The 57,671-nt window shown below is 45.6% G+C and carries 53 protein-coding genes and 2 pseudogenes (2 of these 55 only partly in view); 27 read left to right on the top strand and 28 right to left on the bottom strand.

Annotated features, from left to right (window positions below; translation table 11 throughout):
* The 9 genes and pseudogenes from AAA946_RS08480 to AAA946_RS08445 form a co-directional block, all read left to right on the top strand.
* Window positions 1–1,619, top strand: partial view of a cation:proton antiporter domain-containing protein gene (locus AAA946_RS08480; RefSeq protein WP_338164464.1) — the 3' portion only. Its footprint begins 46 nt before the window's first position; the window shows 1,619 of its 1,665 coding nt (coding positions 47–1,665); its start codon lies beyond the left edge, outside the window; it ends in the stop codon at window positions 1,617–1,619.
* Between the two features lie 194 nt (window positions 1,620–1,813).
* Complete coding sequence (locus AAA946_RS08475) at window positions 1,814–3,829, top strand: carboxylesterase family protein (RefSeq protein ID WP_338164463.1); 2,016 nt, start codon at window positions 1,814–1,816, stop codon at window positions 3,827–3,829.
* A 599-nt stretch (window positions 3,830–4,428) separates the two neighbouring features.
* Entirely contained in the window at window positions 4,429–5,061 is a 633-nt protein-coding gene (locus AAA946_RS08470) for an HD domain-containing protein (RefSeq protein WP_338164462.1), read from the top strand.
* Window positions 5,062–5,140: 79 nt separating this feature from the next.
* Window positions 5,141–5,230, top strand: a pseudogene (locus tag AAA946_RS08465) (DUF2805 domain-containing protein); the annotation flags it as partial.
* Window positions 5,218–5,328 (top strand): annotated as a pseudogene (locus tag AAA946_RS24140) (YnfA family protein); the annotation flags it as partial. The pseudogenes AAA946_RS08465 and AAA946_RS24140, both read left to right, overlap by 13 nt.
* Before the next feature lie 76 nt (window positions 5,329–5,404).
* Complete coding sequence (locus tag AAA946_RS08460) at window positions 5,405–5,626, top strand: VF530 family protein (RefSeq protein ID WP_042472852.1); 222 nt, start codon at window positions 5,405–5,407, stop codon at window positions 5,624–5,626.
* A gap of 57 nt (window positions 5,627–5,683) precedes the next feature.
* Window positions 5,684–6,127, top strand: coding sequence for a YtoQ family protein (locus tag AAA946_RS08455; protein ID WP_338164461.1), 444 nt, complete (start codon window positions 5,684–5,686; stop codon window positions 6,125–6,127).
* 38 nt (window positions 6,128–6,165) lie between these two features.
* The gene (locus tag AAA946_RS08450; protein WP_338164460.1) at window positions 6,166–6,513 is read left to right on the top strand and encodes an SH3 domain-containing protein; all 348 of its coding nucleotides are present in this window, start codon (window positions 6,166–6,168) and stop codon (window positions 6,511–6,513) included.
* 32 nt (window positions 6,514–6,545) lie between these two features.
* Window positions 6,546–7,034 (top strand): GNAT family N-acetyltransferase, encoded by a 489-nt coding sequence (locus tag AAA946_RS08445; protein WP_338164459.1) that lies wholly within the window; start codon window positions 6,546–6,548, stop codon window positions 7,032–7,034.
* A 223-nt stretch (window positions 7,035–7,257) separates the two neighbouring features.
* On the opposite strand, the gene pdxY is transcribed toward AAA946_RS08445, so the two are convergent.
* The 6 genes from pdxY to AAA946_RS08415 all read right to left on the bottom strand — a co-directional run bounded on the left by pdxY (window position 7,258) and on the right by AAA946_RS08415 (window position 14,456).
* On the bottom strand, window positions 7,258–8,115 hold the full coding sequence (gene pdxY / locus AAA946_RS08440; protein ID WP_338164458.1) for a pyridoxal kinase PdxY: 858 nt from the start codon (window positions 8,113–8,115) through the stop codon (window positions 7,258–7,260).
* Window positions 8,116–8,205: 90 nt separating this feature from the next.
* Window positions 8,206–9,792, bottom strand: coding sequence for a bifunctional aspartate transaminase/aspartate 4-decarboxylase (locus tag AAA946_RS08435; RefSeq protein WP_338164457.1), 1,587 nt, complete (start codon window positions 9,790–9,792; stop codon window positions 8,206–8,208).
* 125 nt (window positions 9,793–9,917) lie between these two features.
* Window positions 9,918–11,633 (bottom strand): aspartate-alanine antiporter, encoded by a 1,716-nt coding sequence (gene aspT / locus AAA946_RS08430; RefSeq protein ID WP_338164456.1) that lies wholly within the window; start codon window positions 11,631–11,633, stop codon window positions 9,918–9,920.
* A gap of 335 nt (window positions 11,634–11,968) precedes the next feature.
* Window positions 11,969–13,333: an FUSC family protein gene (locus AAA946_RS08425; RefSeq protein WP_338164455.1), complete on the bottom strand. Its 1,365-nt coding sequence runs from the start codon at window positions 13,331–13,333 to the stop codon at window positions 11,969–11,971.
* Window positions 13,334–13,336: 3 nt separating this feature from the next.
* Entirely contained in the window at window positions 13,337–14,212 is an 876-nt protein-coding gene (locus tag AAA946_RS08420) for an HlyD family secretion protein (protein WP_338164454.1), read from the bottom strand.
* 19 nt (window positions 14,213–14,231) lie between these two features.
* On the bottom strand, window positions 14,232–14,456 hold the full coding sequence (locus AAA946_RS08415; protein WP_042472885.1) for a DUF1656 domain-containing protein: 225 nt from the start codon (window positions 14,454–14,456) through the stop codon (window positions 14,232–14,234).
* A gap of 243 nt (window positions 14,457–14,699) precedes the next feature.
* Between AAA946_RS08415 and AAA946_RS08410 the strand changes: the two genes are divergently transcribed.
* The 5 genes from AAA946_RS08410 (at window position 14,700) to AAA946_RS08390 (ending at window position 18,493) form a co-directional block, all read left to right on the top strand.
* Window positions 14,700–15,293, top strand: a complete 594-nt coding sequence (locus tag AAA946_RS08410; RefSeq protein ID WP_338164453.1) for a DJ-1/PfpI family protein — start codon at window positions 14,700–14,702, stop codon at window positions 15,291–15,293.
* The gene (locus AAA946_RS08405) at window positions 15,290–15,781 is read left to right on the top strand and encodes a GNAT family N-acetyltransferase (RefSeq protein WP_338164452.1); all 492 of its coding nucleotides are present in this window, start codon (window positions 15,290–15,292) and stop codon (window positions 15,779–15,781) included. The genes AAA946_RS08410 and AAA946_RS08405 overlap by 4 nt, the downstream gene beginning before the upstream one ends.
* Window positions 15,782–15,872: 91 nt before the next feature.
* Window positions 15,873–16,547, top strand: coding sequence for a YoaK family protein (locus tag AAA946_RS08400; RefSeq protein ID WP_338164451.1), 675 nt, complete (start codon window positions 15,873–15,875; stop codon window positions 16,545–16,547).
* Between the two features lie 44 nt (window positions 16,548–16,591).
* Window positions 16,592–17,386, top strand: coding sequence for a PhzF family phenazine biosynthesis protein (locus tag AAA946_RS08395; RefSeq protein WP_338164450.1), 795 nt, complete (start codon window positions 16,592–16,594; stop codon window positions 17,384–17,386).
* Between the two features lie 54 nt (window positions 17,387–17,440).
* The gene (locus AAA946_RS08390; protein WP_338164449.1) at window positions 17,441–18,493 is read left to right on the top strand and encodes a hypothetical protein; all 1,053 of its coding nucleotides are present in this window, start codon (window positions 17,441–17,443) and stop codon (window positions 18,491–18,493) included.
* A 51-nt stretch (window positions 18,494–18,544) separates the two neighbouring features.
* Here the strand turns inward: AAA946_RS08390 and AAA946_RS08385 are convergent, their stop codons facing one another.
* On the bottom strand, window positions 18,545–19,180 hold the full coding sequence (locus AAA946_RS08385) for a DUF3299 domain-containing protein (protein WP_338164448.1): 636 nt from the start codon (window positions 19,178–19,180) through the stop codon (window positions 18,545–18,547).
* A gap of 127 nt (window positions 19,181–19,307) precedes the next feature.
* Window positions 19,308–20,330: an AraC family transcriptional regulator gene (locus AAA946_RS08380; protein ID WP_338164447.1), complete on the bottom strand. Its 1,023-nt coding sequence runs from the start codon at window positions 20,328–20,330 to the stop codon at window positions 19,308–19,310.
* 226 nt (window positions 20,331–20,556) lie between these two features.
* Here AAA946_RS08380 and AAA946_RS08375 point away from each other — a divergent pair, with 226 nt between their 5' ends.
* Entirely contained in the window at window positions 20,557–21,699 is a 1,143-nt protein-coding gene (locus AAA946_RS08375; RefSeq protein WP_338164446.1) for an HlyD family secretion protein, read from the top strand.
* A gap of 22 nt (window positions 21,700–21,721) precedes the next feature.
* A complete protein-coding gene (locus AAA946_RS08370) occupies window positions 21,722–22,756 on the top strand; it encodes a DUF2955 domain-containing protein (protein WP_338165805.1) in 1,035 nt (344 codons plus the stop codon).
* 435 nt (window positions 22,757–23,191) lie between these two features.
* On the opposite strand, the gene AAA946_RS08365 is transcribed toward AAA946_RS08370, so the two are convergent.
* The 3 genes from AAA946_RS08365 to AAA946_RS08355 all read right to left on the bottom strand — a co-directional run bounded on the left by AAA946_RS08365 (window position 23,192) and on the right by AAA946_RS08355 (window position 28,573).
* Window positions 23,192–25,990, bottom strand: coding sequence for an Hsp70 family protein (locus tag AAA946_RS08365; RefSeq protein ID WP_338164445.1), 2,799 nt, complete (start codon window positions 25,988–25,990; stop codon window positions 23,192–23,194).
* 88 nt (window positions 25,991–26,078) lie between these two features.
* Window positions 26,079–27,941 carry an Hsp70 family protein gene (locus AAA946_RS08360; protein ID WP_445206067.1) on the bottom strand — a complete coding sequence of 621 codons (1,863 nt, stop codon included), beginning with the start codon at window positions 27,939–27,941 and terminating at the stop codon, window positions 26,079–26,081.
* Complete coding sequence (locus AAA946_RS08355; RefSeq protein ID WP_338164443.1) at window positions 27,941–28,573, bottom strand: DUF2760 domain-containing protein; 633 nt, start codon at window positions 28,571–28,573, stop codon at window positions 27,941–27,943. The genes AAA946_RS08360 and AAA946_RS08355 overlap by 1 nt, the downstream gene beginning before the upstream one ends.
* Window positions 28,574–28,891: 318 nt before the next feature.
* On the opposite strand from AAA946_RS08355, the gene AAA946_RS08350 reads away from it, so the two are divergent.
* Together AAA946_RS08350 and AAA946_RS08345 are read left to right on the top strand one after the other, a co-directional pair.
* Window positions 28,892–30,427 carry a sensor domain-containing diguanylate cyclase gene (locus tag AAA946_RS08350; protein ID WP_338164442.1) on the top strand — a complete coding sequence of 512 codons (1,536 nt, stop codon included), beginning with the start codon at window positions 28,892–28,894 and terminating at the stop codon, window positions 30,425–30,427.
* Between the two features lie 88 nt (window positions 30,428–30,515).
* Window positions 30,516–31,046: a 3'-5' exonuclease gene (locus tag AAA946_RS08345; protein WP_338164441.1), complete on the top strand. Its 531-nt coding sequence runs from the start codon at window positions 30,516–30,518 to the stop codon at window positions 31,044–31,046.
* Window positions 31,047–31,128: 82 nt separating this feature from the next.
* Here the strand turns inward: AAA946_RS08345 and AAA946_RS08340 are convergent, their stop codons facing one another.
* The 3 genes from AAA946_RS08340 to AAA946_RS08330 form a co-directional block, all read right to left on the bottom strand.
* Window positions 31,129–31,575 (bottom strand): tellurite resistance TerB family protein, encoded by a 447-nt coding sequence (locus AAA946_RS08340; protein ID WP_338164440.1) that lies wholly within the window; start codon window positions 31,573–31,575, stop codon window positions 31,129–31,131.
* Between the two features lie 87 nt (window positions 31,576–31,662).
* Complete coding sequence (locus AAA946_RS08335) at window positions 31,663–33,576, bottom strand: alkaline phosphatase D family protein (RefSeq protein ID WP_338164439.1); 1,914 nt, start codon at window positions 33,574–33,576, stop codon at window positions 31,663–31,665.
* A gap of 29 nt (window positions 33,577–33,605) precedes the next feature.
* Window positions 33,606–33,980 carry a hypothetical protein gene (locus tag AAA946_RS08330; RefSeq protein ID WP_338164438.1) on the bottom strand — a complete coding sequence of 125 codons (375 nt, stop codon included), beginning with the start codon at window positions 33,978–33,980 and terminating at the stop codon, window positions 33,606–33,608.
* Window positions 33,981–34,252: 272 nt separating this feature from the next.
* On the opposite strand from AAA946_RS08330, the gene AAA946_RS08325 reads away from it, so the two are divergent.
* From AAA946_RS08325 to AAA946_RS08315, 3 genes are all read left to right on the top strand, one after another.
* Entirely contained in the window at window positions 34,253–35,584 is a 1,332-nt protein-coding gene (locus AAA946_RS08325; protein ID WP_338164437.1) for a MipA/OmpV family protein, read from the top strand.
* A gap of 124 nt (window positions 35,585–35,708) precedes the next feature.
* Entirely contained in the window at window positions 35,709–39,629 is a 3,921-nt protein-coding gene (gene hrpA, locus AAA946_RS08320) for an ATP-dependent RNA helicase HrpA (RefSeq protein ID WP_338164436.1), read from the top strand.
* A gap of 172 nt (window positions 39,630–39,801) precedes the next feature.
* The gene (locus tag AAA946_RS08315) at window positions 39,802–40,320 is read left to right on the top strand and encodes a porin family protein (protein ID WP_338164435.1); all 519 of its coding nucleotides are present in this window, start codon (window positions 39,802–39,804) and stop codon (window positions 40,318–40,320) included.
* Between the two features lie 64 nt (window positions 40,321–40,384).
* Here the strand turns inward: AAA946_RS08315 and AAA946_RS08310 are convergent, their stop codons facing one another.
* Window positions 40,385–41,866 (bottom strand): carboxypeptidase M32, encoded by a 1,482-nt coding sequence (locus AAA946_RS08310; protein WP_338164434.1) that lies wholly within the window; start codon window positions 41,864–41,866, stop codon window positions 40,385–40,387.
* A 151-nt stretch (window positions 41,867–42,017) separates the two neighbouring features.
* Here AAA946_RS08310 and AAA946_RS08305 point away from each other — a divergent pair, with 151 nt between their 5' ends.
* On the top strand, window positions 42,018–42,653 hold the full coding sequence (locus AAA946_RS08305; protein ID WP_338164433.1) for a LysE family translocator: 636 nt from the start codon (window positions 42,018–42,020) through the stop codon (window positions 42,651–42,653).
* 14 nt (window positions 42,654–42,667) lie between these two features.
* Here AAA946_RS08305 and AAA946_RS08300 read toward each other — a convergent pair whose 3' ends face one another.
* From AAA946_RS08300 to AAA946_RS08260, 9 genes are all read right to left on the bottom strand, one after another.
* On the bottom strand, window positions 42,668–42,934 hold the full coding sequence (locus tag AAA946_RS08300) for a hypothetical protein (RefSeq protein WP_338164432.1): 267 nt from the start codon (window positions 42,932–42,934) through the stop codon (window positions 42,668–42,670).
* Between the two features lie 82 nt (window positions 42,935–43,016).
* Window positions 43,017–43,763: an alpha/beta fold hydrolase gene (locus AAA946_RS08295; protein WP_338164431.1), complete on the bottom strand. Its 747-nt coding sequence runs from the start codon at window positions 43,761–43,763 to the stop codon at window positions 43,017–43,019.
* Entirely contained in the window at window positions 43,745–44,782 is a 1,038-nt protein-coding gene (locus tag AAA946_RS08290) for a DUF2817 domain-containing protein (protein ID WP_338164430.1), read from the bottom strand. Before AAA946_RS08290 ends, AAA946_RS08295 begins: the two co-directional genes overlap by 19 nt.
* Before the next feature lie 118 nt (window positions 44,783–44,900).
* The gene (locus tag AAA946_RS08285; RefSeq protein ID WP_338164429.1) at window positions 44,901–45,167 is read right to left on the bottom strand and encodes a DUF2960 domain-containing protein; all 267 of its coding nucleotides are present in this window, start codon (window positions 45,165–45,167) and stop codon (window positions 44,901–44,903) included.
* Window positions 45,168–45,208: 41 nt separating this feature from the next.
* Entirely contained in the window at window positions 45,209–46,981 is a 1,773-nt protein-coding gene (locus AAA946_RS08280) for a bifunctional molybdopterin-guanine dinucleotide biosynthesis adaptor protein MobB/molybdopterin molybdotransferase MoeA (RefSeq protein ID WP_338165804.1), read from the bottom strand.
* Window positions 46,982–46,997: 16 nt separating this feature from the next.
* A complete protein-coding gene (gene mobA / locus AAA946_RS08275) occupies window positions 46,998–47,591 on the bottom strand; it encodes a molybdenum cofactor guanylyltransferase MobA (RefSeq protein ID WP_338164428.1) in 594 nt (197 codons plus the stop codon).
* Window positions 47,569–48,291, bottom strand: coding sequence for an energy-coupling factor ABC transporter ATP-binding protein (locus AAA946_RS08270; RefSeq protein WP_338164427.1), 723 nt, complete (start codon window positions 48,289–48,291; stop codon window positions 47,569–47,571). Before AAA946_RS08270 ends, mobA begins: the two co-directional genes overlap by 23 nt.
* A gap of 90 nt (window positions 48,292–48,381) precedes the next feature.
* Window positions 48,382–49,080: an ABC transporter permease gene (locus tag AAA946_RS08265; protein ID WP_338164426.1), complete on the bottom strand. Its 699-nt coding sequence runs from the start codon at window positions 49,078–49,080 to the stop codon at window positions 48,382–48,384.
* Window positions 49,080–49,922 (bottom strand): substrate-binding domain-containing protein, encoded by an 843-nt coding sequence (locus tag AAA946_RS08260; protein ID WP_338164425.1) that lies wholly within the window; start codon window positions 49,920–49,922, stop codon window positions 49,080–49,082. Before AAA946_RS08260 ends, AAA946_RS08265 begins: the two co-directional genes overlap by 1 nt.
* Before the next feature lie 239 nt (window positions 49,923–50,161).
* On the opposite strand from AAA946_RS08260, the gene AAA946_RS08255 reads away from it, so the two are divergent.
* From AAA946_RS08255 to AAA946_RS08245, 3 genes are read left to right on the top strand one after another with little or no spacing between them, the layout of a single operon-like run.
* Window positions 50,162–51,616 (top strand): sigma-54-dependent transcriptional regulator, encoded by a 1,455-nt coding sequence (locus AAA946_RS08255; protein ID WP_338164424.1) that lies wholly within the window; start codon window positions 50,162–50,164, stop codon window positions 51,614–51,616.
* Window positions 51,609–53,624 carry a sensor histidine kinase gene (locus AAA946_RS08250; RefSeq protein WP_338164423.1) on the top strand — a complete coding sequence of 672 codons (2,016 nt, stop codon included), beginning with the start codon at window positions 51,609–51,611 and terminating at the stop codon, window positions 53,622–53,624. The genes AAA946_RS08255 and AAA946_RS08250 overlap by 8 nt, the downstream gene beginning before the upstream one ends.
* Window positions 53,625–53,626: 2 nt before the next feature.
* Entirely contained in the window at window positions 53,627–54,079 is a 453-nt protein-coding gene (locus AAA946_RS08245) for a GNAT family N-acetyltransferase (RefSeq protein WP_338164422.1), read from the top strand.
* A 48-nt stretch (window positions 54,080–54,127) separates the two neighbouring features.
* Here AAA946_RS08245 and AAA946_RS08240 read toward each other — a convergent pair whose 3' ends face one another.
* Both AAA946_RS08240 and AAA946_RS08235 read right to left on the bottom strand, forming a co-directional pair.
* Window positions 54,128–54,484 carry a thiamine-phosphate diphosphorylase gene (locus tag AAA946_RS08240; RefSeq protein ID WP_338164421.1) on the bottom strand — a complete coding sequence of 119 codons (357 nt, stop codon included), beginning with the start codon at window positions 54,482–54,484 and terminating at the stop codon, window positions 54,128–54,130.
* Between the two features lie 175 nt (window positions 54,485–54,659).
* Window positions 54,660–54,839: a hypothetical protein gene (locus AAA946_RS08235; protein ID WP_338164420.1), complete on the bottom strand. Its 180-nt coding sequence runs from the start codon at window positions 54,837–54,839 to the stop codon at window positions 54,660–54,662.
* 127 nt (window positions 54,840–54,966) lie between these two features.
* Here AAA946_RS08235 and AAA946_RS08230 point away from each other — a divergent pair, with 127 nt between their 5' ends.
* Complete coding sequence (locus tag AAA946_RS08230) at window positions 54,967–55,413, top strand: YHS domain-containing (seleno)protein (protein WP_338164419.1); 447 nt, start codon at window positions 54,967–54,969, stop codon at window positions 55,411–55,413.
* Between the two features lie 89 nt (window positions 55,414–55,502).
* The gene (locus AAA946_RS08225) at window positions 55,503–55,751 is read left to right on the top strand and encodes a Rho-binding antiterminator (protein ID WP_338164418.1); all 249 of its coding nucleotides are present in this window, start codon (window positions 55,503–55,505) and stop codon (window positions 55,749–55,751) included.
* Between the two features lie 26 nt (window positions 55,752–55,777).
* Here AAA946_RS08225 and AAA946_RS08220 read toward each other — a convergent pair whose 3' ends face one another.
* Window positions 55,778–56,656, bottom strand: a complete 879-nt coding sequence (locus AAA946_RS08220; RefSeq protein ID WP_338164417.1) for a mechanosensitive ion channel family protein — start codon at window positions 56,654–56,656, stop codon at window positions 55,778–55,780.
* A 9-nt stretch (window positions 56,657–56,665) separates the two neighbouring features.
* Window positions 56,666–57,671, bottom strand: the 3' portion of a protein-coding gene (locus tag AAA946_RS08215) for an ATP-binding protein (protein WP_338164416.1). Its footprint extends 1,337 nt past the window's final position; only the last 1,006 of its 2,343 coding nucleotides appear in the window; the start codon falls outside the window, past its right edge; its stop codon occupies window positions 56,666–56,668.

Raw genomic sequence — 57,671 nt, 5'->3', positions numbered from 1 at the left:
TTATTGGTTGCTGCGTAGCACTTTCTGTAAGGCTCAACATTGGTTCTGTAGTAGGTTTTATCATTGCTGGTGTGATTTTAGGGCCGAACACACCGGGGCTTGTTGCGTCGAATAATGTCGAAACACTGCAATCCATTGCCGATTTTGGTGTTGTGCTATTCCTGTTTACCTTGGGGCTTGAGATGCGCCCAAAACAGCTCTGGAGTATGCGTAAAACGCTGTTGCTTCAGGGTATGGGCCAAGTCGCGCTCACGGGTGCATGCTTTACCATTGTTGCGGTACTTTTTGACGTACCTTGGGAAGTAGGTCTGGTACTAGGTTTGATCCTCGCTCAGTCATCGACCGCGGTAGTGGTGAGTATGCTTGCCGACAAACGGGAATTGGGCACTTCGCATGGGAAGAATGTCTTTGCCAACTTAATGGGGCAAGATATGAGTATTGTGCTGGTTATGGGGGTAATTCCCATTCTTGCCCACAGTAAAGTCGAAGCTCAGGTGGGGCTTCTCGAAAAAAGCTTAGTGTTTGTAGGCGTCATAACCTTGATAGTGTTGTTGGCAAGATTTGTGTTGCCCAAGTTACTCGTATGGAGTGCAAAACTGCGAAGTAAAGAAGCTTTTGTACTCATGCTAGCAAGTGCCATCCTCCTGACAGTTTTGTGTTCACAACAAGCGGGGCTATCTGAAACCTTAGGCGTCTTTTTACTGGGTATGCTGCTCTCTGATTCGGAGTTTAAACACATACTGGAGGAGGTTGTTGCGCCGATAAAGGGCATTTTAATGTCTCTGTTCTTCTTGGCGGTAGGCATGTCGATTGACCCAAATATCATCGCCGGACACCCCATTCTGATCTTGGGACTGCTGGTCGCAACCATCCTAATTAAGTTCTCAGTGTTCTTTGGACTCGCACTCTTGGATCGCAAAGGCAAATTAGTAGCAACCAAAACCGCTTTCGCCCTTGCTCAAGTTGGTGAGTTTGCGTTTGTATTGTTTGGCGTCGCGCAAGCGTTTGAGCTTCTGTCTCCACAAACGGTCTCAATCGGGTTTGTTGTTATTAGTTTAAGTATGATAGCGACACCTTGGTTGTACGAGTTTGGAAAGAGAGTCTGTGACGCGCTCATTACCAAGCAAGAACTAAAACATGAAGATGGTTCGCCGAATTGTGAACTTGTTGTCGTCGGTTTAGATGAGGTGGGCAGACTCGTTTGTATGATGGCTGAAAAAGCGGGTATCAGCTATGTGGGTTATGATTTGGACTACGACCGTGTTAGCCGTGCTAAGTCACTGAATCTCAATGCGCACTTCGGTGATATTTTATCAAGGAAGACACGGCAGCTTGCCGGACTGCCTTCTGCAAAAGGGTCGTTTATTTCAGTTACCGAGTCATCTAGGTTAAGAAAGATAGCTAAAGTTTTGTGCAGGTACAAAAACATGGAAGTCTATGCAAGGACAAACTCCAGGTTAGATGAGGTGTTTTTGAAAGATCTTGGAGTCAATCATGCAAGTTCCGTCTACATAGAAAGCACCCTCAGCAAAGGACGTGAACTGTTGAATGATTTTGGCGTAGAGGAGCACAGGGTGACGGAGATTGCGAACGAGTTGCGTACAGAGCTAATCCTTTGACCTCCAATTAAGAAGTGCAAAATAGGGCTCAAATTACACGTCACGCCATCATCTATACTGGTGATGATGGCGTCCTTCAAACGCGATTAACGACAAATTCCACCTGCTTATAAAATGACCGCACTTAACTGAGGGAAGGAACAAACAGTCCCTCAGTCGAATGATTTTCAGAATGATATTAAGTAAGGTCAATTATGCGTAAGTCTGTTCGTACTGTTCTATCTCTAGCAATTCCTTTAGCGCTTGCTGCTTGTGGCGGCAGCAACAACTCTACAACTAAACCGAGTGAGCCTAAGCCTGTAGAACCCGGTGTAAGCTACCCAGTTGAAACTGAAATTGGCGATGTCACTTTGGTCGCCACTAGCGAGTCTGTTGTTGTACGCGATACTGCGGGCACACAACAAAAGGTTCGAATTGAAAGCTTTAAGGGTATCCCTTATGCAGAAGCGACTCGCTTTAATCACAGTGATACGGTTGCTCTAGAAGACGGTTATGCTACAGAGTTTGGTGCGGTATGTCCGCAAACGGCGTTAACCGAAATTCGCCAATCAGAGGACTGCCTAAATCTTAATATTTGGCGTCCGAGTAATCTAGAGGCTGACCAACGAGTACCTGTATATGTATTCATTCATGGTGGTAACTTTGAAAACGGCTCTGGTTCAGATCCTCATGTTCACGGTGACAATGTTGTCGCTCAAGGACAACTAGACGGACAGCCTTTTATCGCAGTCACATTTAACTACCGTCTGGGTTTACTTGGCTCGACTTACAAAGATGACAGCAAAGGCGGAAACTTTGGTATTGGTGACCAAAAACGCGCGTTAGAGTGGGTTAACAACAATATTGATAAGTTTGGTGGTGATGCAGGTGACGTAACAGTTATGGGACAGGGCGCAGGCGCTATGTCGATAGGTATCCTGCAGCAAGACAACAGCGATGAGTTTATTGCTGGCGAGTATTTCCAGCGCGCAATCATGCAAAGTAATCCATATGGCTTTGAATACAAAAGCAGCAGCAATGCTGAATCCTTCGCGTCTGTTTCTGAGATGGAGAACATGTCGCTGAAAGAAATTATGGACAAGCAACAATCAATGTCTAGGGCAACGTCTAAGATTGTGGATTGGGTAGTCACTAGCGCTGCAACAATAAACCCAATCAGCTCAAACGCGACACCAATAGCGACGTTGATGCCATTTGCGCCTTACATTGAGTATCGAAAAAAACTGATTGGGTCAGACAAAGGTTATCACCTAAAATCTCAACCTTTTGATACTGAACTTACAGTACCAACAGTTGCAGGTTATAACGCTGCGGATGAGCGCGCGTTTGGTTCTCTGGCGGACATTACCTTCTTGATTCCTATGGTAGTGGATTTGATCATGAACAATGACCCAGATCTTTTGACTGAAGAAAATGGGCCACAATCACCCGAAGTCATCGCTACTTGGTTGACAGAAGAAGACAATGTTGAGTTGCTGCGAGCTGAGCTAGCGAGCATTGACGGCAATGATGTAAACATCCAGTTAGAGTTGGGTGACATCATCAACCTTCTACCAGAGACCGCTTACGAAGCTGTAAATACACTGTTCTATGGTCTAGGTAATACTGATCAAACAGGCACCTTACTTGGCTTTGAGGATTATGCGGCTAACTCGGAAAAAGAGCTTAGCGGTGCGTTTGATAACATGAAGCAGTTTAACCAAATGACCAGCGATATGATGTTTGCGGGCCCTATTCGAGCTCAAGTCGCGTCAGCTTATGATTCTCAAATTCAAGCGACTATGTATGAGTTTAACTATCGTGGTAGCTTTAACTCAGTACCAAAAGGTAACTTATTTAGTGAGAAAGAAACTGATCTCATTCAAGTAGTGAAATCGCTGAGCTGCAGCTTCGGAACGCCATGTTTTGGCTCAGAGCTTCCTTTCGTTTTTAACAAAGCCGTGCGCTCTGATGGAACAACGTTTAGTGTGTCTAGTCAAGATGAAGCAATGATGAGTAAGATGTCTCGTGTTTGGTTTAGCGATGAGTTGTTCGAAAAAGAACAGTACCAGAAAGGTTCAGATAGCGTTTGGGTTATCGATGGCAGTGAAACAGATGGTCCGACGTATGATTGGGACCGAATGACGAAAGTTGGCAAGGATGAGCTTCTTAAAGATGGCAGACTAGCGGGTATGGAAAGCAGTGAGCTAATCGGCTTCTACTTAAAATAACCAATACTAGAAGCCAGCAAGGAACTAAAACTAAACCGTGCTGGCTATAATACGAATTGCCACTGAGCCCAATTATTGATGTAAGTCCTTTTATGGATACTGGTATCAAGTCATTGGGCTTTTCTGTTTGGTGGCAATTACTACTTGGTTTAGCTTAACTGTAGGGAGTCTAGCGAATTGAGTTTGAAGGTTTTCAACCGGGGGAGGTGGTGCATGTTTGACGCAAGTAAAATTACGCGCTTCTTTCTTAGTTTAGGAATTATCAATCACATAGTTTTTCTGGGCTTCGTATTCTCGGTATGTTCACTAACAGGGTATACCTGTAGAGGAGACGAAGGACTATCTTTGGTAACAGTGTATGGATACTTGTTGGCTGGACCACAGCTTATCGTCGAGCTTGCTTCGTTTACTGTATTTACAATTATCGTGGCAAAACCAAATACTCGAACAAAATATCACAGTTACGTTTTGGTCTTCACTGTAACGCTAGTTATGTCGATTTTCGGCTCACAATTGCTGTAACCGTTGACACCCGTTTTGTTTTCGATGTGCTATCGTAACCAACTGAAATTATGTGTTAAGGTCTAGAGGGAGTACAGGTGTTAGAGACTTACGAGCCACAGTTTAAGGCGTTCATACAATCTGAAATGACACAAGATTTAGCTCATGACCTTTGTCATGTCATGCGCGTAGTTAGTCTCGCAAAGAAACTTTGTACACTCGAAGGTGGAAATATAGATGTCGTTCTACCAGCGGCGTACTTGCATGATTGTTTTTCCTTCCCGAAGAACCATCCTCAACGTGAGCTCAGTTCAACTAAAGCTGCGGAGAAAGCCTTAAGCTTTTTGAAAACAATTGACTACCTGTCAAAGCACTTCAAAGCGATTCATCATGCTATTTGTGCACACAGCTTTAGTGCCAATATTCCACCGCAAACCTTAGAAGCGAAAATAGTACAAGATGCAGACAGGCTTGATGCCCTTGGCGCGATAGGCGTCGCTCGTTGTTTGCAGGTCAGCACTCAAATGGGAGTGAGTTTGTACAATGAAGATGACCCTTTTTGTGCTGTAAGGGACCCTGATGACAAGCGCTATTCAATCGATCACTACCACACTAAGCTGTTTCGTCTTCCTGGTATGATGCAGACTGCTTCAGCAAAACTAGAGGCAGAACAGAGAGTGAAATTCATGCGAAATTTTCTAAATCAGTTAGGGAGTGAGATCTCTGGTTAGAGACTATGGATTAGGTCTACTGAACTAACGAGCTTAGCCTAGCGCAATACATTGTTTGTATTTCGTGTGGAGTTGAGTGATGGAAGTAACACAAGAGATGGAGTCAAGAATTATTGAGATGGCTTGGGAGGACAGAACGCCTTTTGAAGCCATTCGATCACAGTTTGGCTAGTTGCTGGAATCAAGCCAACTACATGGGATATTGTCGGTACCTTAGTTGCGTTGCTCAGCATGGCTATAATTATGTTTGCACCCAGAGGCGCCTGACGGATCAATTAACCTGAGGTCGATGGATGCTTAATCTGATACACTGCGCGCGTTGAACAAACTTTAGGTATAAGACATGAGTCAAGAGCAACCAAACAATCCACTACACGGCCTGACATTAGAAAAAATCCTAGTACGCCTTCAAGAGCACTATGGTTGGGAAGGCTTAGACGCGGAAATTCAGATTAATTGCTTTTACAACAACCCCTCTATCAAATCTTCTCTTAAATTCTTGCGCCGCACTCAGTGGGCGAGAGACAAGGTAGAGGCTCTCTATATCGATACCTTCTGTCGATAATTCAATCATTGCTCAGCCAAGGCGGTACGAGTAGACTGTCTTAAAATCAATGTGTTAATGGAGTGCGTGTTGAAAGTATATCTATCAGGTGAAATACATACCGATTGGCGAGAGCAAATCATCGAGGGCTGTAAAGCCAAGGATCTTAATATCAGTTTTACGTCTGCTAATACGGATCATGAATCAAGTGATTCTGCGGGCGATGGTTTAGGCGCTGAGTCTCAACAGTTTTGGCGCGACCACAAATCTGCAAAAGTAAACGCCATTAGAATTCAAACGGCTATCAAAGCATGTGATATCGCGATCATTCGTTTTGGCGACAAATATAAGCAGTGGAATGCGGCTTTTGATGCTGGGTACTGCGCAGCACTGGGCAAGCCTTACATCACTCTACATGATGAAAATTTAGTGCATGCGCTGAAAGAGGTCGATGGCGCTGCACAAGCATGGGCGACGACACCGGAACAAGTTGTTGATTTGTTGGCCTACGTTATTTCTTAATTCCGTTAAACATCTCTATAGCAAGAGCAAGTCTGTATATGCAGTACAAAGTAGTAAAGGATTACACCGATATACCCGAACATCCGATCATCGTTACACAAGGTGAGCAACTCACAGTCGTTGAAGAATCTGATCCGCAAGGCGATTGGCCAAACTGGGTTCTTTGTCGCGGTTGCGGTAAGAAAGGATGGGTGCCTAAGCAGATACTAACGATAAAGAGTGACGCAGCAATAGTTCAAAGTGACTACCGCGCTGTAGAGCACTCATTGTCGGTAGGTGAGATATTGGTTGCTGAGTTTGAGCTTAATGGTTGGATTTGGTGTGAAAAATCAAGCGACAAAGGTGTTATGGGTTGGTCGCCTTTAAACCACCTTGCGCGAGTTTGATTATCTGATTCCACTGACTTGAGGTATACCCAATGTTTCGTGAAATGACTCGAGACGATTTTGACGCATTTTGGCCTACGTTTTCAAAAAACATCGAGGGTCAGGAGACTTATGCTTTTGAACCAAATATGTCATTAGAACAGTCGTTTGATGTTTGGTGCAATCTACCACTCAAAACATTCGTTTATGTAAAAGACAGAGAGATACTAGGCTCGTTTTACATAAAAGCAAATGCTACAGGACCAAGCCGCCATATTTGCAATTGCGGATACATGGTATCTGAGAGAGCCAGAGGGAAGGGGATTGCATGTTTAATGTGCGAGTACTCGCAACAGATTGCTATAGAACTGGGGTTTGAAGCGATGCAGTTTAACAGTGTGGTATCGACAAATACTACCGCAGTGGCGCTTTGGCAAAGTCTTGGCTTTGATATCGTAGGGACGATTCCTAGAGCCTATAATCACAGCCGCCTAGGTTATGTTGATAGTTTCGTGATGTATAAAGGGCTAGTGGGAGAGTAGAAAAAAATTGGGAATCCCTTCCCAAAGCAGGGTTGCCCCATACGCCATGTTAATCCTTTTGAGATCAATTACAGTACCAAGGAGCATTACGCCTTGACGGAGAGATAATATCTTTTTGAGCTGAATCTCCACAATCGCGTTTGAAGGATCCAATCCTACAAGAACCGATTCAGTTTAGTACGTAGTAGCCACGGCGATAATTGCTTTTTTCATGAGTTTGTCTTTACGCTAGTTGAGTTGCACAGAAACGATCTTTCGGATCGACAAGGCTTTGTTGGGCCGCGACAGTTTGGAGCTCCCACTCGTCACGCCTGTGGGTCTCGCGTAGAACGCCATAACAAGCATTGTTTGCATGTTCGAATGCTTTAACAGGTGAAAGTTCGCTTAGAAGACCTGCTGTAAACAGCGCAGAAATCAAGTCGCCAACGCCTACGGGCTCGCGTTCGAAGTCGAGGAAAGGGCGCTGAACCATATAGCAATGGCCCTCAGTCGCTAGCATCATGGTGAAAATGTTGTTTGATATACCGTGCAAGTGTTTTACCAATACAACCTTTGGTCCCATTGTCAGTGCTTTTTTGCATGCTTTCACCGCGTCTTCAAGAGAAGTTATCTCGATCCCGGTAAACTGAGTGAGCTCAAATTGATTAGGAATAATCACATCTGCTGCAGGCATAAGGTGAGTAATCAACTCATCCGTTATTTCAGGATCTAGGATGCAGCCCTTCTCAGAATCTCCCATTACTGGATCACACACGTAGAGTGCATTTGGGTTTTCTTTTTTTACTTTGTTTACCAGCTTAAGTACTTCGTGTGCTTGTGCTGCACTGCCCATGTAACCTGATAAAATCGCTTCACAGTCTTTAAGAGCACCAATCTTATTTAGGCCAAGCGTTAGCTCCCCAATGATACTCGGGTGAAATGCGTATCCAGTCCAACCCTGTTGGTATTGTGTATGGTTTGAGAACTGAACGGTGTGAATTGGCCATACTTCAAAGCCAAGTCTTTGTAGTGGGAATACAGCAGAGCTGTTTCCAGCACGTCCATAAACAACGTGTGATTGAATAGAAATAATACCTTTCATAGCGTACTTCTTCTTTTAATCGAAAAGCCAACTGAGTGCTTTTCATGTAAAGGGAAAAATTAAGCCTCGCAGAGCGAGGCTTAAGGCTGTTTATTGAGCCATGAACTCTTGGAAGTACTCATCAAGTACGCGGCGAGTTTCGCGGCCAATCAACTCATACTCGTGGTGAGTTAGGTTAGCGAGTGACACACGTACTGATGCGTGTACCACATCGAAGCCTTTACCAGGAAGCAAGATAACACCGGTTTCGTGAGCCAGGCGGAACAAGAAGTCTTTACCCTTGTTACTTGCTTTGAACCACTCAACGAACTCGTCGCCGTAAAGCTTGCCACCTAGGGTGTCTAGCTCAAGTAGGGTGTAGTAATCCACTCGGTCTTTGTCTTCTTCGACAGTAATGCCCATGTTTTCGTAAAGCGTGTTGAAGCGCTCGCGGATGATGCGTTTACATGCGTCTTTGTACTTGTCTTCTAGGTCCATTAGGCAGTTTAGAGAGAACATTGCCATTTGAACTTGTTGTGGTAGCGATAGACCCGCGGTGTGGTTTAGTGCTACGGCACGGCTGTCTGCAACGATGCGGTCGATAAATTTAATGTCACGCGGCGTTGGAGTCAGTGTTTTGTAACGGTCATCAAGCTGAAGCTGCTGTGCTTCTGGTAGTGCACGCATCGCATCATCAAACACGTTGTTGTCTTGAATTGCGATAGTGCCTAGACGCCAGCCTGTTGCACCGAAGTATTTTGAAAATGAGTACACACAAAGTGTGTTGTATGGCAGTTTTGCAAATAGCGATACAAAGTTATCTGCGAATGTGCCGTACACGTCATCAGTAATGATGAATAGGTCTTTACGCTGCTCTTCAACAAATGAAGTTAGGCGGTTTAGCGTGTCGTCAGAGAACTTCACAGACGCTGGGTTAGCTGGGTTTACCACACAAAGCAGTTTGATTTGCTCGTCAGCTAGCTTTTCAATCTCAGATTGAGGAAGCTGCCATGTTTTCTCGTCTAGACGGATTTCTACGATTTCCAGTTCGTACTCAGAAAGCTCTGGGATTTCTAGGTACGGAGTAAAGATAGGCGTAGTCAGTGCAACCTTGTCACCTTTCTTCAGCAGACCATTGTGGAACATGGTTTGGAAGGTGTAGGTCATTGACGCAGTGCCGCCTTCAGTTGCGAATAGGTCAAAGTTAGTCGTAGTTGGCATAGGGCCATACATCTCTTCTGCGATGTATTGCTTAACCACTTTTTCGATGTTCACAAGCATGCGAGGAGGAACAGGGTAGTTACAACCAAGGAATGCGAGTACTAGCTCATTTAGGAACTCTTGCTTGTCGATACCTAGACGGTCTTTCGCGTAGCTCAGTGCTTTTTCTAGGAAACGAACGCCTTCAGAGTCACCCGCTTTACCTACGAACGTATCAAAACGCTCAACGATGCCTTTACCATCTGGGATGCCGCCAAAGCCAGCATCTAGGTAAGCGTAGTTGCGCTCAGCTTCTTGCATTGCGAAGTCACCTAAGCGAAGGAAAGCGTGACGAGGTAGCGTTGCTAGGAAGTTAGGGTTACCACGGCCAGCGTCCATAAGCATGCGGTCTGGAGTCGTTTTTGCCACTTCGATAAGTTTGTCTTTAAGTTCAAATGGGCTTAGGTTTTCGAATTGTGAGAAGTCGATGTTAGACATAATAAATTACCTTAAATTTTTCGATTCGTTAGCAAACGAACAAGTTCGTTTGGCTGAAATTGGGTTGAAAAGGCGGGACAGAACACTCCCGCTCATTTCGATTAATGCGTTACATTGGGGCTTGATTACATTGGAACATTGGTAGTAATGATGCCAACGATGATTGGTCCCCATAGTGTGAGCAGTACGTTTGCTACTGCGTAAGTCACGGTGAAGGCGAATACTGGAGATGAGTTACCTGCTTTCTCTAGTAGCGCAGCAAATGCTGGGTTTGCGCTTCGACCACCACTCACGGCTGCTAGGCCTTCAATTGGGTTGCGAATTTTCAGTACGTAGTAAGACACGAAGAAACCGATGAACTGAGGAATCAATGTCACACCAAATCCTAGGAATAGAAGTGACAAGCCGTGTTCTTGGATTGTGCTTACTGCTTGTGGACCTGCTTCTAGACCTACGATACCGACGAAGATAGCCAGACCGAAGTCACGAAGGAAGTTCGACGCACCAACAGGGAACGAAGCCACACTTGGTCTTTTGCTGCGTAGCCAGCCCATCATTAGACCAGAGATCAAACAGCCAGCACCTGAGCCGATAGTGACCGGAATGCCTGCAATCTTGAAGCTGATCATGCCGATAAGAACACCAAGCGCCATACCAAGACCGAACATAACGTAGTCAGTCACAACACTTGAGCCAAGGCGTTTACCAATGTTGCTTTCAACTTTGTTGATGTCTGTTGGTTTACCTGTCAACTGAATGATGTCGTTTTTCTGAACAACAAGGTTTTCAGTCACGTCAATAGAGTTGCCGCCACGGATGTAGTCTGTAACGTAAACACCGCGAAGAGCGTCTGCATTTGACTCTTGTTTAACCTGTTTAAGCGTTTTACCAATAAGCTTTTTGTCTGTTGCAATTAGCTGACGGTTTTCTTCGATAAGAGTGAATTTCTCGTCTAGGTCGACAACTTCTTGGCCTAGGTGTTTCGCGAACTTGTTCACTGCTTTGCGACGACCAGTGACAACAATAACGTCACCTTCATTGATAGCTGTGAATTTCTCTAGCTCAATTTCTTTGCCTTCTCGTTCGATAACTTCAATCGCTACGTCTACAAGTTTTTCGTTTACTTGTGCGATGGTTTTGCCATATACGCTACAAGAGTTAGTCACTTGGAATGCGCGAGACTCTAGTTGTGAAATCGCGTTAAACTCACCTGGGTTGAGCTCAGGTTTGCCGCCTGACATTTTCTCAGCTAGTTTGATAGCTTCGCCGCGGATGTCCCATTTCATCATGGTTGGGATAATCCAAGTCACCATTAGAATTGGACCTAGAGAACCAAAGATGTATGTTACCGCGTAACCTACTGCAACGTTGGTTTGCATGATGTGCTTCGCTTCTTCAGTCACACCAGCTAACTTGCTGATTGCGTCACCAGCGGTACCGATGATTGCTGATTGAGTTAGACCACCCGCTGCAAGACCGGCTGCTGTACCACGGTCAAGGTCGAAGAACCACGCTGCCGCCAGAACACATAGAAGGCCTGAGGCCGTCATTACAACAGCCGACATCAAAATGTTGATGGTTCTGAAGTTCAGTGCGCTAAAGAATTGCGGACCGCCTTGGAAACCTACGGCATAAATAAATAGTGCGAAGAAAATACTCTTAACACCTGGGTCGATATGAACACCAAATTGACCAATTAATACGCCCATTAATAGTGTGCCTGCGACACCACCAAGAACGAAACGTCCAATTGTAATTTTACCCACCAAATAACCTAATGATAGGGTAATAAATAAAGCAATAAATGGTGAGCTTTGAATTAATGTATGAACGAAGTCCATATACTAGCTCCGGTTTATTTTACTAAGTTAATAAATTTTCTTCCGTGAGTGTTGTGTGCATTCTTTGCGAATCAAGCTATGTTGTCTTGATGTGGTAATAATAATTCGATTCAATAAAATGAATAAATCACGTTTGTAGGATGAACCCCTCGCCAGTAGGGTTTTTAGAGGGCTTTATGATGATATTCTTCATAACTAATTGATATTTAAAGTATGGGTGTTCGTCAGATATTTCAGATAAACCGTGTTTTTTCTTAATTAATTTTTGGCGGTTGATAAGCGAAAATAAAAGAAGCCTCGCTATTATAGCGAGGCTTCTTTTAACATAAGTGAATCTATCTCTTTTCTAAGTGAATTAAGTCTATGTAGAACTTAGCAAGCGCTAAAGATAGAAAAACAAAAATCACCATGATGAGCGGTGTTTGTATATCGAAGCTAGGCGTTAAATGCAGTGGTCCGTTGGTAAGAACAACAAGCATCTGTGGTCCTATCATTTTTTGCAGTGGTTGTTTAAAGAAGTCACAACTAATCGACATAACCATCAAGTTAGTAAAATAGAAAATGGCTATCTGCCATGCTTCCGTGAGTGAAGGTAGAATCAACACAAACTGAAGAAAGACGAAAGTTGCAAAAATAATGAATCCTAAAATGACATTGTTAATATAGGCTTTCGGCATCGAGGTCATCGCATTAGCCATGACGCAGGCAAGCATCGGGAAGATAGTTCCCCCGGGAATTGCCAAAGATATCCAAAGCAGAAACGCCGAGATGATCACGCAAACATTTTGAGCGACGACCACTAACCTTTGCTGATAGTTAGTGAATAACGTTAAACTGCGTTTAGTCTCTTTATAAAGAGTTTCGTCATCCCATGTAGAGTCTAGCAATAAAGTGTGCAAATCGTCGCGACTTAATTCATCAATACTGTTTTTGTTGACAGTATTAGCCAGCTCAGCGCATCGATGGCTGTGCCAATCTAAGTCAAACAACTTTGGTTGTTCTAATCTATCTGCCGACTCGATAAAAGACGCCAATACGATGCGATATTTATCGATGTTACTTTTCAGGTCGTAACTCCCGTGGAGTGGCAGCGCAAGCAGCGATTTTGCTCGTTCAATGTCCGCTCTAAGAGCATTGAGCTCGAGCTTCTTACTGTGGTCGAATCGATAGTCGACGATAATTTTTCGGTATTGTTTTACCAAAGTGGAAAACTGCTCGAAAATTAAGTCTTCCGTTTTTTCTGGCCATAGAAAGCTATAGACAAAGGTGGACACCAATACACCGAGAATCGTCTCTTGTACTCGGGTAATTGCCATATTGAATGTCGTGACATTGTCAAAGTTGCCGACAAAAGCAATCAGAGTACATACGACAAATGCCATTTTGAATAGGTAACCGTGATGCAGACAACCACCTAAATAGATCAGGATCGCGGCGACTGTTACAAAGGCTGTGACAAAGAGGGCTGGGTCTTGAGGAAACAAAGACACCAATATGAATGCTAGAATGGCACCAATACCAGCCCCCAGAATACGTTCTCGCCCCGTTTTCAAAGAATGACCAAAGGACTCGTGGGTAGAGAGAATGATAACGGTGGTCGCGGCCCAGTAGGGCTTTTCCCAACCAAACGATAACGCTAGCAAGAGTGCTAGCGGTACCGAAATAGCTAATTTTAGAGCATTATGCATATCAATCTTCATGTTCTACTCTGCTTGTTGATGTTTACTCACTAAAACAGATGCCGTAGCACCGACGATAAGTTGGATGTCTTCTGGTGGCTTGTCTAGTTTGATTTGTACCGGGATACGCTGCGCTAGACGGATCCATTGGAAGTTAGGGTTAACGTTCGGTAGTAAAAATGAACCGGTGCTGCCATCGGCTTTGGAAATACCATACCCCATACTTCTTACATGACCCGCCAACGGGCGATCAGGGTGAGACATAAGCGTGACTTGAGCGAGCGAGCCAGTACGGATGTGGCGAAGATCGGTCTCTTCAAAAAATCCTTCTACCCAAAAGCTGTCGTCATCAATTAACGCGACAACCGGTTGGTTGGCTACCACCTGAGAACCTTCTTGAAGGTTGAGGTTAGTGATGTAACCGTCAGTGGGAGCAGTCACCGTTGTGAAATCAAGATTCAATGACGCTGACTCGTATCCAGCTTCAGCAGCTTTTACATTTGCGCGAGAAGTCTGCACGTCGTTGACGAGGTTGTTGAGAGTCAAAACAGGTACTGCGCCAGGTTTGCGACGTTCAAGTTCTGCAGAACGCTTCTCTTCGTTAATAGCGCGTTCAAGAAGCGCTTTAGCTTGAAGTAGGTTCGCGTATGCTTGATCTTTTGCTGCCTCAAATGTGCTTGGGTCGATTTTAAACAGCAAGTCACCTTTTTTGACGTGACTGTTATCTTCAACATTGAGCTCGATTACTGGGCCGGTAACGCGAGGTGTGATCTGAATAATATCAGCGCGAACCTGACCATCCCGTGTCCATGGGTTCTCGATGTAACTTGCGTAGTTGTCAAAGGTGAAATAACCAGCAATGGCCAAAACAGCAATAGTAGTGATGAGTTTCTTTAACACGGGAAAACCTTTCTTTGAATTACGACCAAACGATATATTTGTTGAGCAGAACCACGTAAACGGCTGCAATAGCAATCTCAACCAGCGCATAGCCTGCGAAGTATCGGTGCCATTTTCTGCGCACGATGAACTTACTTGTTATTAGGGCTAGTAAATAACCGCATGCGCAGGTGAGCAGAAGAGGGGGGAAATAAATCCCGGCAAACTCAAGCTCGTGGGGCATGCTGAACGACAGTTCATTCATAGTGTGATTCGCCTTTTTCAAATAGTAATTTCGTATCAGAAAAGGAAACGGAGAAGGAGCTGATACGTTGATGAAGTAAAGCTTAAATGGGAAGTGTCTTTTCAATAAATCGGTTATGTAGGATCGTACCCTCTGTTTTAGCTAACACTCTGTTCAACAAAGGATAGTTTGAGACGAATAAGTTGAAATTTTCGCGGGAACTGAATAGTGTGGATAACAGGGTATTAACAAAGGACGGTTGAGATGAACATTGGAATTTATATCTACAAAGACGTCGAGGTATTGGATTTCGCAGGTCCGTTCGATGTGTTTTCTACGGCAAATCGATTTTTGCCTGATGAAGATAAGTGGAATGTGAGTTTACTGTCTAGCAGTCATGGTGAAGTAAGTGCCCGTGGAGGTTTTAATGTTCAGTCGGATTACTCAATCCTCAGCCACCCAAAGTTGGATGTGGTAGTCATCCCCGGCGGTATACATGAGCCAGAGATGACCAATGTTAAATCTATGGACTGGATCGCGAAAGTTTCCAAAGAGGCCGATCTAGTCTCTTCAGTGTGTACAGGCGCCTTTTTGCTTGCTCAAGCAGGAGTGCTGACCAACCAAACCGTCACCACACATTGGGAAGATTTACATGATCTGCAGTCGTCGTTTCCTTCACTTAAAGTTTCTGAGGGAGTTCGCTGGGTCGATTGTGGTGCTTTGGTTACGTCTGGCGGTATTTCGGCAGGTATTGACATGAGCTTGAGGTTGGTTGAAAAACTGAAAGGGCGAGAAGTCGCACTTAATACGGCAAGACAAATGGAATTTGATTGGAATGAAAATGGGCGGATTCTATGACTATTACAGTACAACTGGCACCCAACCCTGCAACGGAAGAATTGGTTAACCTATCCGTAGATAGCAGCCAAGTCGAATTTGTTGGCGTTGTGTCCGATATTCTCCAAGCGAGTTTAGCCAAACCTTCCGAATCTCAATGGGTAATATATTCCAATGATATTGCGGTGGGGTTCTTTTTGCTAGACCAAGATTATGCTAATACCATTGATGGTGTCCCTAAGGGCGCTATAGGTTTACGAGCGTTTTTTATTGACCAAAGATATCAAGGACTAGGGTTGGCAAAGGCCGCGATTAAACTGATTACCCAAGGTTTTTCTACATGGTTGAACCAGTCATGTACTGAACTTTATTTGACGGTGAATTGTCGCAACAAGCCAGCTTACGAGCTCTATATCAAGAGTGGCTTTGTGGATACGCAAACGCTTTACCTTGGAGGGGAGGCTGGCCCTCAACACATTATGTGCTTTAAATCAAAGAAAATGCCTTAGATAGGACTATGATGCGGGCCTCAGAGTGTCATATGTCGATTCTCATATGAAGCCTCTCGTCTGTAGATAGTAAGTCGAATAAGGTGACCAAGTGATTTCAAAATTGCCGCGTTGGATTGAATCTGGTGCGTTTGTGCTGGCATTGTTAGCTGGTACGGTTAACGCTATTGGATTAATGGGTTTTCAGCACCAAGCTATCTCGCATTTGTCGGGTACCGCAACGTTACTAGGCACCCAGCTTCTCAATGACTGGTCAGCAGCAGGGCATTTATCGGCAATCGTGGTGAGCTTTTTGGTGGGCTCTGCCATTTCTGGACTCTTCATTTCTAACGCATCTCTTAAACTGGGCCGTCAATATGAATGGTTACTATGTATTGAGAGTCTGTTTTTGCTCGCTGCCACGTATTTCTTGCTTCATGGGTCTCAAACAGGCAGTTACTTTGCATCAGCAGCATGTGGTTTACAAAATGCGCTTGCAACCACATTCAGCGGTGCGGTAGTTCGCACGACTCACGTGACTGGTATTGTGACCGATTTAGGCATTATGATTGGCTCTACGCTGCGTGGTGATACGTTTGATAAACGAAAAGCAAAACTGTTCGTTACCATTTTATTTGGATTTATCTTAGGTGGCATTGCGGGGGCATTACTGTTCAAAAGCTTGGCATTTTTGTCGCTTGTTGTACCGGCTATTGTTTGTATACTACTTGCTCTGGTCTATCGAATTTATCGTAAGCGAATAGCGTATACGAGCAAGGCAAATTAACAATATCACTAAAGATATTGGACGAGTAGGAGGTAAGGATACCTGTGATTGAACAATGGATTGTCGATGCATTTACTGAAGTGCCGTTTAAAGGCAATAGTGCTGCTATCATCATCGTTGATGACTACCAGGACGAAACTTGGATGCAGAACGTTGCAATTGAGAACAACCTTTCAGAGACTGCCTTTTTAAAGCCTCTTAACGAGAACCACTACTTTATTCGCTGGTTTTCACCCATCATGGAAATCGACTTTTGCGGTCATGCTACTTTGGCATCGGCTTTCGTGCTGTTCGAGCAACTAGGCCTCTCTGGTACGCTTACGTTTTCAACTGAAAAAGTGGGTGATCTACTGGTAACAAAAGGCGAACAGGGGCGCATCGAAATGACGTTTCCTAATCGCGCTCCAATCTCTGTGAGTGATGCACCTAAACATCTTATTGAAGGGTTGTCGATTCAGCCCGTCGAGATATTGCGAAACGAACAAGCCTATTTTGCTATATACGAAGAAGCGAGTGCTGTACGTGCTCTGACAACCGATAATGATCAGCTAAAGAAATTAGCGCCTTATGATGTGGTGGCCACCGCATTAAGTGATGATGAACAGTTTGATTTTGTCTCTCGATATTTCTGGCCAGCAAATGGTGGTGATGAAGATCCGGTGACCGGTTCTATTCACGCAGGACTCATGCCATACTGGGGTAACAGATTGAACAAGGCTTCATTAACAGCACTCCAAGCGTCTGAACGTACAGGGGTTTTATACGGCTTACTAAAACATGACAAAGTCTTGATATCCGGAGACGCGGTATTGTTTGCGAAGTCTCAACTATTTGTATAGTGTGACGCAAAATTTTTGGGTTCATCTCAAGTAACCGAACGGAAGTGTATAGCGATGAAGCTGTCAAAACGAGAAAGTCGCGTTGTCAATAGTGCCCTCGATCAGTGGTTTGAAGAGGGCATGATCAGCCAAGATGATCATAACAAACTTAAAAGCAGCTATGAGGTTGCCAGTATCGATTGGTCAATGATCGCTAAATATTCATTTTGGGTCGCCATTCTGTGTATTGTGCTTTCGGTGTTGTCGATATTGTTAGATAAGTGGTTAATTGAGCTGGTCGAACAGATCTTCAGTGCGCCCGATATCGCGAAAAGTGCTTTTTTTGCAGCCGTGGCTGCGGGCTTTTACTTGTATGGTGTTCGCAGAAAAAGTAGTGCACCGGATAAAACATTCAGTAACGAAGCCCTGTTTGTACTCGGGATCATTAGTACCGCAATTTCGATCTATTTTATTGGTCAGGTTATCGAAACAGACAGCTTGACCAAACTCATCTTGCTTGCCTCAATCGTATATGGACTGCTTGGCTTTTGGATTCCGTCGTTGTTGGTGTGGGCCTGTGCGTTATTGAGTTTGTCAATCTGGTTTGGTATTGAGACTTACCAATGGGATGAGTCTGGGTATTTCTTGGGAATGACGTTGCCACTGCGATTTGTGCTATATAGTGGCCTTTTGGTAGCGATAGGAATGGGGACCCAGAAAAAATGGCCTCAGTTCGAAGATTTCTCGCTCACTACCCGGGCATTTGGGTTAATCCTGTTCTTCTTGTCGCTCTGGGTTGTGTCGATCTTTGGCAATTATGCCGACTTCGCACAGTGGGGAGATGTGAGTCAGTTTTCGCTAATACATTGGTCGGTACTGTTGCTTATCGCATCTCTTGCCGCTCTGTATCATGGAATTAAGTTTGATGATGAGCTCAATCGCGGTTTCGGTCTGATTTTTATTTTTATCAACTTATATACCCGTTTTGTCGAGTACTTTTGGGAAGGCACTCATAAGGCTCTGTTTTTTGCTGTCCTTGCGGCGAGCTTTTGGTTCTTTGGTACCCGAGCGGAAAAAATCTATCGCTTAGGGCAGAGTGCGCGTCACACTAAATCGGATCCTGAGTAACAAACATACCCAATGAGATCAAGAAGAAGGGCGATTGGATTTTAGCGGGCGCTACTCATAAACCTCTACAGATTTTGCCTCCATGGTGTACGCGGTGGTGACATCGGTACTACCATCGGATAGCTCAATGTTGGAGGAGTGGGTTTGCTGAGCAAGCGTCCCTTCCACCCAAACTGGTGTGTAGAGTCCTTTAAACTGTACCCCTTCTGGAAAACTAACAACAACCATTTGATTTGCTGGTGGCGGGGGTGTGTGAATGCAAGCGCCTGCTGTCGGTACCAGTATGAATTCGGTGACCGTTAGGTTTTCAAATTCGAGTGGAACAATAAACCCAGGCAGCCTACCTTGTTGGCCGATCAGTGCATTGTTTACTTTCATGTTCCAGTCAGAATGATCTTCGTCAATCTGTTTTTGGTCTTCGATCAGCTCAAGAATGTTAATGCCTTTTTGAGCAAAGCGCATCAAGGCTTCGCGATAGTCCTCTTCGCGAGCTTGTTGCTCTTCATCATGGCTGTTCTGGTAGTCAACGATCATCATTAAATCGTAACGGGCTTTGATATCATAGTCTTTGAAGTGATTGCTATAACTGGGGGCGTCAATCTCTTGTGCGAGGTCTTGCCAGCTCCAATCTTTGGCATGGGAGCCCACTGAAATCACGGCCAATAACCAAGCAAGCTTGCGCACCATCATTACCTCTTATAAACGACCTATTTAATACCGCCGACACGCTAACAGCTTATAGCGGTGGTGTATATCTACAAATTATAGTTTTCATTCTCGATGTGTAACAGATGGTAATGCTCGCTCTAGCGGGTTACGGCGCTTTATTGCTGGAATTAAGGCTTAGCACCGTCCGCTGATAGAGCTTGGGTGTGAGGCCACTGATGCGCTTAAATGAGCGAGAGAAGTGCGAAATGTCCGAAAAACCGAGTTGGTTTGCTATATGAGTTAGAGACAGTTCGTCACTCATCATTTCGACAGCAACAGTAAAAATCAGGTTGTCTTTGATATGACGGAAGTTGGTGCGTTCGTTTTTCAATCGTCTTTGCAGTGTACGTGGCGACAGTTTAAGCAGCTTGGCGGCATTATCGAGAGTTAAGTTATGCTCGCGCACGTAGGGCAATAGAGCGGTGAAGACCTGGTCGGTAAAGTTAGCATGCCAGCTGACTAAGGTCGTTTGAGTTGCGATGTCTTTCGAGCTTATGTTGGGCTTGAGGTTTAACACCTCATCTTCTATCAACCATTCTATGCGATCGTTACTTACAATATATTGGGTCGACTGACTGACAATAGCTTTGTACACATCTATCTCGTTAATTTGAACTTTGAGCTGCTTTGGAGTCCAATCGCTCTTGCTTAAGGCTCTAATCAGTTCAATGCCATACATGACGGCCCAAACCTCCGACCAAATAAACGGCTGACTTGCATCGTTGTCTCTCTCACACCAATACCAAGTTCGTCCGTGGTGGGTTTCTAAGCCGACCCTAACATTGGTTGCATCATAGGCAAACACCTCTCCAGAGTGTTCCAAAGCATCTCGTATCGTACTGCATTCCGAAAATTGCCCTAACAGTTTGGGAAGGGATTTTTGTTTAATGGCGGAACGTACCAAGTCACCAAAGTTCGTCATTCCGAGTTGGTTTCCGAGTAGATATAACAGTCGCTGAACAGGCTCCTGAGGCAAGAATTCTTGGTCGAGATCAAATAGATCGGGCGGTAAACCAGAGTCACGAATCGCTTGGTGTGGGTCTTCACCATACTCGCGAAACAGTTCAACCAAAATACGAGCGTAGCTGGATTTAATGAGGCGGTTTACTGGTTCTTGAGACTTAGTCATGGAGCCGGCTCCTGAAAAACGATGCTTTTAGCATAGCTTGGTGTCGTAAAATGGCAACTTTTCAATCAAAGTCCAATTATCATTATTACTGTCTGAGAATGACAAGCTAATTTATGACTGATAACGCTAATGCACTAATTTATAACGCAATTAGTTTCTAATCTCCGACTATTTAGTCTATACATAACTAAGTGAAAGTCTAAAAATGGTTAATTAAGGCAGCGTAATGAGCGACAAAACAGAATCGGAAACTCCATCATCGGATAGTGCTGAACAATGTGATGCTAAACAAGAGCAAATTGACGCCAAACAGAACAAACTAAAAAAGGTTACTAACGGCTTAGTGATCGCGATTGTTGTCAGCCTTGGGCTCAGTATCGTATCAGATAGAATCATTCCATCGACAGATAATGCGCGTGTTCAAGGTTATGTAGTGCCGATCAAACCTCAAGTATCGGGCCAAGTTATCGATATCCAAGTGCAACCAAACCAGTTGGTGTCAGAGGGTGACGTATTAGTTTCACTCAATCCTGTGGACTATGAAATTGCTGTCAAAAAAGCGGAACAAGAACTGGAGATTGCCGGGCAAAATGTGGGCGCGCAAACCGCGAGCATCGCTTCAGCACAGGCACGGTTAACCAGTGCGGTTGTAGAGCGTGACAACGTTGAGTTGCAAACTCGGCGAGTACTAGGCCTTGCAGAAAAAGGCGTGGTATCGGATTCAGAAGCCGATAAAGCACGCGCGAGTTTGGCTACGGCTCGAGCCAGCGTACAAAATGCGCAAGCTGACCTAGAGCGGGCGAATCGTCAACTGGGTGCTGAGGGTGAAGAAAACAGTCAAATTAAGGCGGCCTTGCTGGCGTTGGAAAAAGCCCAGTTAGACTTAGAGCGGACTGTGGTTCGAGCCCCAACTAATGGTGGTGTGTCGAATTTTAGTCTTTCGGAAGGGTTTTACGCCAGCGCTGGCCAGCCAATCATGACCTTTGTTTCGACCGACAGCATTTGGATTGAGGCTTATTTTCGCGAGAACAGTCTGGGAAATATTCAGCCAGGTAACGAGGTTGAAGTCGCGTTAGATTTTGCACCAGGCAAGGTGGTGAAAGGGCGCATTTCAAGTGTAGATTGGGGCGTGGATTGGGGACAAAGCAATCAAGCGGGCAAACTTGCGCAAGCCAACAACCAAACGGGTTGGTTGAGACAGACGCAAATGCTACCAGTAAGCATTGAATTTGATACAGCAGACACCACCGGGCTTTTAAGGATCGGTGGTCAAGCCGATGTGGTGGTGTACACCAGTGACAATGGATTGTTCAATCTACTTGGCAAGGCATGGATCCGTTTAGTGAGCTGGATGTCGTATGTCAGATAACCGTTTTGACGACACTAAGGGTATTGAAATGTCACCTTTATCCGACGTCATTCAAACGCGTATTTTGCGCTTTACTCTCGGTGTTGCGATTGCCACCTTTTTGGCTGCTTGGATAGATTGGCCTTTGGCATTTGTTGCGCCGATTTTTACGGCAAAGTTCTTGTTTGAAAAACGTGTACTGCATATCGATATTGTCTACGAGCTGTTACTCGCCATGATCGTAACCGTAGCGATTGGCGTCGCACTCAGTGTTGGATTTGCTCAGTACCCAGTCCCGATGCTATTGAGCGTAGCGGGTTTGATGGTGGTGGGCTATTACTTATTTTTAGACCCTAAATGGAATTTGTTTGCGACCATTCTATTGATGTCGAGTTTGATGCTGCCGTTTATGGCAATCCAAAGCACGGGAACGACAATATTTCTCGCAGTTGGATTAAGCTTATCTGGTGCGATTTCGGTAGCGATTTTTGCGGTTTTGCATATCTATATGCCCGAGAAAGAACATCACTATCAGAGTCATAAAGCGGTAGAACTTTCCGACGAATTCCGCTGGTTCTCAGCAATGAGAGCGTTGATCATCGCGTTTCCGGTGGTGTGCGTGTTTTTTGTATTCCAGATTTCGGAAGCGCTGTTGTCCATGATATTTATTGCCTTGCTGTCCTTAATGATAACGGGGGAGAAGTCGATTAAGTTGAGCCTATTTTTACTGATAAGCAATGCGATTGGCGGAGTGATCGCCCTTATTGTGTTTGGCTTTTTGGCGCTGGTACCCAATATCATGTTTTACACTTTGTTCATTACTTTACTGGCGGTCGTTTTAGGCCGAAAAATGTACACCGAATCGGAAAAAGCGCCCGTCTATGCGACGGCATTGAATACCGCGCTGGTGTTGATTGGTACGACGTTGATGAGCTCTGGTGTCATTGACGAGAAGATGTGGATACGTTTGGGCTTACTTGTTCTAGTCGCCGTTTACATGATTGTCGCGGCATTTTTTATTGAGACCCGGCAGTGGAAAATCCTTAAATTCAATGGGCAAATGATGAAATCGCCGTAAACAGGTTGGCCACGATAAGACTTAGAAGTTGAATGCCCAGCCAATCATTGGACCTTGTTGTGTTACATCTAACGCAGTGGAACCTGTGTTGTTCTGAATATTATTGACTGAGAAAGTAGGCAAGAGGTTGTAACAAATAAAAAAACGAGCTCAACCGAGCTCGTTTTGACTTCCTTCGTACAGATAACTATATACCCTTACCGGCCATCCGTACTCTGTATACTCTTTGGCAAGAACTCGCGCCACTTCTACGGTGACTTCGATTCGTACCCAGTCGCCTATGCCTAACGGTTGAAACTCGACGACGATTTTCTTCATTTGGCAGCCTGCCTAATTTATAAATATCTTTAGGCCGAAAATGTACACCGCAGCGCTACGACTTACTTGGAATATCAGTTATTCCTAATCCAACTGACCAAAGCTTAAGCATAACCGCTATTCTTTGAGCAGGTGAAGGCCCGCTGGAAGGGCCTCGCCAAATAATTTCTTTGAGTCAGAGTCAGATAGCGTTTTGACTTCTTCGACCAAGTCGAGCCAACTAGATGGCGTTTTGGATGACTTCAGCTTGGTAATTACTTGCGCTCGATAGTCATCAGAGATATCCAGTGAGCGATCCCCTGTTTTTCTGCACATCAATACACATGCAAAGGCCGACATAGGCTCTTTTTGCCAATTCTGCTCAAGCAGTTTAGGTAGCCATTGCTCGATTTGTTCCCGAGGGATAACGTTATGCTGGCTTCCGTAAAGTGGCGTACGGGAGGCTAATCGACCTAGCGCCCACCAGTGCGCTTGTTCAAACTGTGACTGGTTGATGGCTTTGCTTAAATACCAGTTGGCCAACAGCACCTTATCGTCAACATACAGGTTTTCCAGGCTTGCTGAAAGTCTAACCATGGCCTCATAGCCTTTGTCTTTCGCGCCTTGGAAGGTGTTGGCGTTTTTCATGGCTCCTGGGTGTAGGTATTTAGCAATGTCACCAAGAATCACTTCTTGTTGTTCTTCATTTAGACCGCCAGAAACTCGACGCCAGAACGTCCACCAGTCGCTCCAACCTTGTGAGTTTTGGAACTGAATCCCTTGCTGATATAAGCCCCATAATTGCTCCATGCGCCAAGAGTCCGTGGCATCACCGAAGCCGGGACGCATACAGAAACCGGTTAAACGTAGCCAGTTCTTTTCATGCAGTTCGGAGCGTCGGCGGCGCTTGCGACCCAAGGAGAAGCTGTCAACTAGCGAACGAAGAGTATGAAAATCCCATTCGTCTTTTTTGCCTAAGTTTTTCTCTAGCGTTTTGGAAAGCAATTTGATTTCTTTACTATCAGCGCTGTTTTTATTGCCACTGTACAAGCGAGAGACCAGCGCTTTACTTGGTTCGAGCCCAGGGTGAGCCTTTATCGTTTCTTGATGTGTCTGCTGGTTACGTACTTCGAATTCGAGCTCCCAACGCTGAGATTCGTTGTTTGTACTGACGCATTCGACTTTCAAAGTACCAACTTCAGTGAGCTGACAGGCCAATTGAACTTCAACACGCTCTTTTTGATTAGCTTGGAGCTGGGCTTCGTTACCTTGTAACGTACTAATGTAAGGTGGTAGCGGGTTAAATTGGTCAGGATCGATGCTGACCATCAAGCCATTTTGAACTTTGTGATTGTCACCAAAGGTGTCATGAGTCGAGGTGAGCAGATTGAACCTTACTGGTTCGCCTAAAGTAAGTGCGAAGCGACGGCCGGTAAGTCGTATCTCTTGGCCTTCATCGGTTCCTTTCGCTAATAAACACAGCGCTTGACCAAGCTTGTTTTTTTCTTGGAGGTGCAAGAAATAGGAGCGGGCACTACCACCACCAATTTTAAGCTGCGCGCCGCGTCTCGCCTTAGCGAACGCCACAGCACCAAGTGCGACAGACCAATCCGGATGAGGATTGGAAAGTAGTGATATTGGCGCACCTTTCCAGTTTTCGACAATATCAACGAGACGGCGAGTGACTAAATCACTGTTAAAAACGCCACCGTTTAGCAGTAAACCGACTGGGATTGCGGGCTCTGCGTCGCTTCCAAGCGCTTCCTTCGCCACTTCTTGGTGAAGGTGAAGAAACTCGGAAACATGCTTACTAACGGCAGGGTCGGCCACGTATGGCAGGCCAAACTCAACCACGGCGCTGCGTTTCTTGTCTGGTCGAGTACCAAAATCTGTTTTAGGGAAAAAACCTTCAAGAGCGATCTGATGAACCTCTTGTTGACTGAGTGCCACGCTCTTGGTTCCGCCAATTAGACGAGAGCCACTGCCGAGCATAGTGATCTTCATTTCTTCGGGGGCATGAGAAGAAAGCAACGCCTCTTTTGCTTTGCGAGTCTGTTGAATAAGCTTAGTGAGGCTTGCGGCATTGAGTTTTTTCGACTCGTTGAACCGCTGTTCAGCCATGTGGGCGAGTGCCAAATCCAAGTTATCGCCACCCAGCATTAGGTGTTCACCAACGCCAATTCGGTTAAGCTCTAGCTCGTCGTCATGGTGTTTAGCTTCTATAAGGCTAAGGTCAGTGGTACCGCCACCCACATCACATACGAGTATAAGAGGTACTTGAGCAAGTTCTTGCGATGCGCTTTCTTTATGGCGTGCGTACCAGTCGTAACATACGGCTTGTGGCTCTTCTAGTAGATGAACCTTTGGCAACCCAGCAAGCTTCGCCGCTTGCAGCGTCAGTTTACGAGCTGTTTCATCAAAAGAAGCGGGAACTGTAATGACAACATCTTGGTCTTCTAACTTGTTGTAATGGTGTCTGTGGTTCCAAGCTTGGCGGATATGATTCAAATAGCTTGCGCTGGCAATGACTGGCGACACTTTCTCTACATCTTGAGCTCCAGCCCAAGGGAGAATGTCATCTTCTCTGTCCACAGCTGTGTGTGATAGCCAACTTTTTGCACTGGAGACTTGTCGACCTTCGACTTTAGCGCCGAGCTCACGAGCCCACTCACCAACGATAATGTTATTGATATCGCCGGCTACAGGTTGATGCTCCCAAGGGAGGGTTAAGTCAGCTTCGGAAACTTGCTGTTTGGCTGGGTGATAGCGAAAAGAGGGCAGAAGAGGTTTACGAACCACTTCGCCAGGGCCTACCAATTGGTCGATTTCGAACAGTTCAATAGGGGAGTTTGAGAGATCGTCTTGAATTTCACAGAATGCGACAACCGTGTTGGTTGTACCTAAATCAATGCCGACCAGATATTGTGCGGATGCCATAACACGCTCCATTTAGAATACTTATAAAGCTAATAGCGCAGATATTGGAGATAAAAAACGGCACCAGAGGTGCCGTTTAGTTTTGTGATTACACGTCTTCGCGAACGTCGAACTCTACATGCCACTTTTGACCGTTGTCTGCTGCAATGGCTTCTAGGTAAAGTGTACCAAGTTCTGTAACGCGTGATGACAGCGTAACTGGCACTACGTCTCCGATGCTACGGCCTTCAGAAACTGGCAGTGTTACTTGAATTTCTGGAAGCTCTTCTAGCTCTTCCGGTTTCCAGTAATCTAGGTGAACACCCGCTTCATCTTCACGGCGCGTAGTCGAACCAAAGAATTGGAAGTGCACTGGCTGACCGATAACGAGACCAAACTCTTGGCTTGGAACCTGGACACTACTGCCTTCTTCCATACCAAACGGCGCGACACACAGTGCTTCCATTGGAGGAGCCATACCAGGAATGGCAGGCATGGCACTTTCGATACCGATGTAGTAGCTTGAAGCAATACCGCCACGAATACGTACGCCTTGTCCACGACGGACGCTGCCGTAGTATGCCGCACCACTTGCGACTGCGAGATCAAGGTCGAGTCCAGAGAGCATTTTTGCTTTGTCTGCATTTGCCGTTTCTAACCATGCGTTGATGGTATTGAACAGGCGCTCAGAAAGTAGCTTTGATTTCAAAACACCGCCGTTAAACAGTAACGCAGTTGGTTTGATAAACTCAGCAGGCGCTTCCATGCCAGGCATACCGGCAAATGCGGTATCTGCAGCGCTACTTTGACGGCTTAGGAATGCGGCAATATGGCGAGTAATAGCAGCATCTTGAGCGTATGGCAGACCCATTTGAGTCAGTGCACCACGCGCGCGTTGCACGGGATGTTCATTCACACTCACTTGAGGGAAGAAACCATCAACCAGCGTTTGTTGCACTTCTTGTTGGGTCAGTTCTGTTTTTAAGGTCGAACCTAACAGTTTCGAGCCACGACTTGGTACTACGATTGGCACTGATTGAAGTTCAGCATCGTTCAGTAGAGCTTCTTTCGCATCACGGCAAGCATGTGTCATAGCTTGAACTTGCCATGGCTGAAGCTCTTTGCCATCTTGCGCCAGTTTCATTTTTAGACGGTAAGCAAGCGCGAGATCCATGTTGTCGCCACCAAGCAGGATGTGCTCACCTACAGCAACACGTTCTAGGTTGAGGTTACCATCTTGCTCAGTCACAGCGACAAGAGAAAGGTCAGTGGTACCACCGCCGACATCGACAACCAACACGACATCGCCAACGTTCACTTCATCGCGCCATTTGTCATTGCTGTTGTCAATCCAGCTATAGAGAGCGGCTTGTGGCTCTTCCAGTAGCGTAAGGTGAACAAGACCAATGTTACGGGCCGCTTCTGCTGTTAGGTCGCGCGCTGCAGGATCAAAAGAGGCCGGTACTGTAATCGTGACATCTTGATCTTCCAAGCTGTGCTCAGGGTGCATGTGGTTCCATGCATCTTTTAAGTGCTCAAGGTAAAGCTCAGTCGCGCGAAGCGGAGAGACCTTGGTGACTTCTTCAGGACTACCTTGAGGTAGGAAGCTATCACGACGGTTAACACCACCATGGCATAGCCAAGACTTAGCACTAGCGACAAGACGAATTGGCGTCTTTGAACCTAGATTACGCGCTACCGCACCCACTAGAGCTTTTGGTTCACTCGTCCATGGGAGAGTTCGAGAGCCTTGACCCATTTCGTGTTCATGCGGTTGATACAAAAACGAACCCAGTTGTTTGTATGATTCTACGGTACCAGGCGCGGTTAACTGGGGGATAGACACGACTTCAACTTGCGCGTCTTCATTTTGAGTGTCGATGAACGACATAACACAGTGGGTGGTACCTAAGTCGATACCAACACTGTATTGAGCAATCTTTTGTTCTTGAGTTTGCACTGAAGGTTCCATTATAGCTCTACCTCTGCAGGTGCGATGATTGATGCGTTGTAGTTTTCAGACAGCTTAGGCAAAGTCACTTTATCCGCTTTCCAGCCTTTGTGAACGAGCGTGCCGTTGAATGGGGCGTTGCCAGTTACGTTGCCGGTTAGGCGAACTGATTGCGGATCGAAGCCTTCCTCAATTGTAATTCGAGTTTCTTCTTCTTCATTACGAATTGGGCTTAACTCGAAGTACTCAGAGATGACTTTTTTACCGCCTGAGTGAACCACACGTGCAGCTGCACCCACTTCTTCGTCTGAGAATGAAGTAAGGTCTTCTTGAAGGAAGTCGACCATGCGCGCTTCTTGCTGCATTAGTGACAGCAATTGCATTGCAGAGTCAGTAGACGCAGTAGCCAGTTTCGACTCCACTTCGACCACTTTCTCAATCACTTTTTCAACTTCTACTACTTTTTCAACTTCTACGATTTTTTCTACTGGCTTTTCAACTTCGACAATCTTCTCTACTGGTTTTTCTACTACTTTCTCGACAACTTTGCACTTACGAGAAACGGCAATCGCGAGTAGTAAAACGCTTGAAGCAGCAAGGCCAGCGTGCAGCATGTCGAAAGTCGTTGGGATAACATTTAGGTCGAAGTTCATAGGGGATTCTCTATGTGTCAGTCATTAGTCGTTAATTTTGGGGCGAAGTCTAGCATAATCAAGGCTCTTAGCGCGACGCTTTCGCAGATTTGTCATTACAAAGTGAGTTTTTTGGATGTTAAATCAGCAGATAATGGTGTTTTTCTGAAATATAGTGATCTGTGTTTTATAAATCGAAGTGACAACTTCTTACAAAATGATGGGTGTGTAGAATCAATTGGCTAACATTAAAATAAGAAATTGACAATATTTATAATACATTATCTGGCTATAAGTATCATAAATGAGAAAACTGACACTAGTCAGTCAGGACAAAAAATGGTTGCAGGCTTAAAAAAAGAAGACCGTGGCGTTAAACGGTATGCAGTACTGGTGTTTGTGCTAGGGATAATACTCACCACATTTATCACACACATAGTTTTTAGGGGACAAGAACAACTCGCCGAATCAAACTTCGAATTTTTAACAGACAATCAAGCAGAAAACATCAAAGAGCTCGTCATGCTTGATATTAGTTTCATTGGTGCTGGTGCGAGTTTTTATCACGCAACTCAGCCTTCTGCTTGGGATAACTTCGCAAGCTTTGCGGCGCCGCTTGTCGATGGTTCGCAGAGTTTAATCGCTATGCAATGGATGAAAAAAGTCTATCCAGAACAGGTCGAAACCCATAGCAAACGTGTAAGAGAGCGTTTTCCGAGCTATCAAATTTACACCGTTCCCAAAGATAAACCTCGCGTTGATGGTTACATCCTCACTGATGATGAGCCTATTTACGTTGCGAGTGATATCTATCCAGTCAATGAAGGCAATTTGCGAGCACTTGGTTACTACTCCTCTAGAGAAAGGGTGCGAAGAGTGATTCGTAATACCAGTGTCACTGGTGAGCCAAGCTTGTCGGATAAAATACGACTGCTACAAGATGGTTTTGATCGCTCGATCCCCAAGCAAGGTATGTTGGTTTACGTGCCTGTCTTTGAGGCGGGTAAGGAGTCTTTGCGTGGTGTCGTGATTGGGGTTATCCGCATTACTGAGTATTTTAAGCAGATTGTGTCGAGAACCTCTATTGGCAAGGATATCGGTGTACGTGTGGTTGATCTGGGTTTTGATGCCGAAGATGATCCTATTCTGTATCAAAATGACCAATGGCAACTGCTCGACAGTTCCACTAAAGATGTGGTCATCGGTCTATACGATAGAGAATGGAAGATTCAGTTTAAGCACGATGCAACGATTTCAAAAAACGACCAGTTAATACTGTTTTTTGTGGGCACAGGTGGCCTGCTGATTTCGGTACTGCTTTCCTATGTGGTGTATCTGATGTTACGCGAGCAGCGCCGTTTAACGATGATAGTAAATCGCCGAACTAAAGACCTACAATATCTCGTTGAGCGTGACCCGCTCACAGAGGTATACAACCGCCGAGCCTTTAATCGCCTTACTGAATATCACATTTCCTGCCATAAACCATTCTCGCTCGTGATCATTGACGTTGATAATTTTAAGCGTATCAATGACCAATATGGGCATGTGGTTGGCGATGAAATTTTGATGCAAGTGGCGGTGTATATAAAAGAGCAAATGTACCCGGACGATATGCTATTTCGCTTAGGCGGCGACGAATTTGCGGTGATCAGCCGATGTATCGATTATGGCACCTTGCACCACTATCTGACACGCATGTGTAAAGAAGTGGCGTCTTTGAGTTGGCAGTCCATTGACTCTGAATTCAGGTGCTCTCTGAGTGTTGGGGCGGCGGTCTATCGCGGTGAAACCATCGAACAGCTTATCAATCGCGCCGATGAACAGCTGTACATCAGTAAGGCTCACGGCCGAAATCGCGCTAATGTTGCTTGAATATAGAGCGATCAGCCGATCGACTGTCGAGCTTTTGTTTTGAATACGCTACAATTTCGCCGTGTTAATAACTGTTTACTGTGTCGCTATGAATTACAATCGAGTCGTTTGCTTTGATCTTGAAATGTGCTGCTGGAACGTCGATGGCGTTGGCACTACCGGTGAAATCATTGAAGTGGGTTTAGCTGAAATTGATCTGGTCAAGCAAGAAGTCGTCAAGCGAGCCCAGTACTATGTTAAGCCAGAAACTGATGAAGTGTCGCTATTTTGTACAGAGCTTACGGGTATTACGCCACGTAAAGTAGAAAAACAGGGCAGACCGTTGGAATCGGTAATTCAGTCAATGGTGAAAAACTTTGGCGGAACAAACAAAATCTACGCTTCTTGGGGGCGAGATGATGAGATCTTGAGGCTCGAATGTGAGGCAAAAGGTATCGATATGCCGTTTAAAGAATTTGTTAATTTGGCGACGTTGTACCGTATTCAGAATCGATTGAAAGACAAACGTATTGGCCATAAAGCTGCTCAAGAACAAAAGGGCATTGAGTGGGAAGGACGTCAGCACTCCGGCTTTGTTGATGCTTATAATCTCGCTAAGCTTGCACTGACAATGCTTTAGTCACATCAGCCCCAACGACCTCGTGTCTTGGGGCTGATCGTTATTTAGCCGGTAGCTAGCTTAGTCAATAGCTACGTTGCCGTTACTTGTCGACAACCTGAATTTTAGCTCGAATGAACTCGCTATGGTCGACATAAAGAAGTTCGGCGACTTTACGGATCACTGCGTCTTCTAGTGGGTCGATGACACCATCAGCGTTGGCGACCTCCCACATCGCTTTAATCAGTTCGAAACGCTTTTCTTGATTTAATTCACGCAAACTTGATGTGAAATCGTACAGCGATGCGGAGTTTTGTGTCTGTTCGCTGGCTTGAGACAGCAGAGTTTGCGCTTCATCGTCATTGATACCAAGTAAGCGAATCACTAAGTGGCGTTTGGCCGTCTCTTCCTCTTCATCTACTTGATAATCGGCTTTTGAAACTTCACAAAGTAGCGATGCGATAGCCAAATTCGGACTCACGCCTTGAGTTTTTGACAGATCATCCCCTTCGATAAGCTGCTTAAAAAGAGAAGTAATGGCATTAAACATGGCTGTACCTGACTATTGGTTGTATTGCTGTAACTGTTCTACTTAACTACATGGTGACCGTGGCTTACGATCACAAGTAGTTAGAGTTTAGTCTTCAGAATAAGTTTCAGGGAACTTGGTTTGAGTTCCATCTCCGTGCAGGACAGAAATATGCGCAGGCTTCCCAAAAGGATCAAGCTTAACGAGGCCAATACCGCATCGATTGACTAGCCGGTTATGTTCACTTGGTTGAGGTTTTCGCTTGAAGACTTTGAGGCGCTTGCGTTTTGTAAACCAGTTCAGTGGTGAACGTGGCGTATAAAGCCACTTATCTAGCCAATCACAAACCGTCAATAGTGGTTCGGGAAATTGATTTTTAATCCCGCTGCACGTGATTTGATAAATGTGCGAGTCACTTTGTTTGAAGCGCAGCTTCACGTCATAGACAAACGAATAGTGGACATCGCCGGAGAGAATCACAAAGTTCTCTGGTGTTTTACTGTGGGTAAAAATCGACAGTAGCGTATTGGCGCTGCCTGGGTGAGCCATCCAGTTTTCCGCATCAATAATCAGCGGATTTCCAAGCTTCGTCGCCATTGCTTGTAGTGTTTCGATGAACTTAACACCAAACATAGGTGCGGGGGAGACAACGACAACCGCATCGAGTCCAAGCAGCTCTTGTTGAAATTCAACCATTGCCTCCCAGTCCATAAGGCCTGATGGTTTGTTTATTTTTGATTCAGAGCGCCAACGCCGAGTGCGCGTATCTAACACCACAACTTTAGGGTGAGAATCTAACGTGTAGTGCCATTTTTCGTAGCGTAATAGCTTAGTAATTATCCCTTGGTGCTGATCTTTATCGATATAGATAGTTTGCTTCGGCCCTTGGTTCATGCCGACAAACAGAGCCTCAAGCTCATCTTGCCAGTCGGCGCTCATTTGCTCTGGGTGATTGCCCCAAGCCTGGCACAGTAAGTAGCCAAACAGAGCATTGCCGATGATTTGCTTGGAAAAAGGGTGTTCGTATGCTGCTTTTTCCCAGCCAACGGTTAAGTTCCAATCGTCTGTGACGTCGTGATCATCGAAGATCATGTAGGTCGGAATATGTGCGAGCAAGCGCCTCACTTTCGGCAGCCCCTGCACAAAGCGGCTGAGTATCTGTTTCTCTTTATTCCAAGTGTCTCGATGCTCTTCGGCCATCATGCTCGGCTCGAGGTCATCAAAACCTATGGTGTTCCATAGCTCTGGGGACCAAGTGAGCAGATACATGGCAATGAACTCAGAAAAGCTGACCAGATGGTTTTCACAATCGCGGGAGCTAAAAATAGCGGTTTGCTGCTGACTAAGAAGGTTTTTTAGTCGACTGGTGTCATCTTGAAAACGAGGAAGCAGTTTATCGCGGTCATACAGGGCGATTTCGCCACTGTGTAAACGACAGCTATCGGCAAGCGTGCTTTGATCAAATTGCTCATCTGGAAGTTCTAGTAGTTGAATGACGTTTTGAATCGCTGCCAACGTGGGGCCAGCAATGTGATCGGCATAAATCTGATCGCCTGTTAGCAGCAGTACGTCTGGTATATCTTTCAAAGAGCCAGAGGTCATCGATTGACTTAGGCGATCATCGAGCATCACTAAGCTGTCAGGGCTCGGATGATGAGGATTTCGACAGGAGCCATGCAAAATATGATCGGCGGTGTTGGAAAGTTGGACTTGAACCTTAGACCGTGTTGAATAACAAATATCCTTAGGTAGAACGGATTGTCCCGTTTGCGCGTCAACAATGTCGTAATCAACGTGGTCGCGTGAAGACAATTGATGATTGATATAGAACTGTACCAACCAAAGCTTTGAACTGAGTTGTAAGTACTGTGAGTCGCGAAACGCGTAGGATGATTTTTGTTCGGCATGCAACTCAACCAAGAGTGAACTTGGATCTACTGACGTTGCCAACCACAATGTGAACTCTGAACGGTTGGTACGGCGTAAAATGGGTCCGGCAAGCAGTGGGGGCAGTGTCGTCATAGCAACTCTCATCACTTATTTATGTTACATCAAGCACTCTGAATTAAGGTTTCGTCACTAGACTCCATTTGTTCAAGCAACTCGATAAACTCGGCGCTGCTCGCTTCATGGCCGACAAGAAAGAAACCTGTAAGAGCGTCTAACAATTGAGACGAATCGTCACTTTGTTTGACGATTTCATCCAGACGTTGACGAAGAAGTTCAACTTCATGCTCTACAAATCCTCTTGCCTCTAAACCTTGCTCTCCTTCATCAGGTGCGTTGTCAAACTCCAGAAATAACAGGTTGTTATCGAGTTCAGTATTAACCAATTGCTCAGGAAGCCAGTGTTCACCCGTGACAATTCGAATATCTTGGTCTTTTGGCAAATTATTGAGGATGTTTTTTAATTTTTCTACTTTCACGATGGGTCTAAATAGTGGAAACTATGCCTTTGATAACTGTTGGTTATTTATTAGCCTATAGTCAGTAATCACAGTCTAGTGACACAATAAGTGTAATAACAACATAATATAACAAGTCTTCGCTTGAGAGATAGCGTTGGTAGGCTTAGTCTTCGAAAAATGGCATAAGCCTTACAGCTTAGCCAAATGTTCGAGTGACTGGCTAACCAATATACGTGCCCTGAATTCTATTTACTGATTGATAACATTTCCAGTTGGAGAAACTGCAAGACATGATTAAGAAAAATCTCGCGTTAGCGATTACGGCAGCATTGATCACATCCCCTGTTGTTCAAGCCGAAACGCAAGCGCAAGAAGCGGAGTGGGGTATTGCTGCGGTTTGGCGTACAGCCAACGTACCTTTTGATACAAAAGGAAGCGACACGACTGTCAGCACCTTTATTCCGATGATGTTCTTTAAGAACGACTATGTCTTTCTTGACGGTACCATGGCAGGTGCCCACCTCTATAAAACGGATGATAAACAATTAGAGTTCAATGCTATAACGCGTATGCGACATATCGACATACCCGCAGATGAACAAAACGCAGTGGGCGGTGATACCGCTGACTACGGTTTGCAAATGCGTTATAACTTTGACCCAGTTTGGCATTATGATGCTGAGCTAATGACAGATGGAGAAGACCGATTTCACGCTAACTTTAGGCTCCAGGGCTTGGTGGAATATGGCGATTTAGAAGTTCGTCCGAACGTGACGTTGCGATTCAAAGATGCGGATTTCAACACCCAGTATTACGGTACTTATCGTGATACCGTCGATAACTTAGGCGGCGGCGTGGACTACGCGATGGGAGTCGATGCGCGTTACCATGTAGCCTCGAATCTGTATCTATTAGGGTCGACTAACATTCGTATGTTAGATAACCAAGCGTATCACTCATCGGTGATCAAGGAGCGATTCGAAGGCGAAGTGTTTGTTGGTGTCGGTTTCTTTAATGAGAAGAAAAAGAGTACATCTAAAGCCAAACAAGTAAGCCGAGATATCAGTGCTAAACCTTATGTTCGTGTTGCCCATGGCTGGGCTTCGCCGTCTGATATGGGGGATATCCTAACCTTTAACGGCAAGCGTGACCCATACAATAACCAATTGACCTCGGTATTTTACGGCCATCCTTTAACCGACGAACTTTTCGGTTTGCCACTGGATATTTACCTGAGCCCGGGTATTGCTCATCACTGGGATTCAGAAGTGCAAAGTGCGGCGACGGAGTTTGTTACTCTGATCAAAGCGTACTACACCATCGAATGGCCGGTTAAGATGCGCTTGGGTGTCGGTAACGGTTTGTCGTACATCGACAGCATTACTCATATCGAACAGCAAGAAATGGATAAGAAGGGCAAGCGTGCGAGTCATCTAATGAACTACATTGATATCTCTTACGATCTCAGTATTGGTTCTCTGATTCGCAAACCAGAGCTGGAAGACTTATGGCTTGGTTATTCCCTGCATCACCGCAGTGCAATCTTCGAAGCGTCTTCTCAGTTTGGTCGAATTAAAGGCGGCAGTAACTACAGTACGGTTTACTTGCAGTACCACTTCTAAGCAGCAAATAATCACGAAAGCTCCGCGAATGCGGAGCTTTTTTGTTTGCGCGCCAGTTAACCCGTAGTTGGTAGCTGTGCTACAATCGCGCCAGTTTTAAATAAGAAAAATAGCAGGGAATGTTTTGACTTCCTCTCAATCAAAAAATCAGCCAGCTAAGGCTCAAGCGAACAACCCGCAGTCACTGAAAAAAGCATTAAAAGACTGCATGATCCGCGACCGTTTTCGCCTAAGCAAACGCATTGCTGGTGCAGCAAGAATTAAAAAGCCTGAAGCTCAAGCCGCCGTTTTCGATGAGATTGCAGTAGATATTGCAAAATCGATGATGGAAGCCGAGCAGCGCGCTAATCAAACAAAGCACATTGAATACCCAGAGTTACTTCCGGTTAGCCAGAAGAGAGACGATATTGCTAAGGCGATAGAAGAGCACCAAGTGGTGATCGTCGCTGGTGAAACAGGCTCGGGTAAAACCACTCAGTTACCAAAAATTTGTTCAGAACTTGGCCGTGGTAAATTTGGCCTGATTGGCCATACGCAGCCAAGACGTCTTGCGGCGCGTTCGGTCGCGAACCGTATTGCTGAAGAGATGGAGACTTCTCTAGGTGAGTTTGTTGGTTATAAAGTTCGATTTAATGATCAGATCTCGGACAATACCCAGATCAAGTTGATGACCGACGGTATTCTTCTTGCTGAAATTCAGCATGATCGCTTCTTAAATCAATACGACACCATCATCATCGATGAAGCGCACGAGCGTAGTCTCAACATTGACTTTATTCTCGGATATTTGCGTGAGCTCTTACCGAAACGCCCTGATCTGAAAGTAATCATCACCTCGGCGACCATTGACCCAGAGCGATTCTCTAAGCACTTTAATGACGCGCCAATTATCGAGGTTTCAGGTCGTACGTACCCGGTTGAAACGCGTTATCGTCCACTTCGTGGTGATGACGACAACGATCGCGATCAGCTTGAAGGTATCTTTGAAGCGGTTGACGAGCTTTGTGATGAAGGATTGGGCGATATCCTGATCTTCATGAATGGCGAACGTGAAATTCGAGATACCGCGGATGCGTTGGGTAAGCGCAATCTTCGCGACACAGAAATTGTGCCTTTATATGCCCGTCTGTCAGCGGGTGAGCAAAACAAAATATTTCAGCCCCATGCTGGACGCCGCATAGTGTTAGCCACCAACGTTGCTGAGACTTCACTTACAGTACCTGGCATCAAATACGTTATTGACCCAGGTACGGCGCGAATCAGCCGTTATAGCTACCGCACCAAGGTGCAGCGACTGCCGATTGAACCGGTTTCTCAGGCGAGCGCGAACCAGCGTAAAGGCCGATGTGGACGTGTTGAAGAGGGTATCTGTATTCGTTTGTACTCGGAAGAAGACTTCGAGTCACGTCCAGAGTTTACCGACCCAGAGATCTTAAGAACCAACCTAGCGTCGGTTATCTTGCAGATGACAGCACTGGGTCTAGGAGACATTGAAGCCTTCCCATTTGTCGAAGCGCCGGACAAACGCAATATTCAAGATGGTGTTCGCCTACTAGAAGAGCTCGGCGCTATCAATGATAAGGCTAAAGATCCGAAAAAACGCCTAACGCCAATTGGGCGTCAGCTTGCTCGTTTGCCGATTGACCCGCGTCTTGCTCGTATGGTGATTGAAGCGCCACGTCTTGGGTGTTTGAAAGAAGTCATGGTGATTGCCTCAGCACTGTCAATTCAAGACCCACGTGAGCGTCCTAGCGATAAGCAGCAGTCTTCGGATGATAAGCATCGCCGCTTTTTTGACAAAGAGTCGGACTTCTTAACGTTTGTGAACTTGTGGGACTATATTCAAAAGCAGCAAAAAGCGCTGTCGGGTAATCAGTTCCGCAAACAATGCAAGCAGGACTACTTAAATTATTTGCGTGTTCGTGAGTGGCAAGATGTGTATTTCCAGATACACCAAGCGATGCGTGAAATGGATGCGAAGCTCAACCAGGAGCCTGGTAGCTATCAAGCGGTCCACAGTGCGCTGCTGGTGGGTTTGCTCTCGCACATTGGTGTAAAAGACCAAGAGAAGAACGAGTATCAAGGCGCACGTAATGCTCGTTTCCATATTTTCCCAGCGTCGGGTCTATTCAAAAAACAGCCAAAGTGGATTATGTCCGCAGAGCTGGTGGAAACGTCTAAGCTATGGGGCCGTATCATTGCCAAAATTCAGCCAGAATGGATTGAACCTTTGGCTAAGCACCTGATTAAGCGCAGTTATAGCGAACCACATTGGTCGAAAAAACGTGCCGCTGTTATGGCTCATGAAAAAATCATGCTTTACGGCGTGCCAATTGTTCCGAAACGCCTAGTGAACTACGGCGCGATTGACCCGGTAATCAGCCGCGAGCTCTTTGTTCGTAGTGCGTTAGTTGAAGGTGATTGGGAAACCAAACATGCATTCTTCAAACAAAATCGTAAGTTGCTTCAGGAAGTAGAAGAACTCGAACATAAATCTCGCCGCCGCGATATTTTGGTGGATGACGATGAGTTATTTGAGTTTTACGACCAGCGTGTAGGTACAGATGTTGTTTCAGGTCGACATTTTGACACGTGGTGGAAGAAAGCTAGCAAGCAAAACAAAGAGTTGCTGAACTTTGAAAAAGAGATGTTGTTCAAAGGAGATGCCAGTCATGTGACGGATTTGGACTATCCAAACTTCTGGCACCAAGGTGGACTCAAACTCAAACTCAGTTATCAGTTTGAACCTGGCGAAGACAATGATGGTGTGACCGTTCATATTCCGCTGCCAATATTAAATCAGATTGAACAAGAGGGTTTTGATTGGCAAATCCCAGGTTTACGCCATGAGTTGGTAGTCAGCTTGATAAAAGCGCTGCCTAAAACTCTTCGTAAAAACTTTGTACCCGCTCCAAACTATGCCGATGCGTTCTTAGCACGAGTGACTCCAATGGATGCGCCATTGCTAGATTCGCTAGAGAAAGAGCTGCGCCGTATGACCGGAGTAGAAGTGCTGCGTGAAGATTGGAACCTAGAGCAGTTAGCGGATCACTTGCGTATTACGTTCCGCGCAGTGGACCATCGTAATCGTAAACTCAAAGAGAATCGTGATCTCTATGAGCTCAAAGAGAGCTTAAAAGATAAAGTGCAAGAGACACTCTCTAAAGTCGCGGATGATGATATTGAGCAACAAGGTCTGCACACATGGAGCTTTGGTGAATTACCGAAAGTGTATTCTCAAAAGCGCGGCGGGTTCGATGTCAAAGCTTATCCTGCATTGGTCGATAACAAAGACAGCGTCGAGATCAAACTGTTTGAGACAGAAGTAGAGCAAGAGCAGGTCATGAAAGAGGGCCAGCGCCGCCTATTACTGCTTAATGTGCCTTCTCCGATTAAATACCTGCATACTAATTTGCCGAACAAGTCCAAACTTGGGTTATATTTTAACCCATACGGTAAAGTGTTAGATTTAATTGATGACTGTATTGCGTGTGGTATCGATAAGCTTATCGACGAGCAGGGTGGTTTAGTCTGGGATGCGGACAAGTTCGAACAGTTAAAAGAGCACGTTCGAGGTGAACTTGGTGACACTGTCGTCGACATTGCCAAACAGGTAGAAACCATACTTACTACAGCATTTAATATTAATAAGAAGTTAAAAGGACGCGTTGACCTCACAATGGCGTTCGCACTTTCTGATATTAAAGCGCAGGTTGAAGGGCTTATTTTCAAGGGCTTTGCGACCGAATGTGGTTGGAAGCGCCTACCTGATATTCTTCGTTACCTGAAAGCGGTGGAAAAACGTATGGAGAAGCTACCCATCGATCCAAATCGCGACCGTATGCACATGTTGAAAGTGGAATCGGTAACACAAGATTACAAAGAGTTGCTTAACAAGATCCCGAAAGGTATGAAAATACCCGAAAACGTGAAAGAGATTCGTTGGATGCTTGAAGAGCTGCGTGTCAGTTATTTCGCTCAACAGCTGGGGACTCCGTACCCAGTTTCGGATAAGCGAGTGTTGAACGCCATTAATGCTTGTTAGGCGCTTTTACTGAGTTCGCTTCAAGAATTTTGATCTATGTCTCTGAGAAACAGTCAGGTTTTACCAAAAATTAAAACAGATGAGTTTCTCAAGAGATATAGTGTGTGATATATAAAGCTCCGCGGTGGCTTTGATTGGATTCGCCGCATTCTATTAAACAAGAAGGTTACAAATGAAAAAGACACTTTTAGCGCTTGCGCTTGTTGGTGCCTCAACGTCTGCGTTTGCAGACGCTTGGTTGTATGGTGGTGTTTCTGCAGGTCGTGCAGACTACAACGGAAACAGCGACACGCCTATGGGTTTCCACGTGGGCACTGGTATCCTGCCTATCATTGGTATTGAAGGCGGTTACTGGAAGCACGGTAACTACGACATGACTGCAAGCAATGGTAGCACGGGCTATGCTGAGCTTGGCTCTTGGTACGCGGCACTTAAGCCAAGTATCGATATCGGTCCAATCCAGCTGTACGCAAAAGGTGGCTTCCACTACTACAACGCTGATTACAAAGGCAACCTAAACGGTAGCGACAGCGGTACTGACTTTATGTACGGTGTAGGTGCAGAATACTTCGTAACAGATATGCTTTCTGTTGGCGCAAGCTGGCAGCGTTTCAACGGCATCAAGACGTCGTTCTCAAATGACAAAGATCTAGACAGCTTCACTATTAACGCGACGCTTCATATTTTCTAAGCGTTAGCTAACGTGGTTAAGATGTACAAAGGCGACAGAAATGTCGCCTTTGTTGTTTGTAGTATTATAAGTAACGGCTTCTCAAATGTGATTGGAAGTGCGCTGCATTCAGTGTTTCACCGGTTGCTTGCTTCACGAGTTCTTCTGTTGATAGTGAGCTACCTTTTGACCAAATGTTGTCACTTAACCAAGTGAAAATTGGGTTTAGGTCACCGCTGTTAATCGCTTTATCGACATTAACGGTTTGCTTCATTGCTGCCATAAACTGAGCCGCATACATAGCGCCAAGAGTGTAGGACGGGAAGTAACCGAAGGCGCCATCTGTCCAGTGAATGTCTTGCATACAGCCATCTTTGTAGTTGCCTTTCGTCGACAAACCCAAGTACTGCTGCATTTTTTGATCCCACAGTTCAGGGATATCTTTGTATGAAATCTTGCCGTTCATAAGATCACGTTCAATTTCATAGCGTAGGATCACGTGAGCAGGGTAGGTTAGCTCATCAGCGTCGACGCGGATATAGCCCGGTTGAACTCGAGTGTAGATTTTTTGAAGGTTATTTGGTTCAAACACCTTTGCATCATTGGAAGCAAAATGCTTTTGTGCCAAAGGTGATAGATGGTGAATAAAACCGTCGCTTCGACCTAACTGCATTTCAAAAAACAGTGATTGTGATTCATGAATACCCATTGAGCGCGCTTCACCAACTGGCAGGCCAGAGAAAGACGTCGGTAGGCCTTGTTCGTAGCGAGCGTGGCCGGTTTCGTGGACAATGCCCATTAGCGATTGAACAAAGTCGGTTTCATCGTAACGAGTCGTAATGCGAACATCTTGAGGTACACCGCCACAGAATGGGTGTGAGCTGATATCTAGGCGACCATGGTCAAAATCAAACTTCAGCAGTTTCATGACCTCTAACCCGAGTGCATTTTGCTCTGAGGTGGCGTAGCGTTCGTCCGTCGTGTAAACCGACTCTGTTTTTTGCTTTTCGATGACCTGCTGGGTGAGCTCAGGTAGCCAAGAGATAAGGTCACCGAACAAAGTGTCAAGCTGGGCAGAGTTCACGCCTGGCTCATAGATATCAAGCATCGCGTCGTAAGGCGTCAGACCTGCTTGCTCTGCACGGATTTGAGCTTCTTGCTGTGATAGGTTCACAACTTCTTCGAAGTTAGCGCAAAAGCCGTTCCAGTCGTTTTCGCCGCGTTGAGTGCGCCATGCGTGCTCACACTTAGAGCCAGCGAGTGACTTAGCTTTGACAAGATCTTCTGGGACTACTGTCGTTAAACGCCACTGTCGTTTCATTTCAGAAAGACTGGCTCTTTGCATTGCATCGAGTGATTCAGACTCTGCTTTATCAAGCCATTCACCGAGCTGTGGAGCGGTGGATAGTTGGTGGATGTGTAAAGATAGCTGCGCCATCGCCTCTGAGCGAGCTTGATTGCCGCCAGAGGGCATCATCGCTGCGGCGTCCCAGCCACAAATAGCCGAAAGATGGCCAAAATTTGCGATCGTTTTATAGTGTTCAACCAGTTTATTGTAGTTTTCCATGTCTGTGACCTATCGTATGAACGTGGGCTATACGTTAACATTAACAATGGGTTGCGAAAAGGTTAATGCTATATAGTGCTCAAAAGACATTCGCTTTTTGCGGCGAGTTGAAGCAGAATCAGGGTATTGTCCTAGAAACACAGTCTTTACTATGCATATTCAGAACTTCGAAGCCTTCATTGTCGCGATCACTATTCTCACCCTAACACCAGGACTTGATACCGCATTGGTGATCCGAAATACCACTCGTGGCGGATTTAAAGATGGGGCAGTAACAAGCGTGGGGATTTGTTTAGGTCTGTTTGTGCACGCAACATTTTCAGCGTTGGGAATTTCAGTCGTGTTGACTCAATCAGCAGAGTTGTTCTCTGTGATTAAAGCGATTGGTGCGGCGTATCTGATCTGGCTCGGGCTATCAAGTTTGCGTTCTCTAAAGCAAGGCTCATCGATGCAAGTTGATGCTGCTAGCGGCAAACGTGTTACAGGACGTCGTTCACTGCGTGAGGGGTTTCTTTCTAATGTGCTTAATCCAAAAACCGCGGTGTTTTACCTAGCGTTTCTGCCACAGTTTATTAACCCGGAATATTCGCCATTTGCTCAATCAATGTTGATGGCAGCCATTCATTTTGTGATTGCCATGCTTTGGCAGTGTGGCCTTTCTGGCATGTTGAATTCGGCTAAATCGCTATTAAAAAGCGACAAATTCACCCGTTGGATGGAGGCAACAACAGGTGTGGTACTGATTGGCTTAGGTGTGAAGTTACTAATGGAGAAGCCAGCCGTTTAAACGGGCTAAAGATATCAACTTGCCTGTGTCTCCATCGCTCGCTGTAGCGAGCGTTGGGTCGTAATTAATTTGTGCATGGTGACAGATGAGCTTTTTAGCAGGTAACGGTCAAAGCACTGATAATATTGCTCCCCTTCATTTAACTGCTTACAGAAATTTCGAGCTTGCTGGTTGTGATGGTGGAGTTCGGCCTCTGATGCAAACTCGTTGTGTGTTGCGCAGCCAGCAACAGTCAATAACAAACTCAAAAATAGAGTAAAGGTAATCTTGGTTCTTTTCATTATGACCCAGCAATCGTTGAACAATTCATGCATATTAGCGATTCAATGAGTGTTTAGTTACCTTTTCGCGCCACAAGTTCCTTCAGATATTCAATTTTTTAAGCCATTGGTATAAATAGTCAGCAAGCTCGGTGGGCGAGTCTGCGGGAAGGTCATGGGCGTCACTGTAGAATGAACGGTGATGGACATTCCAGCCATTAGCGACGGCTTGTCCCGCTTGGCTACGAACTAACTTGTCATGTTTACTGGTAATGACCTGAGTGGGGCAGCGAGGCGGTAGACTCGGGCCGACGAACTTGGCTGCCGCGATGAGCTGACGAATAGCATTGCAAAATTTCACTGGATGTTTGCTGTTTAACGCCAAATGGTAGGCCAAAATACTTGGATTGGTGACATGGTCAGGAAAGGTGATGTCTAAAATAGCTTTTTCAAAAGCACGCCTTCCTTGCAGTTTTGCGCTGAGTAGCTTGGGAATCGCCCTAAGGTTGAAACGCTGATGAATGGGACTGTATCTGGCAAAGCTTGGGTTAATGAGCGTTAAACTTGCGACTTTGTCACCATACAAGTGTGCCCAATGAGACGCGAGCATCGAGCCCATAGAGATCGCCACGACATGGTAACGTTCTATATGACTGGGCAGTTGTTCGAGCAAAGGTTCCAGCATCAACTCTATCTGCATTGGGCTGGTTTCATGGTACAAACAGCCATTGCCAGGGACATTTGGCGTGAGGATCAACAGTTCGTTATCTAAACGTTTAAGCGCATCCACCATCAAATGCCAGTGGCCCGCTTCACGCAATAAACCTCTTACTAGGACGATGGGTACCATAATTTGTTCGCCTTTTTCGTCAGTATATCTCGGTCGTTGTTGCTTATCTGTGTTAACAACTCATTATACAAAACTTGCATTAAATAACTGAGAAGTGTGCTGTGTCTTCTTTGGACGCGTTTGACGCGATGTGGCTTTGTTGGATGAAACAGCTGACTAAAACGAAGTAGTTGCATTGGGTTCTTTTTAACCCAAAGCCAGGAGCCAAGTTCTAAAGTTAGCGGAACAAAAGGTGAGGTCGATTGTTGATAGTGTTGCAAGTACATCCAATCCCAGAAATCACCATGGGTAGTATACTGATGCCATTGAGGCTCAAATTGGTAAAGCTCATAGTGTGGGAAGCTTTTTCGAAACTTCGAATAAATCAAATAGAATTGGTGCAGTGTCTCTGGTGGTCGATTATGGTGAGCGAATGGAAACCACAATCGGTCTCGAGTGCCAAAGCCACTATGTACATCGAGCACTATGGTGGAAGAGGCGGTTTGTGTGACTTGAAGAATACAGTTTGAAAGTGCCGTTAGCTCTTGTTCCATCTGCTCGCTGTTTCCCCGATACCAAGGGAGTGTTGGACTTATGGTTTGACCGGCATAAAGCTGATAACGAGGGTTGTTTGCGGTAACAGGCGCATTGCGCATCAAATCGACACCGCGATGATTGGCCCGTGTTTTCAGTGCGACACCCCAAGGATTCACCACAGGAACGGTGAGAACTTGAATTTTGTTCAGCGTGTCATTTAATTGGCTGTCCCAGTGACGACGTTTTAACAGGCTTTTGATGAAAGCCAAAATAATCTGGCTGCCAATACGCTCAACACCATGAATCGATCCTGTCAGGATAAGGCAGGGCGCGGTAGGGTCTTGTGAACCCATTGACAGCCGTTGCAATGGCATCTCAAAGCCTTGATGCTCAATATGGGTGAGGGTGGTGAGAGACAACTCAGGATAGCGCTCGGCAAAATCTTGGATATGGCCAAGTTCTCTTGGGGTCGCGGCGAACATAATTCGATAAATACCACTCAATTCATAACGTTAATATTAGTTTAGCGTCGCGAGAGTGGGGGTGTCGTGAAGGATTTGTGACGCCCAATAAAAAACACCGAGCTTGAGCTCGGTGTTTGGGTATTTTAGGAGAGGTCGCTTATCTAGGTTTTTTACCCAGACCAAAGTTCTCTTTTTGCATTAGCGTGATCTTACCAAAGCCAAGCTTTTTAAAATGGTTGTCACGATAGTTGCGAACTGCTTTGGTATCCGAGATGGCTTCAATCTGCTGTTCCATCTTCAGGAATTCCGTCAGGTCAATACCTTCTGCTTCAGCGACAGCTTCATGGATGTTGCGATGTTGCTGATAAGAAAACGTCAGTGTCTTCTCTTCGTTTTTGTATTCATAAATGATGGTACGAGCCATAAGGTTTACCTATTAAAATTGCTACCTAACAAATCTAAGCGCTAGATTCTGCCTTGAAGTGGGATAATTGTCACGCTTTCACCGGGTTTTACTGTATCGATGTGAGGGGCAATTTCTATCAAACAGTTCGCCTCACTCATTGAACGCAGAATTCCAGAGCCTTGCTTACCCGTCGTTTTGACGCTCAACTGACCCGTTTCGTTATCGATTTCGTAGATACCGCGACTGAACTCTGTACGTCCTTGACGAGAGCGCAGCGATTCTGTAGCAATAGCTGGCACCTTGAGGGGTTCAAAACTGAGCGCACCTTGCATTTTCTTAATGGCTGGCTCTACAAAGTTAATGAATGACACCATAACCGCCACTGGGTTACCGGGAAGGCCAAAGAATGGCACATCGCTGATATCACCAAATGCAAGCGGACGACCTGGACGCATATTAATACGCCAGAAATCAACGCTGCCACGTTTCTCTAGAACATTTTTGATGAAGTCGGCATCACCAACAGATACGCCACCGGAGGTAATAATAAGATCAGCACTCTTGCTCGCTTCAACAATGGCTCGCTCCATAACGGCTTCGTTATCTTCTAAGATACCGAGGTCAACGATCTCACAACCAAGCTTCTGCAGCATGGCCATAATGGTGTAGCGGTTTGAATCATAGATGGAGTTAGCGTTGAGTGGTGTACCTGGTGCTTGCACTTCATCGCCAGTCGAGAACACAGCAACACGTAATGCACGTTTTACCATAACGGTGTTCATGCCTAAAGAAGCAATCATACCCATCTCTGGTGCTTGTACTAATGTCCCGGCAGTGAACACGGATTGACCTACCGCCAAATCCTCACCAGCTTGGCGAACATTTTGTCCCAATTTAATAGAGGCATTAGCGAAACCAACGCGATCGCCATCTACGATCGCTTGCTCACGCATGACCACGGTATCAGCGCCTTCTGGCATAGGTGCGCCAGTCATAATTTGAGCGGCTTGGCCTTGAGTCAGAGTTTTGTCGTAGCCGTGTCCAGCCATAATGCTCGCGACGACGTCAAACTGCTCATGAGCAATGTCTTCTCCACGAATAGCGTAACCATCCATCGCCGAGTTGGTGTAAGCCGGAACATTGATAGGTGAGCTGATATTTTCCGCCAATACACGACCGTACGCTCCCTCAAGCGCGATAGTTTCCGTCGCGTCAATAGGAGAAATCGCTTCTAATATCTTTTGCTGTCCCTGCACAACAGATAGAAATGCAGGAGAGAGAGTGTCGCAACAGGCGGCAGCGGCCGGTGAACTTGTGTTTTGCGACTTCACATAATCTAAGATGAACTGTTTAATGGCATCGAGATCGTTGATGCTCATCGTTGGGATCGTCACGTCAAGCTCGCTATCAGACGCAATCGCGATAATATTATCATCACTTGGGTGTAACCAAGGCTTGCCGACTTCTTGACGGTTTAGCTCAATCTTTGGAAAGGCGATATTTTTACAGCCTTCGACCAAAATAAGATCGAGTGCTTGATGGTCAAAGCGTGATAGCAAGTGCTCAAAGCCCGCTTCTGAATCGGGTGTTTCGGTCATCAACGCGTGGCGATAGCGAGAGGATATTAGCATCTGACTTGCGCCCGCCTTTCTCAAACGGTAACTGTCTTTACCGGGCTTATCGACATCGAAATTATGGTGAGCGTGTTTTAGCACACCGATACGCAGGCCAGTTTCGGTTAGCTTTGGCAGCAATGCCTCGAGTAATGTGGTTTTACCGGTGCCACTGTAGGCTGCAAAACCGAGTAGGGGAACATTGTTGATAGACTTAATGGTCATAGTGCGCTCTTTAATGATGATCGTTTGACGTCGCTAATTTCGCCAATTCTTCTGGCGTATTGAGATTCACAAAACACTCAGGACTGTCTGAGAAGTCAACGTAGTCGGTGTGACACTCTTTATAGAGTAAGATGATTTTGCGATCGCCACGTTCCAAAAAGGCTTCAAGTTTTGGAAGCACTCGTTTGTGGAACATCGTGAAGACAGGTTGATGAAAATCGCCATCATGAGCGACGAGGATATCGGACTGGTCAGTCACGGACTGACAGAATCGCTCGACGACCGCAGTATCAATGAAAGGACTGTCACAGGGAACGAATCCAACCCAATCAGTGGATCCCGAGATAAGACCAGCGTGTATGCCACCCAAAGGGCCTGGATAATCGGGATAGGAGTCACTAATCACGGGAGCATATTGCTCATAGCGTTCGTGGTTTCTGTTTGCGTTTATCGTGATATCGTTGGTTTGCGTTTTTAGGCGCTCCAACACGTGTTCAATCAGCGGCTTACCATTGAACTCTATCAACCCTTTATCATTGCCACCCATACGAGAGGCTTGCCCGCCAGCAAGAATAACCCAACTAGTCTGAGTTGGATGCAACATAAATACTCTCTTTATCTTTCTGTTTTTTATCGATGATTTGAAGCAACGGTGATTCTATCAAGGTGCAGTCTTTAATCCACCATTGTTTTCGGCATAATCGTGTGAGGGCATTGGTCTGATGGCTTGTGATTACAATACTCGAACCATGCGCTAATAGATCTTGCGCCATATAAACCAGCCGTTCTATAGACTCTTGGTCAAGGGAAGCGCTGGGCTCGTCCATCAACAAAATCGACGGCTTCAATACCCAGGCACGCGCCATCGCTACACGCTGCTTTTCCCCTCCTGATAAGACAGAAACATGCTCATCGGCAAGCGTCTCTAAGCCGACTAAACGTAATGCAGCAATGACCTCAGCACGTTTATCATGAATATCGCCTCGCTTATGTTTAATACCGTACACGACGTTTTGATAAACCGTACCGTCAAACAGGTAAGGCGATTGATGAAGATAGATGACATCTTTGCGGCCAGCGCCGCTGAATAAACGTGACATCATTGTTTGACTGCGGGGCTCAACAGAACCGGATGTTGGCTTGAGAAGGCCTGCTAGGATTTTAAGTAGAGTGGTTTTGCCAACGCCATTGTCACCTTTTAGATAAACGGCTTCGTTTGGGCCAATCGTAAGGCTGGGAATATGAAAAAGGACACGGTCTTTAAACCGCATCGAAACCTGCTTTGCTTTGAGTTGTATTGTCATTGTTGTCCCTTAAGCAGTGTCTTGGATTAATTATAGTGTGGGTATTTAAAACCGACGTCTTTGCTAATCTCTAAGTTCAAATAAGCAGACTTAGCTGCGAAGAACGCCTTTACCACGCATGGATGACAGTAAAAAGTTGAGCGCTAAAGCCAGAACCAACAATACGATCCCAAGCGCGACACCTTGTGCGAAAGCACCTTTGTGGCTCTCCATCGCAATGGCCGTTGGGATGTTTCGTGTTAAGCCCATAATATTGCCGCCAACCATCATCGAGCAGCCAACTTCGGTCACGATACGTGAGAACCCTGCGACAACCGCCGCCATTAGTGGGAAGCGAGACTCCCAAATCAAGGTCATTAAAGTGCGAAGTCTTGATACACCGAGCGTGACAGATGTTTCGAGTGCACGCTTGTCTGTGCTTTGCAACGCGCCATGCATCATAGAAACCAACACAGGAAAGCAGATAAGTATCTGCCCGACGATCATCGCTCTTTGGGTAAACAGCATTTCCCAGTCACCGAGTGGGCCAGAACGCGATAGCAACATATAGAGCAATAGTCCGATCACCACCGTTGGGATCGCTTGCATGGTATTGACCAGTGATAATAAAAACCACTTACCGGGAAAGTTGGTGTAGGCAAGCACATAGGACGCAATGATCGCTGGCAGCACGACTAAAGAGACCGCTGAGATTGATACACTGAACGAGACAGCAACAATCCGCCACAGATCTCTGTCTAGGCTAAATAGGAGGCTTAGCGCCTCCATGGTTGTTTCGGTAATGCTCATTAACTGTTGTTGCTCTTAGCATCGGCCACAAAAAGCTGTTCGCCCATTTTGCGGTAGTTATTGATCATCGTCTGACCTTTGTCGGAAACAAGCCAGTCACTCAGCGCACGTGCGCCTTTGGTATTAAGGGTAGGATAACGCTCCGGGTTTACGACGATAACTTGATAAGGATTAAACAATTGTTTGTCACCTTGGAAAAGGATAGCCAGATCGAGTTTAGCTTGATAAGCGAGCCACGTGCCGCGATCGGTCATGGTGTACCCCTGCATTTCTGACGCCATGTTTAGCGTAGGCCCCATACCTTGGCCTACAGAACGGTAACCGCCAAAGTCTGGTTGAATCTTACTTTGCTTCCATATCTGAAGTTCTTTTTTATGTGTACCAGAATCATCGCCACGTGAGATAAAAATCGCATTGGTTTTCGCGATATGGTCAAAGACTTCTTCAACCGTTTTTTGATCGTGGACGTGAGCGGGATCCTTTTCTGGACCGACAATCACAAAGTCGTTGTACATAACACTGCGTGGCTCAATACCAAAACCTGAAGCAACAAAATTGGCTTCGGCTTTCGGCGCATGCGTCATGACGACATCCACATCACCGTTTTCGCCCATTTTGAGCGATTTACCGGTACCAGCGGCAATAATGTCCACTTGATAGCCCGTTTCTTGGGTGAATTCTGGTAGTAGGTAGTCGAGAAGGCCTGAATGATAAGTGCTGGTGGTTGTCGCCAGACGAACTCGGGATTGTTCGCCAGTGTCTGCGTAAGCCGAAACAGACAGTGTTGCCAGTGACGCCGCGGTAACCATTAATCGGGAGGCCATTTTTTGAGAGGAAATCATAGTATTGTCCATTGTTGTTTTTATCGTAAAACCATGTGCTTATGGCGAGCCATATCCTTAAGCAAGGACAATGCCACAATTTCCATAGGAAAAAAGAGGCAAACTGCGACATTTTGCTAAAAATTTCATTGCATAAACTACAATTAATTTGAGCTGGGACAAAATGTCGCAATTTTACCCATGATGTTTTGTAATACATTGGTACACTCTGTCTCAAATAGGAACAATAACAACAATTTATGACTTTATTTCAAACCTCTGATGTCCCCAACCAACAGTCGTCACCGTATTTGGCTTTCTCGGTACTTGTTGTCGATGACGAAGTCGGCATGCAAACCGTACTTAAAAAAGCGCTAAGCAAAGGTTTTGGCCAAGTCGACACCGCCAACAGTGTCGAAGAAGCGGAAAGCCTGCGCCTTCAAAACCACTATGATTTGATCATCCTGGATATCAATTTACCGGGACGTTCTGGTATTGAGTGGAAAGAAGCGTTTAACGACCAAGAACGCAAAGCCGATGTGATATTTATGACAGGTTACGCAGACTTAGAAGTGGCGATCAGCGCGTTAAAGCTCGGTGCTTCCGACTTTATTTTAAAGCCGTTTAATCTTGAGCAAATGCTACAAGCTGTGAAGCGTTGCATGGATAAGCGTTTAACAGAGCGAATGAACCTAGCGCTGAGTCATGACATTAGTCGACGCGTCAGCAAAGAGTTGATTGGGAATTCGGAGAAGACCAAACAGCTAAAGCAGCTGATCACACAGTATGCACCATCAAGGGCGTCGGTGTTGATTGAGGGGGAGTCTGGTACAGGCAAAGAGCTAGTTGCACGAGGGATTCATACAGCGAGTCAAAGGCAAGGTCCTTTTGTCGCTGTTAACTGCGGTGCGCTTGCTCCAGAATTACTAGAGAGTGAACTGTTTGGTCATGCTGCTGGAGCCTTTACGGGTGCCAAGAAAAGTCGCGAGGGCTTATTTCGTGTTGCCAGTGGCGGTACTTTGTTCCTCGATGAAATCGGAGAGATGCCTTTGTCGATGCAAGCGTCACTGCTGCGGGTACTAGAACAGCGCACGGTGAGGCCGGTAGGTACTGAAAAGGAAATCAGCATCGATGTTCGAGTTGTTGCCGCGACGAATCGCAACCTTCGTGATCAGGTGGCTAACGGCGAGTTCCGCGAAGATCTGTTTTATCGATTGAATGTTCTCAGAATTGACGTGCCAGCATTGAGGGAGCGTTTAGCGGATCTCTCGGACTTAGTCCCATTTTTTACCCGCCAGTTGTCTCGAGAGCTAGGTGTGAGCGAGCCAAAATGGGCGCATGAAGATATGCACGCGATGCAAGACTACGATTGGCCGGGCAATGTTCGCGAGCTAAAAAATATGCTTGAACGTTGCATCCTACTCAGTAAGCCACCAGCTCATCACTTTACCGAATTGAAAGGCGGTACGGTGAATACCGCAATTACCATGTCGGTGAATGATCTCACCACTATGCCGAACACTAACCAAGTGGTTGAAGGGGAGTTTGGCTATCCTAACTCTTGGTCTTTGAAAGACGTAGAAAAGTCGCACATTCAGCAAGTGGTGGATTACCATTCTGGCAATAAGTCCGCTGCATCGCGCGACCTTGGTGTGGCCCGAAAAACGTTAGAGCGCAAATACAAAGAGTGGGACGAGAACGGGTCTGATGAATAGAGAAAACCGCTTTATCGGCAAATGGCGTTACCGTATCACTTCTATGGTGCGATATCGCTTGTTGTTTCTCACCTCTGCGCCGATATTTTTAACCTTGTTTGCGCTGTTTGGCATTACGGCGTATTGGTCTGTTCATTACACCTGGCAAAGTGCCTTAGTGGATGTGGCTGAGCGACTTAATATTGTCGAAGACAAAATACACAGCTTACAAATTCGCCAGCACGATCACCTTACTGCGTTTGCCTCGTCCTATGAGTTTCGAACTCGCCTAGATCATCTTCAAACTCATGATGAGTTCGATACATGGGTTAGCTCCCAGCGAGAACGCTATAATCTTGACTATCTGCGCTGGATTCCCAAGCAGCAATCGGAGAAGAGCAACGACTACCTGCAAATGGCCAGTCAAAAGAGTTTTTTCGATGTACTCACTCGCACTCAAGCTAGCACTATTGACCCAATCTTGTCCGACCATGCGGAAGTATGGCATCAGGATAAACACATTACAGAAACGCGCGCCTTGGTGAGTCGGTCCGTGACCGCTGTGTATGATTTTAACAGTCAGCTGCTCGGCTATTTGGATGGCGGCGTGTTAATGAACAATAACTTAGCGCTGGTTGATGAAATCAAAAACACTATCTATTCGAGCCACAGTTACCAGGGTACCGTCACGTTATTTCTCGATGACTTGCGGATTGCCACTAACGTTTATATGGAAGACTCCTATGAGGGCCGTCGCGCTTTAGGCACTGTAGTATCCGAACAGGTGAGGGAAGCGGTATTAGAGCGTGGAGAAAGTTGGATTGATAAAGCGTTTGTTTACGACTCATGGTACATAGCCGGTTATAACCCGATCGTCGATTGGCACGGTAACACAGTGGGGATAACGTACACCGGTTACTTAGTGTGGCCGCTTATTAAAACTTACATCACCAACTTAGGGGAAATCACCGCGATTATCGTGTTACTGCTACTGGTCTCAGGGTTGATTGTGTACCGTGGTGCTAGAGATCTGTTTCGTCCCATCGAGCAGATACACCGTGTGGTCAAAATGGTCCAGTTGGGTAAGGATGAGGAACGTATTGGTCCACTTGGGTTGAATTCCAAGCACGAACTAAGTCAACTCGCCACTCAGTTCGATAATATGCTCAACCAATTACAGTATCGCAATGAGCAGATCCAAGAAGCAGCACACGAACTTGAAGCTAAGGTCCATTCTCGTACCGCTAGTCTAAAAGAGAAAACAGAGCAGCTTGAACTGCATATACAACTGCTCAATCAAACGCGTGACAAACTCGTGACCAATGAAAAGCTGGCCGCCTTAGGTGAACTGACGGCTGGTATTGCACATGAAATCAATAACCCTACCGCTGTTATTCTTGGCAATGTAGAGTTGATGAAATTCGAACTTGGCGCTGATATTAATCGTGTAGAGGAAGAGGTCGATACGATTTTGGCGCAGATTGACCGCATCAGAAATATCACCCGAAGTCTGTTGCAATACAGCCGTCAGGGCGGTGTACAAGATGAAATTACATGGCAACATGTCAACCCGATTGTGGATGAAAGTGTCACTTTGGTTCGCACTGGCTCGAAGAAACGCGATGTGGAATTTGTGGTTGATTTGCATGCCAAAACGCCAGTCGAAGTGAATCGTCATCAACTGCTGCAAATATTGGTCAACCTGCAAATGAATGCCATCCATGCAATGAATGGAAAAGGGCGTCTGACGGTATTAACGGAAGACTGGATTGAGGGTAAGGAAAGCATTGGCTCACTAATCCATGTCATCGACGAAGGTTGCGGAATCTCAGAGCGCAATCTTAAGCGTATTTTTGATCCATTTTTTACCACTAAACGCGATGGTACCGGGCTTGGTTTGTCAGTATCACAAAGTATATTGAGTCAAACTGGCGGTGAGATTAAAGTACACTCCAAAGAAGGAGAAGGCAGTCAGTTTACATTGTATCTCCCGAATAAAACCGACCATCACTTGTTGGTCAGTGCTTAACCATGACTCAATTGCAATATCGTTTAAGGCCAGCGACCGAACAAGATTTTGATTTCGTTTTTCAGTTAAAAAAACAAACCGAGTATGATGCTATTAAGCGAGTGTTTGGCTGGGACGAATCGTTGCAACTTAGGTTGCACCAACAAGAGTGGTCGCAAGCCAAACCAACCATTGTTGACATCGATAACAAGCCGATAGGAAGTTATCTACTTGAGCGACGCAGTGATCATTACTATTTCGGCCGCTTTTTTATTTTACCTGAGTTTCAGGGGATGGGCTTAGGCTCCACCATCATGCGGTTGTGCATTGGGCAAGCGGGCCCTTTACCCATTAATCTAGCGGTGCTACGCGGTAATCGTGCTGTGCAGTTGTATTCTCGATACTCGTTTTCAATCATCGAAGAAGATGCACACTTTGTATATATGCAAAGAGAGTCGGTTTGTAGCGAAGAATAAAATAAAAACGCGAGGTAAGCCTCGCGTTTTTTTATTAGCTGCAATAGGTTATTGCATACAGATAGCAACGGTGCCAAGCACCATCACAGTAATTAGGGCATACCAAATTTTTTGAGACTTAGTATCAGCGACATTGACGCGAATGTAGTTGATCTCCTCGGCGGCCATGACTTCAAAATCGCTGAAGCTCATAGTGAATTCTTTACGCGCTTGGACAATGTCATTTTGAAGTTTATTGAAAGCCTGTTCGATAAATTGTTTCGCTTCACCAAGTGGTGCACTCGCTAGCGAAAACGCGTCCCAGATTGCCATTCTAGATTCAAACTCGCGGTCTGTGACACGGTTAAGCATTAATAGGTCATGCTCTCGTTTAAGACGCTCTTTACCCAATTTATCGAAATTCATGTGTGAGAACTTGTTCAAGTCTACTACTCCAAAGTTTCATAACGACGCCGCTTTCATGGGTAATGAAGCGGCGTTATGTGCGTGGAATAGTAGGTAGCACGCTAGTCGGTATCAACTTGATGTTTTTGTGAACACGACAAATATATTGGTTTGACGTTAAACTGTAGCGCGGCCGTCAGTTTTCCAGAGAACGTTTTTTATTGGGTAATCCACCCATTTTCCAGCATTGGGTGACAAGCATATTGCCCTGATAATCACCTTTTAGCCAACAGGGAACCGTTGGTGTGCCGCCGGTCGCGCTTCCAGCGAATGCGCTATTTGATATACAAAGAGCAACCATACATACCCATTTCATCTTTGCCTCCTTACAGCAGCCTATATAGTCACGACAAATCAGCTTTCGCAGAGGTCAGCGTTTGTTGAAAGATAATCGCTGTTCGCCGTGTCTACTTAGCTGTTACGTATCTAAACTAGGAAAGTCCATGAAACTAGCCAAACTATTTATTTGTGTATCTCTGTGGCTTGTGGGTACCACGAGCGTGTTTGCGATCGAGCCTGTTTATAGTGATTTTTTTGGCAAAGCGATACGTGGCTACGATCCCGTTGCCTACTTTACCGAGGGAAAACCTGTCAAAGGTGATCGAGATTACACATACCGTTGGAATAAGGCTAAGTGGTATTTCTCATCCCAAAAGCATTTAGATTTGTTTATCGAAAATCCAAACAAATATGCCCCTCAGTATGGCGGGTACTGCGCGTGGGCAGTAAGCAAAGGCTATACTGCCAAAATCGATCCTAATGCGTGGTACCTACATAACGACAAGCTTTATCTTAATTACAGTCGGTCGGTACAAAGCACTTGGCAGCAAGATATTCCGGGCAATATTGCCAGTGCAGTCAAAAATTGGCCAACACTGCTGACTCAATAGCAATGATTTTGGTTTAGGAAAATGACAGAAAAAACTCACTCTCAAGTACTATGCAAACAGTCATCTAGAACAAAGGGGCTTAGTAAACAATGATAAGTTGCAGCGATTACGATTACATAGAGATAGCCTGTATGCATCACTATCTCCTAAGGGTATCGATGAGAAATGGGCAGACGCTGGAAGGTACTGCGTTGGATACCGCTCGCAATGAGATGAAAGTGGAGTGTATTAAACTAAAGCAAGCTCAACAGGAGGTGTTAATCGTACTAGATGATATTGTACTGATTGAGGTTTTGACGGCCAATCCGCACTTCCAGTCAAAAACATTTTGCGGATAGCGGCACCTCGTTACCACATAAATTATCTAACCGTTTTTCACGGCTATTTGTGGCGGATGAATACCATGTTTTTGGAACTCACTCATCACCCGCAGAGTGATATCAGTTTCAAACAATTTCTCGTAGGCGGTATCCACAACATAGGCTTTGCACGTGAGTTGAATTGCTAGGTAGTTGTCGGTGATGGTTTGTTTAACAAGTACGGTGACCGGTTTCGGGAGGTGAATGTAACGGCTTGAGGAGGCCGCTTCTTGAATCAGGTTACGCGCAAGTACAATGTCTTCATTCATTCCTACATAAAAAGGAATCACGACCTGCATGTCGAGCGCACCATAGTTACCACTCACGGTGACTTCGTTGAGGAATTTATTATTGGGTATGGTGATGATGTCGTCATTAAGGGTTCGCATTCTAACTGAGCGAAGGCCAATTGTTAGGATGTCCCCATAATTCCCCTCGAACGTGACGCGGTCACCGACTTGAAACGGTCGGTCTATCATTACAGTCAATCCAGCGATGAATGAAGCGGCGAGATCTTTCATCGCAAACCCAACCGATACCGCCAAAGTCCCGCCAATCAGAGCGAGGATATGGTCGTTAATACGAAAGCTGAGCATGAACACGACGATGCCTGCAGTCATGTAGATAAAGAACTGCAAAAAGGACTGGAGTTTTTGCAGTAGCATCCGGTATTGAACGAATTGGCTGCCGATACTCTCGACCATAGAGTTCATAAACTTTATAAGCAGCCATGTTCCCATGACGATAAAAATACTTGCCAGTACGCCAGACCAACGGATGAGAGAGGCAAACTGGGTAATACTGTCTACTGAGGGAACTTCTTCGCTCGCCCTGCTAATCGGGGCACACAAAACCAAAGGAAGTAGCAACAAAATCCTAAGCATGGATACTCCTTATTTAACCAACAGATGCTGACGATCTAATACATTGGTGATGTGTCTAAACCAATGATCTGAAATTCTTGCCTTGTCTTCACGCCATTCAATGTAACCTCGACTTTGAAAGTAGCGAAGTGAGCCAATCACTTCTGAAATGGTGAGCTGAGTACAATCAGAGACATCTTCCGGCGACGCGGATTCGAGTTGGACGATAGAGCGTAGGATAGCGAGCATCGGCTTGGGCATTTTGTCGAGCTCTTCGGATTCCGGCGCGTGAAACAAGCGCACAACGACCTGGTCCGTTTGTTTATTTCGGTTCAGAGAAAAACGGAAAAAGCGCAGTGCCACGGTCGGGTTGCCATCCGAATAGTGCCATAAAATGCGATAGAAACCTTGTTTGGCGCGATCCTCTTCGGACTCACTGTCATTATCCCACTGTTTTGGTACCGCGAGCCCCTCAAAGCTGACCAAGTGGCTGTCATTTTGATTGATCCGACTGTCCAGAAGAGCGCCCATTTGTTGTTCACTCCAACGGGGTAAAAATGCTACCCAATCAAACAGCAAGCGTTCTCCACGCGCTCTATCGATAAAGCGCCAACTGGCTTTTTCGATAGAAAACACGGCACGATGACTTTGCTTCGAGCGGCGCAGCAAGTTGGTAAAGCGTATCAAATCATTCAATCCGCCAACTTTGGGTTTAACCAATCTTTGGCAGTTATCAATGGCTATTAAATAGTGGGCGTCGCTTTTTCTCAAATGACTGAGGATTTTTACTTCGCTCGTGTCCTCTTCGAGCCCCAAACTTACCGCCAGATGAATCAAAAGTTCGTTATACCCGGAATTTGGGCAATTGATGTAAATGGGCTCAGCGTTTTTTACTTTACCCAGTAGTTGCGTCAGAAGGCGTGTTGCTCCGATCCCGCGTTCGCCGGTGACAACGCATATCGCCGGACTGTTGGTTAATAGGTACTTAGAAAGCTGTTTTAGTTCTTCGTTTGCGAAACCGATGAGAGGGCTAGCG

The organism is Vibrio sp. 10N (assembly GCF_036245475.1).
In the GTDB taxonomy this organism is placed as follows: domain Bacteria; phylum Pseudomonadota; class Gammaproteobacteria; order Enterobacterales; family Vibrionaceae; genus Vibrio.
The sequence above is the reverse complement of the archived record's forward strand: the minus strand, read 5'-3'. Positions and strand labels throughout refer to the sequence as shown.

Excerpts from the sequence above, each read along its gene's own strand:
- AAA946_RS08475 (WP_338164463.1), top strand. The coding sequence starts at position 1,814 with ATGCGTAAGTCTGTTCGTACTGTTCTATCTCTAGCAATTCCTTTAGCG.
- AAA946_RS08460 (WP_042472852.1), top strand. The coding sequence starts at position 5,405 with ATGAGTCAAGAGCAACCAAACAATCCACTACACGGCCTGACATTAGAA.
- AAA946_RS08455 (WP_338164461.1), top strand. The coding sequence starts at position 5,684 with ATGGAGTGCGTGTTGAAAGTATATCTATCAGGTGAAATACATACCGAT.
- AAA946_RS08450 (WP_338164460.1), top strand. The coding sequence starts at position 6,166 with ATGCAGTACAAAGTAGTAAAGGATTACACCGATATACCCGAACATCCG.
- AAA946_RS08445 (WP_338164459.1), top strand. The coding sequence starts at position 6,546 with ATGTTTCGTGAAATGACTCGAGACGATTTTGACGCATTTTGGCCTACG.
- pdxY (WP_338164458.1), bottom strand. The coding sequence starts at position 8,115 with ATGAAAGGTATTATTTCTATTCAATCACACGTTGTTTATGGACGTGCT.
- AAA946_RS08435 (WP_338164457.1), bottom strand. The coding sequence starts at position 9,792 with ATGTCTAACATCGACTTCTCACAATTCGAAAACCTAAGCCCATTTGAA.
- aspT (WP_338164456.1), bottom strand. The coding sequence starts at position 11,633 with ATGGACTTCGTTCATACATTAATTCAAAGCTCACCATTTATTGCTTTA.
- AAA946_RS08425 (WP_338164455.1), bottom strand. The coding sequence starts at position 13,333 with ATGAAGATTGATATGCATAATGCTCTAAAATTAGCTATTTCGGTACCG.
- AAA946_RS08415 (WP_042472885.1), bottom strand. The coding sequence starts at position 14,456 with ATGAATGAACTGTCGTTCAGCATGCCCCACGAGCTTGAGTTTGCCGGG.
- AAA946_RS08410 (WP_338164453.1), top strand. The coding sequence starts at position 14,700 with ATGAACATTGGAATTTATATCTACAAAGACGTCGAGGTATTGGATTTC.
- AAA946_RS08405 (WP_338164452.1), top strand. The coding sequence starts at position 15,290 with ATGACTATTACAGTACAACTGGCACCCAACCCTGCAACGGAAGAATTG.
- AAA946_RS08390 (WP_338164449.1), top strand. The coding sequence starts at position 17,441 with ATGAAGCTGTCAAAACGAGAAAGTCGCGTTGTCAATAGTGCCCTCGAT.
- AAA946_RS08385 (WP_338164448.1), bottom strand. The coding sequence starts at position 19,180 with ATGGTGCGCAAGCTTGCTTGGTTATTGGCCGTGATTTCAGTGGGCTCC.
- AAA946_RS08380 (WP_338164447.1), bottom strand. The coding sequence starts at position 20,330 with ATGACTAAGTCTCAAGAACCAGTAAACCGCCTCATTAAATCCAGCTAC.
- AAA946_RS08375 (WP_338164446.1), top strand. The coding sequence starts at position 20,557 with ATGAGCGACAAAACAGAATCGGAAACTCCATCATCGGATAGTGCTGAA.
- AAA946_RS08365 (WP_338164445.1), bottom strand. The coding sequence starts at position 25,990 with ATGGCATCCGCACAATATCTGGTCGGCATTGATTTAGGTACAACCAAC.
- AAA946_RS08360 (WP_445206067.1), bottom strand. The coding sequence starts at position 27,941 with ATGGAACCTTCAGTGCAAACTCAAGAACAAAAGATTGCTCAATACAGT.
- AAA946_RS08355 (WP_338164443.1), bottom strand. The coding sequence starts at position 28,573 with ATGAACTTCGACCTAAATGTTATCCCAACGACTTTCGACATGCTGCAC.
- AAA946_RS08350 (WP_338164442.1), top strand. The coding sequence starts at position 28,892 with ATGGTTGCAGGCTTAAAAAAAGAAGACCGTGGCGTTAAACGGTATGCA.
- AAA946_RS08345 (WP_338164441.1), top strand. The coding sequence starts at position 30,516 with ATGAATTACAATCGAGTCGTTTGCTTTGATCTTGAAATGTGCTGCTGG.
- AAA946_RS08340 (WP_338164440.1), bottom strand. The coding sequence starts at position 31,575 with ATGTTTAATGCCATTACTTCTCTTTTTAAGCAGCTTATCGAAGGGGAT.
- AAA946_RS08335 (WP_338164439.1), bottom strand. The coding sequence starts at position 33,576 with ATGACGACACTGCCCCCACTGCTTGCCGGACCCATTTTACGCCGTACC.
- AAA946_RS08325 (WP_338164437.1), top strand. The coding sequence starts at position 34,253 with ATGATTAAGAAAAATCTCGCGTTAGCGATTACGGCAGCATTGATCACA.
- AAA946_RS08315 (WP_338164435.1), top strand. The coding sequence starts at position 39,802 with ATGAAAAAGACACTTTTAGCGCTTGCGCTTGTTGGTGCCTCAACGTCT.
- AAA946_RS08310 (WP_338164434.1), bottom strand. The coding sequence starts at position 41,866 with ATGGAAAACTACAATAAACTGGTTGAACACTATAAAACGATCGCAAAT.
- AAA946_RS08305 (WP_338164433.1), top strand. The coding sequence starts at position 42,018 with ATGCATATTCAGAACTTCGAAGCCTTCATTGTCGCGATCACTATTCTC.
- AAA946_RS08300 (WP_338164432.1), bottom strand. The coding sequence starts at position 42,934 with ATGAAAAGAACCAAGATTACCTTTACTCTATTTTTGAGTTTGTTATTG.
- AAA946_RS08295 (WP_338164431.1), bottom strand. The coding sequence starts at position 43,763 with ATGGTACCCATCGTCCTAGTAAGAGGTTTATTGCGTGAAGCGGGCCAC.
- AAA946_RS08285 (WP_338164429.1), bottom strand. The coding sequence starts at position 45,167 with ATGGCTCGTACCATCATTTATGAATACAAAAACGAAGAGAAGACACTG.
- mobA (WP_338164428.1), bottom strand. The coding sequence starts at position 47,591 with ATGTTGCATCCAACTCAGACTAGTTGGGTTATTCTTGCTGGCGGGCAA.
- AAA946_RS08270 (WP_338164427.1), bottom strand. The coding sequence starts at position 48,291 with ATGACAATACAACTCAAAGCAAAGCAGGTTTCGATGCGGTTTAAAGAC.
- AAA946_RS08265 (WP_338164426.1), bottom strand. The coding sequence starts at position 49,080 with ATGAGCATTACCGAAACAACCATGGAGGCGCTAAGCCTCCTATTTAGC.
- AAA946_RS08260 (WP_338164425.1), bottom strand. The coding sequence starts at position 49,922 with ATGATTTCCTCTCAAAAAATGGCCTCCCGATTAATGGTTACCGCGGCG.
- AAA946_RS08255 (WP_338164424.1), top strand. The coding sequence starts at position 50,162 with ATGACTTTATTTCAAACCTCTGATGTCCCCAACCAACAGTCGTCACCG.
- AAA946_RS08250 (WP_338164423.1), top strand. The coding sequence starts at position 51,609 with ATGAATAGAGAAAACCGCTTTATCGGCAAATGGCGTTACCGTATCACT.
- AAA946_RS08245 (WP_338164422.1), top strand. The coding sequence starts at position 53,627 with ATGACTCAATTGCAATATCGTTTAAGGCCAGCGACCGAACAAGATTTT.
- AAA946_RS08240 (WP_338164421.1), bottom strand. The coding sequence starts at position 54,484 with ATGAATTTCGATAAATTGGGTAAAGAGCGTCTTAAACGAGAGCATGAC.
- AAA946_RS08235 (WP_338164420.1), bottom strand. The coding sequence starts at position 54,839 with ATGAAATGGGTATGTATGGTTGCTCTTTGTATATCAAATAGCGCATTC.
- AAA946_RS08230 (WP_338164419.1), top strand. The coding sequence starts at position 54,967 with ATGAAACTAGCCAAACTATTTATTTGTGTATCTCTGTGGCTTGTGGGT.
- AAA946_RS08225 (WP_338164418.1), top strand. The coding sequence starts at position 55,503 with ATGATAAGTTGCAGCGATTACGATTACATAGAGATAGCCTGTATGCAT.
- AAA946_RS08220 (WP_338164417.1), bottom strand. The coding sequence starts at position 56,656 with ATGCTTAGGATTTTGTTGCTACTTCCTTTGGTTTTGTGTGCCCCGATT.